Source organism: Brevundimonas sp. (assembly GCF_036659295.1).
GTDB lineage: Bacteria > Pseudomonadota > Alphaproteobacteria > Caulobacterales > Caulobacteraceae > Brevundimonas.
Map to the genome: position 1 here is coordinate 1 of NZ_JAVXCU010000016.1, position 44,839 is coordinate 44,839.

The window sequence follows — 44,839 nt, forward strand, 5'->3', positions numbered from 1 at the left end:
ACATCAACTTCTAATCACTGAAGGGGAGGGCGTTCGCGCTCTCCTCGACAGTTGTTCGAAGTGTCGATACTTGGAGCCGCAGAACGCCCCACAGGCATTCTGCGGCTCTTTTTACATTGGATTTTAGAAAGCCGGAATTTACTTTCTGTTTGGCGTAGCGCGCGAAGCTGAGTACCAAGATTTTCAGAGGACGTTCGCGGTGTAGTTTCGCGTTATCCCTCGATTCCTACGAGAGACTTTGACTGTTGCTGGCCCCATACGAACCTGAACACACGACTGTTGCCCAAGGACAGACGAAAGCGCTGCAAGGCCGTCGCTTCCTGTTGGTGACTTTGCCGTTCGGGCCGTTCGGCCGCCATCTGAACAAGGCGTTGCAGGCTCTGGGAGCGGATACTGTGCATCGCATGGTGTTCAATGCCGGGGATGCCGTGAGTTGGGGGAACAAGGGCCGTCGCCGATTCAGTGGTACCGCCGCAGATTGGCAGAGGCAGTTTCCAGCCATTGCCGGCGAATATACGGATGTGATCATTTTCGGCGAAAGTGGCCCCTATAATCAGGCCGTTGCCGAACTGGCCAAGTCCATTCCTGCGCGTTTGTGGGTGCTGGAGAACGGATATTTCCGTCCGGACTGGATTACGCTGGAACGCAATGGCGTGAATGCCTCCAGCCAGTTGCCGCGCTCGGCCGAAGGCTATGGCGAACCTGTACCGGAAATGGTGGTCAGCCATAGTGTGGGCCGCATCCTGCCGTACCACATCATCAATATCAGTGTTTATCATCTAGTTCAGTTGCTGGGTGGCTGGCTCTATCCCAATTATCGCAACCCCTACACGATACCGGCCTGGCTACAGTGTGTCAGCCATGTGCAGCGCTATCTCCGTCTGGCCTTTAGACCTGCGGGCCAGTGCGATACGCAGACCTTGCTGCAGAAGGGGCCCTTCTTCATTGGCTGCCTACAGCGCGAAGGTGACAACCAGTTGCTGCGCTATTCAAAATACGCAGACAATACAGCCTTCATTGTCGAGTTGATGAACAGCTTTGCCAAGCATGCACCGGTTCGGTCGCGCCTGGTGCTCAAGAACCACCCTCTGGATCCAGGGCTTGTCGACTTCGGCGCAGTTGTAAAAAATCTGGCAGTTTCACGGGGTCTGGCGGATCGCGTCGATTTTATCGACGGTGGCAATCTGGCCGAGCTGTGCCGCGCATCCGAAGGCATGGTGGTCAATAATTCCAGCGCGGCCTTGTCGGCTCTCGGTTTCGGGACGCCGGTAAAGGTGTTGGGCAAGGCCTTCTTTAATTTCGAAGGTTTGACCTGTCAGAAATCGCTGCACGAATTCTGGAAACATCCGAAACCGGCTGATCCAGAACTGTTCAAACGGTTCAGGGCGCATGTGCTGGCCAAGGCGCAGATCAACGGTAATTTTCACGAACCGAGAGTTATTCGACGCACTGCCCGTGCGATTGCGGCACGTCTAGTGCGCCTAGATAGCTGATTTCTTCTTTTAAATTCGGACTTTCCACAGGCTGTGGCGTCTAGGCCACCCTAGGCCGCTGTCATTTTTTTGTCACGTTTCTGTCGCCCAAATTTATGTTCCAGCGACTAAATCCCCGTTCATCAAATGAACAAGTACCTCCCTCCTTTCACCTCGGGGGTACGACAAAGGGGATAACCGTTGTCCAATTTTGCTCGCAGCCTGACCTTCGGCGCATCGGCTATCGCCATTGTGCTTGGCATGGCCACCACCGCTTCGGCGCAGTCGACTGGTACTGCAGCTGTTGAAGTCGAACAGGTCGTTGTGACTGGCCGCCGTGGGCCGCGCACTATCGATGGTGCCATCGTCGCAGAAAACGTCGGTAAGTCGCGTTCGACCATCACCCAGGAGTTCATCGAAACTCAGGCTGCTGGCCAGACGATCAACGAAGTCCTGAACCTGGTTCCGGGCATGAGCTTCACCAACAACGATGCCTATGGTGCTTCGGGCGGCAACATCCGTCTGCACGGCTTCGACGGTCCGCGCATCTCGCAGACGTTCGACGGCATGCCGATGAACGACTCGGGCAACTACTCGCTCTACACCAACCAGCAACTGGACTCGGAACTGATCGGCTCGGCGTCGGTCAATACGGGCACCACCGACGTTGACTCCCCGACGGCGTCGGCTTCGGGCGGCACCATCAACCTGAGCTCGATCAAGCCGGCTATGGACTTTGGCGGTCGCATCAAGGGTTCGCTGGGCGACTTCAACTTCAAGCGCGTATTTGCGCAAGTGGATACCGGCGAGATCGGCCCGTGGGGCACGAGCGCATGGATTGCCTATTCGGACCAGTCGTACGACAAGTTCAAGGGCGTGGGCGACCTGAACAAGACCCAGTACAACTTCAAGATCTTCCAGCCGATCCGTGACAATGGCGACTTCGTCTCGCTGGCCGGTCACTGGAACCGCAACCGCAACAACAACTATGCGGACCTGCAGCTGCAGCGTAACGCAGACGGTTCGGCCAGCCTGGCCAACGGCGTGACCTGGGACAGCGATTTCGACACCAAGTACAAGGCTCCGACCTTCGTCAATGGTCAGGCCGATGTCGATACCAACAGCAACCGCTACTGGGCTCTGCGTCAAAACCCGTCGGACACGGGCAACATCCGTGCACAGTCGCGCTTCACCCTGCGTGACAACCTGATCTTCACCTTCGATCCGTCGTTCCAGTACACGCTGGCGACCGGTGGCTCGGGTCAGTTCGTTCTGTCGGAAACCGATCGTACGATCCGTGGTTCGAAGACCACGGGCGGCGTTGACCTGAACGGCGACGGCGACATCCTGGACAGCGTGCGCGTTCACTCGACCAACAACACGCACACCCAGCGTTACGGCATCAGCTCCTCGCTGATCTGGAAACTGTCGGACTCGCAGACCCTGCGCGCCGCCTACACCCTGGACAATGCCCGTCACCGTCAAACCGGCCTGAACAGCAAGATCGACTTCTCGGACCCGACCGATCCGCGCTTCTTCGATCCGTTCGCCGGTCTGCGTGACGAGGAACACCGTATCGTCAACCTGGACGGTTATGAAATCCGTTCGCGTGACCGCCTGTCTTACGCCATCCTGAACCAGTTCGCTGTCGAATATGCGGGCCGTTTCCTGAATGACACCCTGCGTGTCAACGCCGGCGTTCGCGTTCCTTTCTTCAAGCGCGAAATGAACCAGAACTGCTACTCGCAATCGAAGAGCAGTTCGGTTGTTTGCTCGACCGAAACTGCGGTCAAGCAAGCGGACGGCACCTACAAGGTCGGCACCCGCAGCGGGAGCTACATTGCGCCTTACTCGCGTGAAGTAGAGTTCGACGACATCCTGCCGAACATCAACGTCAGCTGGAACTTCAGCGGTGACCACTCGGTCTACGGCTCGTTCGCCCAGTCGCTGACCCTGCCGCGTACCGACAACCTGTACACGGTCTTCTTCGACGGTAACGGCGACATCACCTCGCCGATCACCGAGCCGGAAAAGACCACGACCTACGACTTCGGCTACCGTTACCAAACGGGCGTGCTGATCGCTTCGGCCAACGTCTGGTACACCAAGTTCGACAACCGCATCGTGTCGCGTTACGACCAAGATCTGGGCGTTTCGTTCGACTCGAACGTGGGTGACGTCGACCTGTACGGCTTCGACTCGCAAGTAGGCTGGTCGCCGGTTGAAGGTCTGTCGCTGTATGCAACGGCTTCGTACACGGAATCGGAAATCGCCAACGACTATCTGGATGGCACCACGCTCATCAAGACCGGTGGCAAGTCGCTGACGGAAACGCCTGACTGGACCTTCGGTGGTCGCATCCAGTACGAAACCGGCCCGCTGCAAGTCGGCGCTCAGGTCAAGTACACGGGTGAGCGTTGGGTCACCGACGAGAACGACATGTACACCGAGGCCTATACGGTCGTGAACGCCGATGCCAAGTTCGACCTGGGCTACTTCGGCTACAAGAACTCGAACATCGCTCTGCGTGTCGTGAACCTGCTGGACGAGAAGTACTTCGGTTCGATCTCGGGTGCGTACAACGCTACGCGCAGCACGTATGCCTACCGTGGTGCACCGCGCACCATCCAGGCTACCGTTACCTACGCCTTCTAAAGACGGCGTTCCGTACGGAACGGATACAGGAAGGGGCGGTCCGGAAACGGGCCGCCCTTTCTCTTTGGGGTATAGGGCCCTATCCATTGAAGTGCAGGGCTATAAGTCTTATCTCGCCCCCTTCGCCTTCCTGTTTTCACGCCCTTTCGAGGACGCCCCGATGACCACCACCTTGATCCCTGCCGAATGGGCACCGCAGCGTGCCATGTGGGTTGGCTGGCCCAGCCATGCCGAGCTTTGGCAAGAAGACCTCGAACAGGCGCAAGACGAGGTCGAGGCTCTGGTGCGGGCGCTGGCCGGTGCCGGTGGCGTCAAGGTCAAGTTGATGACCGGGAATGACGAGGCGCTGGAACCTGCGCGCGCCCGATTTGCCGATGTTTCGGGCGTAGAGATTGTGGCTGGTCGCTTTGGCGATATCTGGCTGCGTGATACCGGCCCGATCTTTGGTCATGGCTCGGTCAGCGCCAATGCCTTCACCTTCAATGGCTGGGGCGGCAAGTACGACCTGCCGTTCGACGATGAAGTGGCCGACCAGATCGGCGAGCAGTCGGGCGTGGCTATTACCCGCCATGACTTCATCCTTGAAGGCGGCGCGGTCGATCACGATGGCGAAGGCACGGTTCTGACCACGCGCCAGTGCGTGCTGAACACCAACCGCAACCAAGGCTGGACCCAAGAAGCGGCCGAAGCGGCCTTTGCCAAGGCTCTGGGTGCCAAGAAGGTCATCTGGCTGGGTGATGGTCTGCTGAACGATCACACCGATGGTCACGTCGATAATCTGGCGCGCTTTGTTGCGCCGGGTGTCGTGGCGTGCCCGATCGCCTTTGGCGAGAATGATCCGAATGCCGACGTTTACGACGAAACGGCACGCATCCTGTCGGCTTCGACCGATGCCGCCGGTCGTCCGATCAAGGTCCTGCGTATCCCGTCGCCGGGTTTGGTCGAGGACGAGGATGGCGAGCCTATTCCGGCCAGCCACATGAATTTCCTCATCACCAACAAGGCGGTGGTTGTGCCGACCTATGGCAATGACATTGCCGCCCGTATGGCGTGCGAAGCCTTGGCCACGGTCTATCCGGACCATCAGATCATCGCATCGCCGTCGATGGCCATTCTGACCGGCGGTGGCTCGTTCCACTGCATCAGCCAGCAGGAGCCTGCATAATGACCCGCACGATTACCGTTGCCGGTATCCAGACCTCCTACGGCATGGATATTCAGGACAATATCGACAAGACCATCGTCCTGATCCGCGAGGCCGCAGCCAAGGGCGCACAGGTCATCCTGCCGCCGGAACTGTTTCAGGGGCCGTATTTCTGCGTCTCGCAGGAGGAGCACTGGTTTGCCCATGCCTATGAGTGGGACAAGCACCCGTGCGTGACGCAACTGGCCCCGATCGCCAAAGAACTGGGCGTGGCCATTCCGGTGTCGATCTTCGAGCGCGAAGGGCCGATGTATTACAACTCGCTGGTCATGCTGGATGCTGATGGCGAGGCCATGGGCGTTTATCGCAAGAGCCACATCCCTGATGGTCCCGGCTATCAGGAGAAGTATTACTTCCGCCCCGGTGATACCGGCTTCAAGGTCTGGGACACCCGTTTCGGCAAGGTGGGCGTCGGCATCTGCTGGGACCAGTGGTACCCGGAGACAGCCCGCGCCATGATGCTGCAAGGCGCAGAGGTGCTGATGTACCCGACCGCCATCGGCACCGAGCCGCATGATGACAGCCTTGACACGGCCGCCCCGTGGCAGCGCGCCATGCAGGGCCATGCTGTATCCAATGTGGTGCCTGTGGTCGGTGCCAACCGCATCGGCCATGAACAGGTGACCGAGGCAGGCCAGACCTTCTATGGCCATAGCTTTATCGCCAACCATCGCGGCGATCTGGTCGAGAGCTTTGGCCGTGACGACGAGGGCGTTCTGGTCGCCAGCTTCGATCTGGACTTCCTTGATCGCCACCGCGCAGCATGGGGCTTCTTCCGTGACCGTCGCACGGACCTTTATGGTCCGCTGACGGGCACCAAGCGCGTTTAATCTGAAAAGGCGGGGTTACATGCCCCGCCTTTTTTATGGTCTGCGATTGTCGCGCAGTATGTTGCCGGTGGCGTTGTCGCGGTCATCAATGCTGCTGCCGAACGGATAGCCCGCATCCTCGCCACAGTATGAGCGGCGGCCATTGCGGGCATTCTCGACAACAAGGCGCGGGCGCAGCCACGAAGCCCCCGTAAAGCTGTTGTTCGCGATAATATTGCCGGATGGCGTCTGGTGGCGGATCACGCCGCGCTCGCCACAGTTGCGATACAGGTAGATCCCTGCCTTGCCGTGTAGATCAAAACGGTTGCCGCTGATGGTGTTGCGCGCTGATCCGTCGACAGCGATCATCTCGCGACCTGTGCGGGTCAGGATGCGGTTGTTGCGAATGGTGTTTTGCGCGCTTTCGGCATCCAGATAGATGGCGGTGGCGGTTGTTGTGCCATCCAGTATCGAGTCTTGCAGCAGCAGTTGCATCACCCCCGGTCCGACATAGAGCGGGATGGTGCCATTGGCCGTGATACGGATCTGTTCCAGACGGATGTTGTGAGGGGCGGCCTCTTGCAGGCGCTCGGTGTGACCGTCTTGGCGCGATGAGAGGCGCAGGTCGTCATAGCTGCCATCCGCGCCCATGCCCCATACGCGCACCGCGCCAAAGACATGGCAGTTGCGCAAGGTAACATTGCTCACGGCCTGCCATTGTCCGGAGGCGGACTTTGCCGAACGTATCATCACCGTAGGGGCAGAGGCGCTGGTGGGGGCGTTCGGCTGCCCGATGCTTGCGCCATTACAGTCCAGCGTCACACCGGAGGCTTGCGGGCCCTCCAAAACGATGTGGCGGCGGATGGACTGAACGCCAGCCAAACGCGCACTACAGGTCAGTGTGTAGGGGCGGGCCGATGCAGTGGTGAGGTCCGTTATCTGCTGGGTGGTACAGGCGGGCGCAGCAGCCTCTGGCGTGGATAAACCGCTCGCCAGAAGCAGGGCGACAATCACGGCTTCTGCGACAGGGCCAAACGCTCGGCGGCGCAGGCGGGGCTGGTCTTTCCGCTGGCCTTCAGGCTTGCATATTCGAGGCGAGCCAGGGCGAGGTCGGTCTGAAACTGCGGCGTGGCGGCGGCGCGTTCAAAAACGGCCTTGCCCAGAGCTTCGCCGGTTGTGGCATCCAGCGGGTAGTGCATGGCGCATACCACACGGCTGAGCGCGATCTGGTGGCCCGTTTCGCGGGCAGCGGCAGCATGTTCGGGCGCGATGGCCGCCATGGCCTCGCCATAGGCGGCAGCGACGGTGGCGCTGCCCGACGGGTAAGAAGCCGAGGCGCGGCCGGAATCGGAAACCCGCTGGCAGGCCTCGCGTGACGGATCATCACCGACGGGGCGTGCGCGATGGGCGCGCAGTTTGGCGATGGTGGATGCCGCCTCGGAATCCTCGAACAGGCGTTGCATCAGGCGGGCGGTAGCGGGCGCAGCATTCTGGCCCGGATCGAACCGCACACCCAGCGAGCAATCGAAATGTTGCAGGGCGAAGGGAGATCGGACCTCGGCATGGCTGGTGGCCATCAGCCAGCGGTCGGTATTTTCCAGCGCGCGATAGGTGGCCGACAGGGCGCGGTCTGCGGCTTCTATGTGGCTGCCGGCCGCGGGGGGCGGGGGGACGGCATCGGCCAGAAGTTGCAGGTCGATGCGCGAAAGATAGCCCTCATGAGCGGGATCGGCACTGACGGCCTTGGGCTCGAATGCGGCGGGCGTACCGGCACAGGCCCCAAGGGCGATAGAGAAGCTGGCCACACAGACACTCGATACGAAACCTGTCTTCATGGCCTTTGACCCCCTAGCGACCCGATTTCCAGCTCAGATGTACCGATGTTTGATCATTATCGCCGGGCGAAGCAACCACCTGAACCTCGGCACCCTTGGCATTAAGGGCAGCAAAGGCGCGGGCTGTGCCCTGATTCATCGCCATGACCGGATCAAGACCGTTTGTATCAGCCAAGGCGCGGTAATGTTCGATGACCTGTTCGGGGGTATCGGAGGTCGTAAACTCGGCCATGCCACCGGGGCCGTCGGCACCATCGGCTGTGACAGGCGGATTCAGCAGGGTTGCACCGGGATAAAGGCTGGCAAAGACGGGCGCGTTGGCGGCCAGTGGTTGCAACTCGGCGCTGGGCGTAGCCTTGGCCGCAGGGGCGGGCAGCGCTTTGGTCGTGGTCGCTTGTGCGTCGGCGACAGGCGCATTGCCATCCGTGTCGCTACAGGCGGCAAGGCTGCCTGCCAGTGCCATGACAGCAATAGTTTTTGCGTAGGAATTCATAACCCGATCACATCCCAAGCCATGGATTAAACCCATAACTGAACCATTGGCGCGACCGCAGCAAGGCACCATTGCGGTATTCGTGTCTCATTGTTTTCATAGGTAATATTACAGGCACACCCCATCCTGATGTGGCGGGCTTATTTCATCTTGAACCGTCCGTACGCGACGTGATCGAGCATTGTGAAAAAGCGTCACCGGAGTGCGCAAGGCAAAGAAAAACCCCGATGGATAATCCATCGGGGCTTTCCTTAAACAGAGGCGTAAAGCGCGCTGTTTCGACTTATTTGCCGAACAGCTTGGCGAAGTTGCGAGCTTCGCGCGTCTTCCATGCGCCACGGTGATAGGCGTCCGAACCGATCAGCGGCACAACCGTGGTGGCTTCGGCGAAGACCATTTGTTCGTAGGTGGTCGAAACCTTGCCCCACGAAGCGGCTTCCTTGAGGGTCGAGGACGAGCAGGCACCGTCACGCACGTCGGCGACAGTGATCTGGATGGCATATTTGTGCATTTCAGCTTCGACGCCGAGGATTTCAGCGCAGACAACGGTGTCTTGCGCGAAGTTCTTCGGAACGCCGCCGCCAACCATGAACAGGCCGGTGGTGCCAGCGGCGATCTTGATGTCGGTCAGTTCGCGGAAGTCGGCAACCGCGTCGATGCACATGTAAGGCTTGCCGGCAGCGGCGCGTTCTTTCTGGTGCTTGACCAGACCGAAGCCAGCCGACGAGTCGACGAAGGCCGGGCAGAAGATCGGCACGCCTTTTTCATAGGCGGTCTGGATCAGCGAACCGGTCTTCTTGGCATTGCCTTCCGACAGCCACTTGCCCATTTCCCAGATGAACTCGCGCGACGAATACGGGCGCGGCTCGAGGCTGTTGGCGATTTCCAGGATGGTGTGGTCGCAAGCTTGCAGCTCTTCTTCATCGATATAGGTATCGTAGATACGGTCGATGTAGTTTTCGCGCAGGACGTTGTCGTCTACCTGGCTGTCAGCTTGGTAGTGCTTGTAGCCAAGGGCTTCGAAGAAATCCATGTCGACGATCGAGGCGCCGGTGGCGACCACGGCGTCGATCATGTTGTTCTGAACCATGTCACGATAAACGTGCATGCAGCCACCAGCCGAGGTCGAACCGGCGAGGATCAGCCACGGCGAGCACTCTTTGTCTTCCAGAGCCATGTTGAAGATGTCGGCGGCGCGAGCCGTGTCGCGCGACGAGAAGGACATCTTGCGCATCGAGTCGATGATCGGACGGGCGTCAAAGGACGAGATATCGACGTGCTCGACAGTGTTGTTGAGCAGTTGTGCTTTCATGTTCGACTGAGCGGTCATTTCAGCGGTTTCCCTAAAGATTTGAGCGCCCGTCTTAAACGAAACAGCGACCCGGACGGAGCGACGGGCCGCTATCTATACAAACGCCCCATGACGCTTTTGGCGCCATAGGACATTTTGAACCGGTTCCCGCAGGAACCGGTCCGTATCTGGTGGTTATTTCCGGCGCTTGCGCTGGCCAGCCTTGCCCTTGGGGCGCGACAGACGAACGATCTTGCGCGAGTTCTCCTCGGCCGTCGTGCGGACGGTCGGGATCGAACGCGGGGCCAGACCATAGAGCGAGGCCATCGGCGCATCCTCGACGACAGCAATGTCGTGCGAGCCATAGCCGTTGAAGCCGGTGCTCATGGCAACGCCATAGGCGCCCATCATGCCGATTTCGATGAAGTCGCCTTCACGGACATCGGCAGGCAGCCAGAACGGGCCGGGCATGTGGTCGATGCTGTCGCAGGTCGGACCATAGAAGCGGAAGGGCTTCATTTCCGACGCGCTTTCAGCGTCACGAACCAGCTTGGTCGGGAACGGCCAGCGCGAGTGCGTCGCATCGAACAGCGACCCGTAGGAGCCGTCGTTCAGATAAAGGGCATCGCCCTTGCGCAGATCGACACGGCACAGGATCGACGAGCTTTCGGCCACGATCGAACGGCCCGGTTCGCACCACAGTTCCGTGGTTTCCGATACCGGCATTTCCGCGAAGCCACGGTGAATGGCATCGGCATATTCCTGAAGGTCCGGCGGGACCATGCCCGGATAGACCGACGGGAAGCCGCCGCCGACATCGACGATATCGACGAACACGCCAGCCTTCTTGATGGCGCGACCGACCTGGGTCATCGCAGCCTCATAGGCCGACGGACGCATGCACTGCGAACCGACGTGGAAGCTGATCCCCATCAGGCCGTCCTCGACTGCCTGGCGGGTGGCCAGCAGCAGGGCGGGGGCCTGGTCCAGCGAAACGCCGAACTTGCCCGACAGCGAATAGGCAGCACCGTCAGCGGACACGCCCATGCGCACAATCAAATTCAGATCGCTTGCAAACTCGGTCGCTTCGAGGATTTTTTGCAGCTCGTCATGGCTGTCCAGCACAAAGGTGCGGACATTATAGTCATGATAGGCGCTCTTGATCGCACCACGGCTCTTGACCGGATGCATAAAGGCCAGACGGGCATCGGCGCTGACCGAACGTACCAGTTCGATCTCGGCGATGGAGGCCACGTCAAAGGCATTGACGCCCGTCTCCACGAGGGTCTCGATGACCCAGCGCGAAGGGTTCGCCTTCACTGCATAGAAGACGTCTGCCTTGAGATTATTCTGGAACCAGCGCGCTGCTACGGCAACCGAGGCCGGACGCACAAGTGCGACAGGACGCTCGGGGGACCGCTCACGGACCAGGTCCAGGGGAAGTTGGTACGTGCGCAATTCACGTAACCCCCTGTTAATTGTTAAACCCAGACCGGCGTTAGCGGCGCAAGAGGACCTTACGGGGTCCGCCGGAAATCGCGATATGGGGTTATTATGCCTCAATGTAAAGAGGTAATTTTAAGGCAAGGCGAGCGTCGTTATAAAGCCGTAATGTACGTAGTTTTCCTTATAATACGCATGTCTGAAACAACGCGCACTGGACGAAAACGCTGCATACATGTCATTAAGACTTGCCCTTGCGCCGTTCTCGCGTCATGCGGCGCCCCTTTATCTTAACCTCACCCAACGGGTTCATGAGTTCTTCCAACATCGCCGTCGCGTCGGTACGCGGCGTCTCGAAGACCTACGGGGCCAGAAAGGCTCTCGACGGCGTGTCCGTCGAGGTCGGCGCCGGTGAAATGGTCGCCCTGATTGGTCCTTCGGGTTCGGGCAAGTCCACCTTGCTGCGCTCGATCACTGGTCTTCATCCGATTGATCCCGGCGGGACAATCACCGTATTTGGCGACGTCGTTCAGCAGAACGGGCGCGTAACCCGGTCTGTGCGCCGTGCGCGCGGTCGCCTGGGCATGATCTTCCAGCAGTTCAATCTGGTGGGACGTCTCAGCCTGTTTTCCAACGTTATGCTGGGTGCGCTGGGTCGTCTGCCTGCGTGGCGCGGCTTCTTCGGGCTCTGGCCCAAGGCCGACCGCGAGATGGCTATGGCCGCTCTGCACCGCGTTGGCGTGTCCGAATATGCCCCGCAGCGTGCCAACACCCTGTCGGGTGGCCAGCAGCAGCGTGGCGCCATTGCCCGTGCCCTTGTGCAAGGCGCGCAGGCTATTCTGGCCGACGAGCCTGTCGCCTCGCTTGATCCGGTTTCCGCCCGCAAGGTGATGGAACTGCTGGTCGAGTTGAACAAGCGCGACGGTCTGGGTGTCATCGTAACCCTGCACCAGGTTGATTATGCGATCCGCTATTGCGACCGCGTCATCGCCCTGCAGAAGGGCAAGATTGTTTATGACGGACCGGCCACCGGTCTGGATACGCAACGCCTGATCGAAATCTACGGTCCCGAATACGAGGACGCGTTCTGGGAGGCCAAGGCATGACCCAATTCAATCTGTCGCGTCGTGCGCTGGCGGCTGTTGCCGGCGCCGTTCTGGCACTGGGCGTTGCGGCTTGCGGTTCGGGCGACAAGCCCGCATCGGGCAGCATGGAAGAAGTCAAATTCGCCATTCTTCCGGCCGAGGGCCAATCGTCCTCCGGCCCGCTGTGGCAACCGCTTCTGGACGACATGTCCAAGTCGATCGGCGTGCCTGTAAAGCCGTACTTCGCTTCGAACTATACGGTTCTGGTTGAAGCCATGCGTGGCAACCAGATCCAGGCGGCCTGGTTCCCGGCCAAGACGGCGATCGAAGCCATCGAGCGCGCCAATGGCGAGGTTGTGGCCCGGATCGTCGATCCGAACGGTCTGGACAGCTATCAGTCGACCCTGATCGTCAAAAAGGGTTCGGGTATTACGCTTGAAGACGTGATGTCGTGTGGCAAGAAGTATGACTTCGGTATCGGTGATGCCCTGTCGACCTCGGGCACGCTGGCTCCGCTGACCTTCCTGTTCAATCCGGCTGGCATCAGCCCCGAGCAGTGCTTCAAGACCGTGCGCGCGGCCAACCACCAGGCGAATTCGTTCGCGGTGGCCAATGGTCTGGTGCAGGTTGCGACCTCGAACACCATCAATGCCATCACCGTGAAGCGCCAAAATCCGGCGATCTCGGCGCAACTGGAAGAAATATGGCGTTCGCCGCCGATGCCGGAAGCCGGTATCGTCGTGCGCAACGACATTGATCCGGCCGTGAAGGAAAAGATCCGTACCTTCTTCCTGACCTATGGTCGCGGTGAAGGTCCGGAAGCCGAGCGTCAGCGTCAGATCCTGCTGGCCCTGAACTATTCGGGCTTCAATCCGGCTGACGAAAGCTATCTGAATCCGATCCGCGAGATGATTGCGGACCAGAATCTGACCGACGCCAAGAAGAAGGGCGACAAGGCGGCTGCCGAACGTGCCGAGGCGGAACTGAACCGTCTGCGTGCCCTGCGCGAGGTTCAACCTTGACCGCATCTGTAACGCCTTCGGCCACTGCTACGGCCGTTCCCAAGCCTCCCGTCAAGTCGATGGGGGCCTGGGCCCTCGACGCCATGATCTGGGGTGGTGTGGCGCTGCTTCTGATCATCAGCATCGACGCCGTCGATCTGAAGAACGTCTCGCGCCTGTTTACCAATGCCGAGAACATGAAGGGCTTCGCACACGATCTGCTGCGCCCGAATTGGGATGACTGGCAGCTGTATGTTTCCAAGATGTGGGAAACGATCCAGATCGCGCTTTGGGGCACCTTCCTGGCCATCTTCCTCGGTGTGCCGATGGGTCTGGCAGCCGCGCGCAATATTGCCCCTGTATGGGTGGTAACGCCCGTGCGCTGGATCATGAACGCCCTGCGCTCGATCCCCGATCTGGTTATGGGTCTGCTGTTCGTTGTTGCTGTGGGCCTTGGTCCTCTGGCCGGTGTTCTGGCCATCGCGCTGAACACGGCCGGTGTTCTGGCCAAGCTGTTCTCCGAAGCGGTTGAATCCATCGACAAGGGTCCGGTTGAAGGCGTTCGCGCCACCGGTGCTCCGAAGCTGCACGAAATCATGTGGGGCGTTATTCCGCAGGTCGCGCCGCTGTGGACCTCGTTTGCCCTCTACCGCTTTGAATCCAACAGCCGCTCGGCCACCGTGCTGGGTCTGATTGGTGCGGGCGGTATCGGTCAGGTGCTGTTCGACCGTATGAACGGCTTCGATTACAGCTCGGTCTCGGCCATCGTGATCATCGTTGTGGTTGCTGTGACGCTGATCGACATGCTGTCGCAAGCGATGCGCAAGCGTCTGCTGTAACCGCGTCAGGTTTACGCAGACTGTCACAAAAGGTCTGGCCGGACCGTCACAAATCGTCTCTATGCGCATCATATTGATGATTTGAGAGGTCCGGCCATGACTGTCCTTCCGACCCGCCTGTTTAAAGTTTCAGCCTGTGTAGCGGCCTTTGCCGCTCTGGCCGCCTGTGGCGAGGGCTCCTCTTCGGGGGCTCCCGGTAACCAAAAAGCCCGTGCGGGCGTTTGGGCCGCCGGTTCTTCTACTGTTTTCCCGTTTGTGACCCGCGTGGCCGAAAACTTCGGCCGCAACAATGCCGGTGGCGCACAGCCCCGCGTTGAAGCCCTGGGCACCGGCGGCGGCATTCAGGCCTTCTGCTCGGGCATTGGCCCCTCGACCCCCGACATTGCCAATGCTTCGCGCCAGATGAAGCAGAGCGAGTTCGACCGCTGCGTCGAAAACGGTGTCACCGACATTATCGAACTGAAGATCGGCTATGACGGTATCGTTGTGGCCACGGCCCGCAATGGCGCATCGTTCGATCTGCGCCTGCAAGACCTGTATATGGGTCTTGCCAAGGAAGTTCCGGGTGCGGACGGCAAGTTTGTTGCCAACCCGAACACGGCGTGGAATCAGGTGAATCCGAACCTGCCATCGCAACGCATCCAGGTTTACGGGCCGCCGCCGACCTCGGGCACGCGCGATGCCTTCCTTGAACTGGGCATGGCTCCCGGTGGCGAGAAGGTTCCGGCTGTGGCCGCGCTGAAGGGTGACAAGGCCCGCTTTGAAGCCCTGACCCACACCCTGCGTGAAGATACGCTGTGGATCGACTCCGGCGAGAACGACAACGCTATCGTTCAGACCCTGACCCGCACGCCGGGTTCGCTGGGCGTGTTCGGCTTCTCGTTCCTTGAGCAGAACATGGACACCGTGAAGGCCGAGACGATTGACGGTGTTGCGCCGTCGATCGAGGCGATTGCCGACGGTTCCTATCCGCTGGCCCGTAGCCTGTATGTCTATGTGAAGAAAGCACACATCGGCGTCATTCCGGGCCTGCAGGACTTCGTTATGGAGTTCATGTCGGAAGGTTCGGCCGGTCGTGGCGGCTATCTGCAAGACCGCGGTCTGGTACCGCTGGGTGCAGAAGAACTGGCCGCAGAGCGCGCCAAGGCCACCAGCCAAACAGTCATGGCCCGCCCGAACTAAGGCGAGCGCCTTGAAGCCAAAAAGAAACGCCCCGAAGAGAACTTCGGGGCGTTTTTGTTTTGAGGGAACCGGATCAAGCCGCCTGTTTGCGTCTCAGGCGGGCGATGCGGCGCAGACGGCGCCAGAAGCGGCCACGCTGGGGTTCCGGATAGGGTTGCAGGTTCTCGACGAACTGCTCCGCCGAGGCGCGCCAGCTGAACTTTTCGGCATAGGCGCGCACGGCTTTGCGGTCGAGCTTCAGGCATTCAAGGCAGGCGATTCTCAGATCGTCATTGATGACGCCTGCGCCCGAGTTTGGAATGATGTCGATCGGCCCGTGGGCAGGGAAGGCGGCGACCGGCGTGCCGGTGGCCATGGCTTCCAGAATCACCAGCCCGAACGTGTCGGTCCAACTGGGGAAGACGAAGACATCGGCATCGGCAAAGCAGCGGGCCAGATCATCACCAAACTTGGCACCGAGGAATTTGGCTTCGGGATATTTTTCCTGAAGCTCGGCGCGCGCCGGACCATCACCGACGATGATCTTGGTGCCGGGCAGGTCCTGTTCGAGGAAGGTCTCGATATTCTTCTCGACGGCCACACGGCCCACATTCAGGAAGAACGGGCGCGGCCAGTCCTTGCCGCCCAGTTCGTCAAAGATGGGCGCGAGGTCGGGATTGAAAACATCCGTGTCCACACCGCGAGTCCACGGCGAGACATTGCGGAAGCCGTGCTCGGTCAGTTCGTCACGCAAGGTCGGCGTCGCCACCATCAGGCGCCCCGACGGCTTGTGGAACCACTTCATATAGGCATAGCCGACCTGCACCGGAATCGGGAAACGGGCCGAGACGTATTCGGGGAATTTGGTGTGGTAGCTGGTGGTGAAGGGCAGCTTCCACTCGATGCAGATGCGCCGCGTGGCAATGCCCAGCGGCCCTTCGGTGGAAATATGCACGGCCTCGGGCTCGAAAGCGCGCAGGCGCTCGCGGATTTCCTCTTCGGCCCCGAGGGCGAGACGGATTTCCGGATAGGTCGGGCAGGGGATAGTTTTGAACTGGTTGGGTTCAATCACCTCGACCTCATGACCCATGGCGCGGCATTCAGCCACGGTGCGGGTCAGAGTGCGGACGACGCCGTTGACCTGAGGTTCCCAGGCGTCAGTGACCAGAACGATACGCATGAAGTCGATTGGGCCTTCCAGCCGTTTCGGAGATTCAACCAGTTGTAGCGACTTGCTGTGACGAAGGCGAGACATCAAAGCGATGCTGTCCGGTCACGCTCGCGCGAGGCGACTGTCCGTGCTAGATTTAGTCTCGTCAAAGACAATACGGCTTTATGCTCAAAATCCCGAAGCACATTCGGGCTGTGAGTGCATATAGGCGAGAATTCACAGGAGTGAATTTATGTTGCCGAGCGAGCTTCATCATTGGGACGACCTGGATCGCAACAAGTTCCGCGACGAGCGAGAAACCGTTGTAGACCTTTTGTCCCGACCTAACCTGAATCAGGGCGAGCGCGCCACGGTTCTGGCCGAGGCGACCGCACTGGTCGAGCATGCCCGCCAGAGCCAGAAGAAGCAGGGCGTCGTTGAAAGCTTCTTACAGGAGTTCTCGTTAGGCACTCAAGAGGGTCTGGCGTTGATGACGCTGGCCGAAGCGCTGCTGCGCACGCCGGATTCGATGACCCGCGACCGCCTGATCTCGGAAAAAATTGGCTCGGCCGACTGGGCCAGCCATATGGGCCAGTCGGACAGTGCGCTGGTTAACTTCTCCAGCTTCGGTCTGATGATTGCGGGCAAGCTGGTCGAGCCGGAAGACGAGATCAAACGCGACCTTCCCAACTATCTTAAACGTCTTGCCGGTCGTCTGGGCGAGCCGGTGATCCGTCAGGCCGTAGGCACGGCTGTGAAGATCATGGGCGAACAGTTCGTGGTGGGCCGCACCATCGAAGGCGCCCTGAAGCGTTCGGATAAAGAAGGCTGGCTGTGCAGCTTCGACATGCTGGGCGAAGGGGCCCGCACGGTCGCCGACGCCGAGCGTTATGAAAAAATCTATGGCGATGCCATCGAGGCTGTCGGCAAGACCGCTTCGGGCCAAGGGCCGGAAGTGGGCCATGGCGTATCGGTCAAGCTGTCGGCGCTGTCGCCGCGCTATCAGGCCGTACAGGAAGACCGCGTCTGGGAAGAGCTATACCCGCGCATCCTGCGTCTGGCCCAGATCGCCGCCAAATACGACATCAACTATACGATCGACGCCGAAGAGGCCGACCGTCTGGCGCTGTCGCTGAAGCTGCTGGAGCGCCTGTGCGCCGAGCCTTCACTGGGCAACTGGAAGGGCCTCGGCCTTGCCGTTCAGGCCTATCAAAAGCGCACGACCGAGACGATCCAGTCGCTGATCGACCTGTCCAAGCGCACAAACCGTCGTCTGATGGTGCGTCTGGTCAAGGGTGCCTATTGGGACACCGAGATCAAGCTGGCTCAGGTTAATGGCCGCACCGACTATCCGGTGTTCACGACCAAGCCTGCAACCGATCTGAACTATCTGGTTTGCGCACGCATGATGATCGAGGCTGCGCCTCACATCTATTGCCAGTTCGCCACCCACAATGCTCACACGCTGGCGGCTGTGCGTCGTATGGCGCGTGACCGCAATGTCGTTATCGAGCACCAGCGCCTGCACGGCATGGGCGAAGCCCTGTACGAGGCGGCCGGTGGTCTTTGGGCGGACGAAAAGCTGATCGTGCGCGCCTATGCGCCGGTTGGCGGCCACGAAGAACTGCTGCCCTATCTGGTGCGTCGTCTGCTTGAGAACGGTGCCAACTCCTCCTTCGTGCACGCCCTGCTGGACGAGCGCGTACCGGCTGCTGATGTGGCCGCTGATCCTATCACAGCTGTCGAGGCCCAGCCCGACCGCCATCCCAAGATTGCAGTACCCATGAACATCTACGGTGACCGCCAGAACTCCCTCGGCCGCGACTACTCGACCGCCGAAGCCCGCGACGCCCATGCTGTGGCGCTCAAGGCGGTGGATGGCGAGACGCTGACGGCAGGCCCGATCATCGGTGGTAAGCTGCTGGCCGGAACGAACGCTCAGGACGTGACCAACCCGTATGACCGCGCTCAGGTCGTCGGCAAAACCTCGGACGCCACGCCGGAACAGGTCGATCAGGCCGTCCGCAAGGCTGCCGAAGCACAGGTGGCATGGGATAAGCTGCTGGGTTCCGGCCGTGCGCCGGTCCTGCGCGCCATGGCCGATGCTCTGGAAGCCGACATGGACCGCATGGTCGCCATCCTGTCGCGTGAAGCCGGCAAGACCTTGAACGACGGCGTGGCCGAGGTTCGCGAAGCCGTCGATTTCCTGCGCTATTACGCCATGCTGGCCGAGAAGGACTTTGTGGGGCGCGAGACGCTGAAGGGCCCGACGGGCGAAGTAAACCAACTGGTCCTGCATGGCCGTGGCGTGTTCGCTGCCATCAGCCCGTGGAACTTCCCGCTGGCCATCTTCACCGGCCAGATCGCTGCGGCACTGGCTGCGGGTAACGCTGTTGTGGCCAAGCCTGCCGAGCAGACCCCTCTGGTCGCGGCAGAAGCTGTTCGTCTTTACCACAAAGCGGGTCTGAATCCTGACCTGCTGGCGCTGGTTCCGGGCCGTGGCGAGACGGTTGGCGTGGCTCTGACCTCGCACCCGATGATTGACGGCGTGGCCTTTACCGGCGGCACCGATACCGCCAACGCTATCAACCGTGGTCTGGCGAACCGCCAGGGCCCGATCATCCCGTTCATCGCCGAAACCGGTGGCCTGAACGGTATGTTCGTGGATACGACGGCGCTGAAAGAACAGATCATCGACGATGTGATCCTGTCGGCCTTCGGTTCGGCAGGTCAGCGTTGCTCGGCCCTGCGCATCCTCTATGTACCGCACGAAGCCGCCGATGCCCTCATTGAAGGCCTGAAGGGCGCACTGGCCGTTCAGGTGATCGCAGATCCGTCCGATCCCAAGACCGATATCGGTCCGGTGATCGACGCCGAAAGCCGCGAGAACCTCGAAAAACACGTCGCGCGTCTGGAAAAAGAAGCCAAGATCATTGCGCGCGGTACCCTGCCGGCAGATGCCGCCAAGGGGGACCTGTTCGCACCGGTCATCGCCGAAATCCCGACACCGGACTTCTTGGAGCGCGAAGTGTTCGGCCCGATCCTGCACGTCTATCGCTATGATGCGAAGAAGCTGAAGGAAACGGCCTCGGCTCTGGCGGCGCGCGGCTTTGGCCTTACGCTGGGCGTTCACAGCCGCATCGACGCCTTCGCCGAAGAAGTGATGGCGCTGGTTCCAGCTGGCAACGTCTATGTGAACCGCTCGATCATCGGTGCTGTTGTCGGCGTCCAGCCGTTCGGCGGCGAAGGCCTGTCCGGCACCGGCCCGAAGGCTGGTGGTCCGAACAGCCTGATCCGCTATGCGTCAGAAAAAGCCATTAGCATCAACATCGCCGCCCAAGGCGGTGATCCGGCGCTGCTGAACCTGTAATACTGTAAATATTTAAAAATCTGGGGGCGCTCTTTGAATGGGGCGTCCCCAGGATCGTTTAAAATGAGAGTTTTTATTTGGTAAATTGGGCGGTCTGGTTTACCGCCTGAGGTATCAGCTCTCGGCGGTTTGCAATCAATGTTACAAGCTATGAAGCCTTTTGAGCTTCTAAGAAAAAATTCACGCATCATTGGCGCTATGATGATGCGTGAAATTGTTACACGTTATGGACGTGAAGGTCTCGGCTTCTTCTGGCTAGCCGCCGAACCATTACTCTTTTGTCTGTTCGTAATTGTGCTGTGGTCGTTTATGCGGGCAAATAATGAACACGGTATAGGTTTGGGCCCGTTCGTTATGACCGGCTATATGAGCATGCTTATTATTCGGCATGTGCTGTCATCTTGTATGGCCGCGGTTCAGGCGAATGTGGGGTTACTTTACCATCGCCAAGTATCGATTATACATATTTACGCCTCTAGAATTGTGCTTGAATTTTTAGGAAATTCTATTGCATTTCTGATTGTGTATATAATTTTGTTAATGCTGTCACAGGTTCAGTTGCCTAGCGATGTAATTTTACTGATCGGTGGGTGGACCTTGTTGTTAGTGCAGTCGGCAGGCGTGTCCTTGATACTGTCAGGGATGGCGATGCGGTATGATTTCATTGATCGCATTGTGCCTGTTTTGCAGTATGGATTAATTCCCATCTCTGGCGCATTCGTGATGGCAGCGTGGTTGCCGCAAGAGTTCCGAGACATTTTGTTGCGTATTCCTTTTCCGCATGCAGTGGAAATGATCCGCGCGGGGGTGTTTGGGGAATTTGTGAAAACATACTACGACGTCAACTATGCTGTTTTGTGGGCCATTGGTTTGAATATTCTTGGCTTGCTGCTTGTTTCGCGTGCTCGACACTATTTGGATGTAGAGTGAGGACTTTTGATCATGGTCAATAAAATTGAGTATATGGGCCCTTTAGACCGCCCAATACATCCAAAACCGAAGCCAAAAATCTCTCCGGTCGCGAAAGCTTTCGGTGTCATAGTCGTTCTCCCTACGATTGCGGCGGCAGTTTATTATATAGGGCTGGCAGCACCCCAGTATGAGTCGGAAGCGCGTTTTGTCGTGAGATCTGCGGAGCAGAATCAACCGAGCGCTTTTGGCCTCGCGCTGCAAGGTGTCGGTATCTCTGGAAGCCAGACTGACGTCTTTGCGGTCCATGAGTATATCAAATCCCGAGACGGTATGGACTCGGCGAATAAGGCGGTTTCTATAGAAAAGGCTCTCGGTCGGCCTGTTGTCGACTTCCTGGCGCGCTACCCACGATTTTGGGAGTCCAAAGACGTCGAGACCGAGTACAAGGCTTACCTACGGCATGTGACGGTTGGCTACGATTCCACTACGGGTATTAGTACTTTGCGAGTACGAGCTTTCGCTCCTACAGATTCCGAAAAGCTGGCTGTGGCGCTTCTGGATAGTGGTGAGGTGCTTGTCAATTCTCTTAACCAGCGTTCTTATGAGAATGCGATTAAGGACGCTGGTGAGGCTGTTCGAAAAGCAGAGTTGAATCTGCTGGCCTCACAAAACGAGCTTTCCACGTACAGAAACCAAGAGGCTTTCGTTGATCCTGCAAGGACAGCGCAAGAGGCTAATGGTCTGATTACAGATCTGTTGACGAATCTTGCTGTAGCCAAGGCTGAACGCTCACAAATGATGGCTCTGGCACCGCAGAGCCCTGAACTTGCACGGTTGAATGCCCGGATCCGTGCCTTTGAGGCACAAATTTCCGAAGAGCGTATGAAAATCGCTGGGAATGTAAGTTCGCTGGCCTCCAAGATCGGTGAATATGAGCGGTTGGAGTTGAATCGCGAGGTTGCAGGTCGTGAACTCGTTCAGGCGAGAACCAGCCGTGAAGCTGCTGAGCGACAGGCTAGTAGCCAAAAGCTCTATCTGCAGCGCATTGTTGAACCCAAGGCTGCAGCGGTACCGACCTACCCCAATCGGTTGCGCGGTATTTTGACGGTTCTGACGGTTTGCTTTGCAGCTTTCAGCCTAGGTTGGCTGGTTTGGGCGAGCATACGTGAGCACAGGCACGCATAAACATGATTGGAGTTGAAGTACACAACCTCACTATGCGGTACCGTGAATCAAAAAAAACTGCGGTTTTTGAGGATCTGAACTTTAAGCTGGAACATGACTCACGACTGGCGTTGTTGGGGCGGAATGGTCAGGGAAAATCGACCCTGATTAAACTTCTCGGCGGTGTACTTCAGCCAACCTCGGGCCAAATTGACTGGCATATCCGCTCGTCGTGGCCGATTGGTTTTGGTGGAGGCTTTCAGGGAAGTTTGACGGGGCGAGACAATATTAAATTTCTCAGCCGTATATATGATGTCGATTTTGAAGAAATTTTGGACACGGTTGAGGCTTTTGCCGAACTGGGCGCTGCGCTCAATCGTCCTGTTAAGCAGTACTCGTCGGGTATGCGCGCAAGATTGGCTTTCGGCCTGTCTCTTGCAATCGATTTCGATTGTTACATGATCGATGAAATCGTTGCTGTAGGCGATGCGAGATTTCAGCTCAAATGCCGTGAGGAACTGTTCGAAAAGCGCTCGCAAAATTCATATATAATGGCGTCGCATGATCTCTCATTGGTTCAAGAAACCTGTGACACAGCTATTATTTTAGAGAGTGGGAAGGTAAAAATTTACTCGGATATTGAAGAGGCTATTGATGTATATCAATGGTTGAGAGCGTTATGAGCACTAACATAAATATTTTTATTGTTCCCGGGTTAAATTTTGATTCGTGGATGCACAAAATCCGATCAGCTTGTGCGGCACAGCAGATTGATTGTTTAGAGTACTGGGGCGCTGGCGAGATTCCGGTTAGTGAAAATAGATCAATAACGCTCCATTTTTCAGAAACGATAGAAGTGGGCATTGTAGACTATGTGATACTTCCGTCTTTTGATGAGTCATTAAGCGGATGCAAAAATTTATATAAATTTCAATCTTTTGCACTGCGTAGATTAACGAGCGGAAAAGTATCATTTGCGTTAAATGCGTATAAAGAAGGGGCTAAGTTGCTGAGCCCCTATTCTAATTCGACTGTCATTGATCCTATCGGTTGCAAAATCGATTTTAAGTCCGTTGAGCATGAAGTTGAACTAAATTTTCATAATGTATACGATTTGTATTTTCCTGCTAATGTAATAGAAAATATTTTTAATTTAAAATCGACTTCAGAATCTAAGTATCTTAAAGATTTTATTGATGTATCTGGCAGAGCGCGTCAGTTGCTGAGTATTGATAGTCTTTCTTTCCCTCAGGGGAAGTGGCGATGCGATCTTGAGTTCAGCATTGATCAAGTCCTTACAGCTATGAGCTTAGGAGTTCGGTGGGGAAGTTTAAAAAATTTTAATGAAGCAATTGCTGAGGTAGGTGCCAGTGGCAAATATAGAGTTTCTCTAATTTGTACACCTGAAGGTGTGGAGTATTTTAACCTTAGCATTTTTACGTGCCATCCCCTGTTTACTGGTTCATTAAAAGTTGAAAATCTTCAACTTTTAATGGTTGAGGACTTGTAGATAGTTTTAAAAATTGCTGCTATTGGGGTGGGAATTGTTTCAAACTCCAATGCTTAAGGACTAGGTATGGCAAAGCGAGCTGTAATCACAGGTGTAACGGGGCAAGATGGTGCGTATCTGTCTCAGTTACTGCTCTCGAAAGGGTATGAGGTTACTGGCGTTGTGCGTCGTAGCAGTAACTATGGCTTGGCGACAGAGCGCCTACGCTGGCTTGGGATCGAAGGCGATGTCCGACTCGTAGACGGCGACCTGTTGGACTTGGGGGGGGTGTCACGCATCATTCGCGATGTGCGCCCGGATGAGGTTTATAACCTTGCTGCGCAATCTTTCGTTAAGACCTCGTGGGATCAGCCGGTCTTGACCTCGCAGGTAACGGGTGTAGGCGTAACAAACATTCTAGAAGCGGTGCGTTTAGAAGCACCGGAGGCTCGTTTCTATCAAGCATCTTCGTCTGAGATGTACGGGCTGATTCAAGAAGAGCGCCAAAGCGAGTTGACCCCCTTCTACCCAAGATCGCCTTATGCGGTTGCTAAGCTGATGGGTCACTGGATGACGGTCAATTACCGTGAGAGCTTTGGCATGTTCGCTTGTTCCGGGATTCTATTTAATCATGAATCACCGCTGCGCGGCCTAGAATTTGTTACGCGTAAGGTTACGGATGCTGTGGCAGGTATTGCTCTGAAGCAGCAATCGGAACTGAAACTTGGGAACACCCAAGCCAAGCGTGATTGGGGCCATGCCAAGGACTATGTTCAGGCGATGTGGATGATGCTGCAGCATGAAACTGCGGACGACTATGTCGTTGCAACGGGACGTACGGTGTCGGTTGCCGACATGATCAAGGTAGCTTTTGCTCACGTGGGCCTGGATCCGGAGCAGTATGTAAAGACCGATCCTGAGTTCTTCCGTCCGGCAGAGGTCGATGTCCTGCTAGGCAACCCGGATAAGGCTAAGAAGGTTCTTGGGTGGGAGCCGGCAATCACAATGGAAGAAATGATCTGCGAAATGGTGGATGCAGACCTCGAACGTCGTCGCCGGAATTAAATATGACTGAAACCGTATTCATTACGGGGGCAAGCGGGTTTGTGGGAAAGCGCGTAGCTGAAAGGCTACGCGCTAACCCGAAGTACCGCGTTGTAGAGGTTAACGGACCTCGGTCTGAGCGTGGAGTAGATCTAACTGACGCTAAGGCATGCCAGCATCTCATTAATACATACAAACCGTCTAAAATTATTCACCTCGCTGCCAGTTCCTCAGTGGGGGATGGCAAGAACGATCCGTCTGCCATGTGGGAGCCAAATGTTACCGCGACGGTGAACCTAGTCAGTGCTTTTAAGGCGCTGGGGCAAAAATCCCATCTGATCTTCGCTTCCAGTGCAGAAGTTTATGGCCGTCAGTTTTTGGCTGGCCCTTGTGACGAGAACGCACCCATGCGGCCGGCTTCGGCATATGGACGCTCTAAAGCTGCATGCGAGTTGTTCTTGGAAGATGCAGCTTCTGAGCACTTATCCGTCACCGTTGCCCGGCTATTCAACCATACGGGCGTAGGGCAGGACGCGCGCTTCGTGGTGCCGTCTTTTGTGCGACAAGTGGCGCGATCACAGAATAACGATGGCGAAGTTCATGTCGGAAATCTTGATGCATATCGTGATTTCACGGATGTGGATGATGTCGTGAGGGGCTATGAGCTCCTCCTTGATCAGCCCGAACTGCTGCGGTACGAGGTCTATAATTTAGGTTCGGGTAAGCTGCAGAAAGTATCCAGTATTCTAGAGCGGATCGTCGAGTACTCCGGATACGATGTGAAGATCATTGAAGATCCAAAAAGAATGAGACCTTCAGATATTCCAGCCGCGGTTGGTGTCTTTGATAAGATCAAAGATAAATGCGGTTGGTGCGCAGAGATCGACTTCAACTCGACCCTGCGCACCATGTTCGACTATGAAGTCGAATTACTTACCTCGTCTGATCACTAGTCCAGCCGACGTCGTCACGTAGCCACCGAGGGCCAGTTTGAGGTGTGGCGGGGCTTCGTAGGGCGGCGTGTCGACGAAGCCGTCGATGACAAGGCTGTCGGGCGCGATGAGGAAGGGCTGGACGGTGTGGCCTCGATCTTCCAACTGGCGTACCAATTGTTCTAGGTCCTTCCTGCGATACAGGACTGTATGGCCGGTCTCGACCGTGTGATCGTTAGAGCTGAGGTTGAGCTCAGTAGTGTGGATTGCGACGCCACCGATCTTAAGTGTGTTCTCAACGCTGTTGATGATGAAGTCGATACCGTGTTGTAGCGAGCCAAGGTGCTCAAGGCAGCAGGATGACCAGCATAGATCGTAATCCTTAAACTCCGTAGGAATGACGTTCATATCGCATTCACGCCACTCAACGAGCGACTCGAATTCTTCACGTGACAAGGTTCCGGAAGGCATTGCCGCCAGTTCTGAGGCGTACTCGTTGCTAGTGGACCAAGCCTGGCTTATCGAAGTATCGCGCGGGGCATCTGTGGCGGTCACGCGCATGCCGGTGGCGGCAAATATAGCAGGCAGTGTTTCCTGACCAACACCAAACACGATGCCACGCGTGTTTGGACCCGTAACGCCTTGGGCAAAGGCGTGGTGAGTAACGAACACCCATTCCCAATACTTACGGTGGAAGACTTCAGGAATCCCAATGAGGTCCGAGAGGCGTTTGAACTCGGGGTGAAAGAAATCTCGGGATGAGCATGTCGAATAGCGCATGAACTCAGAACGAGGATCCACACGATAGACGCTCATATCAGGGATGAAGATGTTATTCTTCCATGGCTTAGCTTCCGAAATGCGTTTTAGCATTTCAGGAAAAATACGCTCGATAAGGGCGATGTCGTCGTTTGTCATACTGTTATCTTTGCAATTATGAGCGAGCTAAAATCTCGTATCCGGTAAGAATAAAATCCGTACCCGGATTGGCATGGATTAATATTTCTAAGTCACTTATCTTTTCACTAATAGTGAAAATTTTATCAAGATTAGCAGTTGGGTTCCAACTGAAGCTATCGATTAAATTTTGTCCAGAGTTGTATCGAATATCGACTTGTACAGCGTCCTTATTGTCAGGCGTGTTTTGGCTGTATGCCTTTAGTTTGTATGTACCTGGCTCAAACGAGGCATATGGACCATGGCAAACAATACCGCCTTCGGGCTTGGCTTTAATACCATTGGTAATATGTTTGGCTTCCTTGACCGGCAGGGCGGCTAGCGACGCACGGAACACACTTGTCCAACGCGAGGATTGCGATGCCTTGTAGATTTCGGCGGCAAAGAATTTGGCGACATTTTCGTAGGACTGGTTTGAGCGTAGACGCCCTGCATGCCGCATGATTTCTTTGGTTTCGTCGCTTTGGTTGCGAAGGTGCTGCAAAGTTCGCTCGAGGCCGGCTGCCAAATCAGCAGGGCGTACTCCGTCAAATCTGAAGGTGGCACCCTTTAGGTCGTCAAAGATGGACAGGGGGGTAACACACAGGGCGCGGTGTGTTGCTATGGCAAGATGCGCGGCGGCGCTCGAAGACTCGCCCGTGTGTTGATAGGGGAGTGCAATGATGTCGGCAGTTTGTAAAACTAATGCAGATTCATGTTCTTCTAGATATTCCGTTAGGAATTCTACACGGTCCTCAACGCCTAGCTTTTGGGCTAGATCCTTACAGGACTTAATCAACTTGGCGGAAATCCCTTGGGCCCCAATGTACTCGGCATTAACAAGCTTGAGCTTGATATCTGTCCCTGACATTTTAAGAATTGAGGCGGCCTCAATTATTTCAGGAAGACCCTTATGCGGTAGGAAAAATCCGTAACACGCTACAGTCGGTATTTTGTTAAGGGCTTCGGATTTTGGCGCTTTGAGGGCGTGATTAAAGTTGGGGATCCCAATAGGGACCTGCTTAACGTTCTTGATAAATCCGAGTTGCTTCAAACGAACAACGTCGATGTCGTTGTGAACGAAGATACGTTCGCATAGCGAGAGAGTCTCACTAATATCGATTAGTCTGTGCCCTGCAAGTTGTTGATCATCTTTAGTAGAGTGCAGGGTGATGTAAAGGCGTGTACCGTTGTCGGATAAGGTTGAAACAAGCCTGTTCAGTTCGTCAAAATTATAAAATCCGTAATTGAATTGGATCACTAAATCTGTAACGCCGCTCTCGATTACAGAGTTTATCAGTCGTGTTACGTCTGATGTTTTGCTGTGTGTAATGGAGCGGAATAGGGGGTTTTCGGTCGTCCATTCAATGGCGGCATCATCCAGATCCTGGCCAAACACTACGGTCGAGGAATCGTAGTGGGAGAGAAGGTTTTTGGAGTAGGATGCAATCCCGCAGCGGTTACCCCACGATGTGACCCAACCGATTTTCACCTTCTTGGCCATAGTCTCGTTGGCGTCTATCTCAACCTCGTTGAGGGCCATACTGAGGGCGGCGGCGGGTATGAGGTCAGCAGAGAAGGGGATAGCTTGTGTGGGCGCGAGTTTGACGGGAGAAAGCGTCTTGGCGTCCACAGCGCGGCGTATAGCGGACAATGCGCGCTGCGCACTGTTATCCCATGTAAAGTTTAGAACGTGCTTTTTCGCATGATCTAATAGTGCCTGGCGGAAATGGGTATCTGTCAGGGCCTTGAGCATCTTCTCAGAGATGTCGGTGACCGAAAACGGATCAAAGGTGGCTTCAGGCCATCCAATAACTTCTGGGACACTCGTGGTGTTGGAACCGATCGCCGGCGATCCACAAGCCATGGCTTCCAATGGCGGCATACCAAGGCCCTCCCAAAGGGGAGGGAACACAAATAAATCACAGCATTTATAAAGAGCTAAAAGCTCTTCATCTGTAACGTGGCCGGTAAATATTATATTTTCTTGAGCTACGTTGAGTTGCTGTGCAAGGTTCCTTAAATTTTGATAAGCCTCTGGCCAGCCCTTGCCAGCTATTACAAGATTGTATTGTTTTCGGATATTCGCTGGCAGCTTGGCATAGGCCTCAATGAGGCCTTTTTGATTTTTTCGTAAATCAAAACTTGCGGTATAAAGAATAAACTTTTTTCTTATTCCGAGTTTTTTAATCGTTAGTTTGTGTTCATTACAAGTAGTTTTATCAAGGAAGAACTTGTCATCAATGCCGCCGGCTATATTTTCGACAATGGTATCTTTAAGATCTAAGCTATCCAAGCCTTCTTGTGCTGTATATTCTGAAATTGCTAAAAGTACATCGGCCTCTTTTAGATTTGCAACCTTACCAAGGTAATGCTTTGTCGCTCGAGGGTCTCTGAGATACTGCTCAGCCTGCTTTAGTGGGATGAGGTCGTAAAGTGTTATAGCTTTAACGAAGGGCCAGTCTGCATCAACAAAGGTAGCAATCTCGTCGCCAAGCCCTTCAAAAAGGCTTGCCACATGTAGAACATCCGGCTTCAGCGCTTTAATAAATTCGGAGCGTACGTATTCTGCAGCCTCAGTGGTCTTGCCGTTGTCAAAAAGGTACATCGATCCAGGCGGGAGGTGGCAAATGCGGAATGCGTGCGGCGGCACAAGGTCGCGCAGTTCTCGGCGGACTATTAACTCCGCTTCGGGGTTGCGATCGTTCAAAAGGATGAGATGTTCGTATTCTGGAGAATTACGGATCATGGCCTTGGCTAACTCAATTGAGTAACGGCCAATACCGCCGAACCGGCTACCTGATTGGCAGCACTGTAGGTCGATCAAAAAGCGCACTGTCATTTCTCCGAGGTGTTCATTTTTGCAGTTAAAATAGAAATAATTTCATTAGTTCTAATCATTATGGGTGTGTTTCCACCAACGGGTATGGGGTGGGTCTCGTGACCCTTGGGCGCATTGTTATTGATTTGTGTTGCGGTCATCTTGCCAAGAGAAAGAAATTTTCTTCTTTTCCGGGCGATATTCTTTTTAAGCGACTTGTAATTTGTGTAAGTTTTTCCAAAAAAACTATTCAATATAGTTGAATTTATAGTTCTTAATTCATTTATTTCTTTAGTTAGCCTGCCATTGATTTCTTTTTGCGTGCTATTTTCCTCAGATAAAAACCTCAGTTCTTGTTGAGCGCCCGCAAAAGCATTGTTTAGGTTTGAATTTAAAGATTCTAAATACAAATTTCTTTCTTCAATAGTTTGTATTCTTTTTTTAAAGCGTAAAGCGTTCAGTTTTGCGCCATCCAATTCGGATTTATCTATCGATATAGTCTCGATGCTCTTACTTAAGGAGTCTAGCTGTTCTAAAATCTTGTTTTGGATGGTCAACGTGTTTTCTCTCAGGCGCAGGTAAGAATTTATGTCTATTCGTCAGAGCGTGGGAAGGGGGTGTTTATTTTCTAGTCGATAGATTAGATATCTATGTGGTGCGTTTATGCTTTGAAACTTATCTTTAACATGGCGATTTATGCAAAATGGTATGCCACGGCCTGATGATTATACAAAGATTTTAGCGATGCCGTATGGTGGGCTTGCTATGATTTTTGCAGCAACGAAGGGCTTGCATAGGTAGGGAGCCTTACCCTAGGTGCTGGCCGATCCAGCGGGCGGTGTCGATGAGGGCGTCTAGGTCGTAGCCGGTTTCGAAGCCGCCGCGGTGCAGGGCGTAAACCAGATCTTCGGTGGCAAGGTTGCCCGTGGCACCGGGGGCGAAGGGGCAGCCGCCGATGCCGCCGACCGAGGCGTCCAGTGTGTCTATACCGGCTTCGATACCGGCATAGGCATTGGCTAGTCCGGTATTGCGGGTGTCATGGAAATGCAGGCGTAGTTTGGCGTCCTTGGCGACCTTGCGGGCGGCCTCGACTTTGCGGGTGACGCTCCACGGATCGGCGACGCCAATGGTGTCGGCCAGTGCGATTTCCTTCAGGCCCAGTTCGGCGACACGTCCGACCATGTCGGTGACCTGATCGACCGAGATCTCACCATCGAACGGGCAACCCCAAACGCAGGACAGTGTGGCCGAGAGGGATGGGATACCTTCGCCGGCGCCTTCGGCATTGGCGCGTCCGGCGACAATCTCGGACAGCATCTGGATTTGCTGATCGGGGGTCAGGCCCTGATTTTTGACACCAAAGCCTTCGCTGACGGACAAGGAGACATTGACCTCGTCCACAGCGGTCCCCAGTGCGCGGTCATAACCCTTGCCGTTGAGCACCAGACCGATACGGCTGCGGCCCGCCTCGTGCGGCAGGGCCGCCATGACCTCTTCGGCACCGGCCATTTGCGGCACATATTTGGGATGGACGAAGCTGACAGCCTCGATGCGGCGGGCCCCAGCGGCCTCAAGGCGGCGCACGAACTCGGCGCGGATATCAGGGCCAAGGACGGCCTTCTCGTTTTGCAGGCCGTCGCGCGGGCCGACCTCGACGATCTCGATAAAACGACCCATCAACGCGCCTCGTTACTGTTGTGGACACTGCCATGCCCGACAGGGGCATAGACAGTCAGGCGCACATCGTCGCCATTGGAATAGTTGTGCCCGCGCACTTCGCCCACGGAGCGGCCAGCGGCCCCCAGTTCGGACATGGCTGTACGGAAGGCCTGCTCGTCGCGGGCTTCTACGATAGCGGGGCGGCCTTCGGACAGGGCCTTGGCCGCACCGGCGGCGTCGGTCAACTGTGTCTCGCGTCCGGTCAGGAAGACAAAGCTTGGCTCGTGGAAGCCGGTAATAGCGACGGGACCGGGCAGGCGGCCCTGTGCGGGATGAATACCGGCGACTTCCATGGTCTTGACCAGTTGCGGTGCCACAGATAGCGGGCGCAGTTGGCGCAGGGTTCCGGCAAATCCGGCATGGGCGATAATGCCGAAGACCAGCGCCGCCAGAACCGCTGTGATCGCGGCACGGTTGACCAGCATGAAGCCGCCGATTGCCGCCGCCATCATGGCGCAAACAATGGTGATATTGGCCCATGTCTGGGCGGTCGAACGACCAAACTCGGTCAGGCCATACAGCACAATCAAGCTCAGAAGACCGGCGACCAACAGGCCCAGCGCGGCCCCCGTCCAGCGCGAGATGCGACCGACAGGTTGCGTCAGTGCCGCTGCCATCAGCAGGGCCAGCGCCCCGAAGGTTGGCAGGGTGTAGTGAACCAGCTTGGTCGGGGCCAGCTCGAACATAATCCATGCGGGGATCAGCCAGCACAGGGCAAAGCGGATCAGCGGCTCCGAGCGGCGTTTCCAGCCGGTTACCAGCGCGGCAGGTAACATCAGGGTGGCGGGGAACAGCAGCAGCGGCGCCAGCAAAAGATAGGTGCCGAACGGCGCGCCATGGCTTTCATGCGCACCGGCCAGTTTGGGGGCCAGATCACCGCCCAGAGCCTCGCGCCAGAAACCGCCATCGGTGGCAATGGTAATGGCAATGGCCCAAGGGCCGATCATGAGGGCCAGCAGGGGCAAACCCCAACCCCAGCCCAGCTTGCCCAGCCAACGGATATTGCGGTCCCACAGGCTGAGTGAAATCATGGTCAGGGCGATGACCATGGGACCAATCGGTCCCTTGATGAGGATCGACAGGCCGATCCCCGCCCAGAATAGAAGCTTGTGCAGACTTTCCGGTGTCTGTCCTGCACGCGTGGCCAGATAGATGCGGGCCAGAGCCGCCAGCGACAATGTGGTCAGGCCACACAGCATGGCATCGGTCTTGGCGATGCCCGCCTCGGTCGATAGCAGGAAGGTGGCACCTAGAATGGCCCCTGCGAGGAAACCGGCGCGGTTGCCAAGTGTGGCGGCCCCCAGCCATGCCACGGCCCATGCGGCCAGCATGGCCCCGAACAGCGAGGGCAGGCGATAGGGCTGGATGGCGCGATCGGCAGGGTCAGAAACGATACCGACGACGGCGGCCTGCATCCAGTGGATGCCGATGGGCTTTTTCCAGCGTGGATCGTCTTGGAAACGGATATCGACATAGTCGCCCGTCTCCAGCATTTGCGATGTGGCCTGCGCAAAGCGGCTCTCGTCGCGGTCCAGTGGCGGCAACAGCAACAGCCCCGGCAAACCGGCAAGCATGGTCAGCAGGACCGCCAGTGCGGGGCCACGCCATCCGGCGATAAATCGATCCAGGTTCGGACGCATCATAAGGGCATTGGTATCATGCGTTGCCAAAGAGGCGAAAGCTTTTGGCGATCATAGTGCTGGCAAGATGGGCGGGCCTTGAAGGAGGCATGCAATACAGCCCGTATCGTCTGTCACGGGGATGGGTTACAGCGGAACCATGAGCGGTATTTTGAATCCTGTTTCTTCGCCCGAAGTTCCCGATATTTCGGTGGTCGTTCCCGTGCATGACGAGGCGGGTGCCGCCGTCGCTCTGGCGCGCGATATCGCCACAGCCTTTACGGGGCGATCCTATGAGATGGTCTTTGTCGATGATGCCAGCCGCGACGACACGCTGAGCCTGTTGCGCGCCGCGACGCAGGACATGCCGCAGTTGCGGGTCTTGTCGCACGGTACCAATGCAGGCCAGAGCCGTGCCGTTCGCACCGGTGTTCTGGCGGCACGCGGCGCGATCATTGTGACGCTGGATGGCGATGGCCAAAATCCGCCCCATGATGCGCCGAGTCTGGTGGATCTTTTGCAAGCCTCGGAACCGGATGTGGCGCTGGTCGGCGGGCGTCGTGCCAAGCGTCAGGACAGCGCGGCCAAGCGCCGAGCGTCCTTGTGGGCGAACCGTATCCGCAAGAACCTGTTGAAAGACGATGCCGACGATACGGGCTGTGGGTTGAAGGCCTTCCGTCGCGAAGCCTATCTGCGTCTTCCCTATTTTGATCACATGCACCGCTATCTTCCGGCGCTGATGATCCGCGAGGGTTATCGCAACCTGTATCTGGATGTGGATCACCGCCACCGCGAGACAGGGCGTTCCAAATATACCAATTGGGGGCGCTTGAAGGCCTCGGTGTGGGATATGCTGGGGGTTATCTGGTTGCAGTCGCGACTGCGCTCGCCGGGCAAGGTTACCGAATATGGCGCGCCGAACGTCCGAACCTAGCTGAAGGCCAGAAAAATCAGGCTGACAACAGTGGTTTCAAACAGACGGCTGGTGACAGACAGGATCGACAGCATGGGTGGCTCCGTGACGCAGTGTCACGACAATCAGCAAATGTGATGCCACAGACCCGTAAGGGCTAGATTTCGGTTTTCTTGCGCTGGCCGGCAGACGGGCGCCGGTCGTTCTGGCCTGAATATTCGCGGCTCAGATAGGTGCTGCGGGCAGTATCCAGTACTTCTGGGCCACCGCGCAGGCCGCGTTTCTTGCCGGGTTGACCCAGTATCTGGGCGGCAAAAGCCGCCGGAGGAGGCGGGGATACCGAGGCAGGCTTTGCCGAGTTGGCAGCCTTGTCCTGATCGTTTTGCCCCGCAACCAGCGCCTTGGAGTCCGGCGTGCGCTTCTGGCGGCGCTCCCCCTGACGACGCTCGCCATCGCGCGGGTCCATCGCATCTGGGATAGAAGCGTGGATGGCGGCGTTTACGGGCGAGATCGGCGCGGTCATGTCTGACGCTTCAGGTGCCGGAGGATTTGGACAGGCGGTCCAGTTGTTCGCGCATGGCGTCCATCTGGCGGCGCATTTCGTTCAGGTCGTCGTTTTTGCTCTCGGGCGAGCTGTCGCTGGCTGCGGGGGCAGGGGCTTCGGTGGACGCGGCATTATAACCAAAGCCGGGGAACATCCGCATGGTGCGCTCGAAGATGGCCATGTTCTGACGCACGGCGTCTTCCATCAGATTGCCACCGGGGCTCTGGGAAAAGGCCTTGTTGAACTGCTGGCGCAGTTCGTCCTGTTGGCGGGTAAAGCGATCCAGCGACATTTCCAGATAGGACGGCAGGACCGCCTGCATGTTGTCGCCATAATAGCCGATCAACTGGCGCAGGAACTGGACGGGCAGCAGGGCCTCGCCACGGTTTTCCTGCTCGAAAATGATCTGGGTCAGGATCTGGCGGGTCAGGTCATCGTTCGACTTGGCGTCATGAACGGTGAACTCGATCCCCTGGCGAACCATCTGGGCCAGATCATCCAGTGTCACATAGCTGCTTGTCGCCGTATTATAGAGGCGGCGGTTGGCGTACTTCTTAATGACGACGGTACCCATCGACTTCCCACCCTCTGAAGACGTGTTTGCCACGCTTTTTCTCGCACTGTTTATGCGCGCACCATCCCGCATTGCGGATGCGAAGGCGAGTCCGGATTTTCAAACTGTGGTGAACAGTTCCGCTTAACCGGAGACAGGGGCCAGTACGACACCGATCAGGATGGCGGCCCAGTGCATGCCTGCACCGGCGACGACAAAGCTGTGCCAGATGGCGCGGCGGTATTTGAGGGCGCGGTTGATGAAGAACAGCACACCCACCGTATAGGTGACGCCGCCCGCCACCAGCAGACCCAGGGCAACCGGCGATACCGTGTCGATCATCGGCTTGATGGCAAACACGATCAGCCAGCCGAACAGCACATAAACACACGACCAGAAGATGTCGGACAGGCGCGGCACGAACATCTTGGCAAAGGCCCCGCCCAGACCGATCGTCCAGACCAGCAGGGTAAAGCCGATCGACAGGGCCCCCTCGAAACGCTGGGTGGTGATGGGGGTATAGCTGCCTGCAATCATCAGGAAGATGAAGGCTTCGTCCAGACGCCGCAGCACGGGGCGTGCCGCGCACGGATGGGTCTGGTTATAGATGGTCGAGGCCGTCAGCATGCCGATCAGGCACAGGCTGTAGAGCAGGGTCGCGGCCACAGCACCTATGCCGGCATAGATGCCCGCCAGCGTCGCCAGAACACCTGCACCGATCAGGGCCAGAACCAGTCCGACCGCATGCACCAGAAGGTCGGCCCGCTTGGCCGCAGGGCTGGCATAGTGCTCTTCCATGTCCAGCGCATCGGGCGTGGTCATGATGCGCAACAGGCGACGGCCCAGTTTGAGCTTCTCGGCAGGCGGCATTTCGGTCATCGGGCGGGCTCCCTTTTTGGAGGGGTGGAGGCGAACGCGACTAGGACACTGGGAGACTATATAGGCGGGAAGATGTCTGGAAGCTGAATCGTTCCCGAGCAGTTGCCGCAAAGGTCAGCTTGCGCCCTAAATGCTGCATGTGCGAAGAAGTAAGAAAATCTTCAGGGAGTGAATATCTTGAAAGACGTTGTCATCGTTTCTGCCGCCCGTACGCCGGTTGGCTCATTCTTGGGCGCGCTGTCGTCATTGCCAGCTTCGAAGCTGGGCGAGGTCGCCATCAAGGGCGCACTGGAACGCGCCGGTGTCTCGGGTGATGAAGTGGACGAGGTGATCCTCGGTCAGGTGCTGCAAGCCGGTGCCGGTCAAGGTCCGGCCCGTCAGGCCGCCATCAATGCCGGTGTCCGCAAGGAAGCCGCCGCATGGTCGCTGAACCAGCTGTGCGGCTCGGGCCTGCGCGCTGTGGCTCTGGGCTATCAGCAGATTGCTACGGGCGATGCCAATATTGTCGTCGTCGGTGGTCAGGAATCCATGTCGCAGGCTCCGCACCTGCAACAGCTGCGTAACGGCCACAAGATGGGCGCGGTCACGTTTGAAGACCACATGCTGCGCGATGGCCTGCTAGATGCCTTCCACGGCTACCACATGGGTCAGACCGCCGAGAACATCGCCAATAAGTGGGAGCTGAGCCGCGCCGAGCAGGACCAGTTCGCTGTCGCCAGCCAGAACAAGGCCGAGGCTGCCCAAAAGGCAGGCAAGTTTGCCGACGAAATCGTTCCGGTCACGATTTCGGGCCGTAAGGGTGATGTGGTTGTCGATCAGGACGAATATATCCGCCACGGCGCAACGATCGAAGCCATGGAAAAACTGCGTCCGGCCTTTGTGAAGGACGGATCGGTGACGGCCGCCAATGCCTCGGGCATCAATGACGGTGCCGCCGCTCTGGTGCTGATGTCGGCTGAAGAAGCCGCCAAGCGTGGTCTGGAACCGCTGGCCCGTATCGCTTCGTGGGCTACTGCTGGCGTTGATCCGGCCATCATGGGCACCGGCCCGATCCCCGCCTCGACGGCGGCTCTGAAAAAGGCCGGATGGGACATCGCCGACCTCGACCTGATCGAGTCGAACGAAGCCTTTGCCGCCCAGTCGCTGTGCGTGGTCAAGGAACTGAACCTCGATCCGGCCAAGGTGAACGTCAATGGCGGTGCCATCGCTATCGGCCATCCGGTCGGTGCTTCGGGTGCCCGTATCCTGACAACCCTGCTGTTCGAAATGAAGCGCTCGAACGCCAAAAAGGGTCTGGCGACCCTGTGCGTCGGCGGCGGCATGGGCGTGGCCCTGTGCGTTGAACGCGCTTAAGCCCTCATAGGATTGATACCAAAAGAAACGGCCGGTGGTTCATCCACCGGCCGTTTTTGTTTTGGCGCTACGAGGTTCGTTTAGAAGGCACGACGCCAGTGGGCGAGGAAGGCATAGCCCGGCTTGGCGTCGCGCTGGTGCTGTTCATTGCGGATGGCGGTGGCTTCGAACTGCAGGGTGGCGCCATCGGACAGGGCGTGGATGCTGCGCATGCTGAAATCGATCTGGCGGCCTGACGGGCTGGCCGAGAAGCGGCGCACCGAGAAGGTCACCGGATCGAAGTAATCCAGAGGTCTATCGGCCAGATTGGCGCTGAAGGTGCCGCTTTCGACGCGCAGGGGCTGGCTGATCTGCCAGCTCAGTTGCTGGCAGCCCAGCAGCTCGAACGGACAGAGGGCCAGCATTTGCAGCCGCCAGTTGCTGCTGATCGCCTTGTCTTCCAGCGACATGAAGCGGCCATTGATTTCGGTGCTGCCAATGCCGCCTTCGGCGATGAAGGTCAGGCCTTCGGTCATCTGCCAGTTGCCACCCATGGCGGCAAAGGTGGTGTTGGCGGGCAGGGCCAGATCGCTGGATGTGGGCATATAGGCCCCCAGCGGTCCCATGCGCTCATCCAATTGGCCAAGGCTAAAGGACAGGCCACCTGCGCCCTTGCGCCAGTCCAGACCGAAACGGGTATATTTGGCAGCGTCGCGCTCGACCGATTGCAGGGGTGCACGACGGTCGCCGCCGCCGCTCTCGGCGGTGACGTTGAAATGGCCGAGGGTTTCGTCCTGGAAGTTCAGCGACCCACGCACGGCGTGATTGGCCTGTGCCAGCGCCGTAAAGCCGTCGCCTGCACCGGTGCGGAACGGCGAGCGGGCTCCGCCTTCGCCCTGCCATGCGGCAAAGGAAACGCGGGGCGTATCGATCGCCACCATGGCTTCGCGGCGGGTTTCGGTGCCCAGCCACGGGGCCGAATACAGATCATGGCGGGGCAACAGGGGCTCGGGTTCCAGCATGGGCTGGGCGGCGCTGAGCGACAGGGTGCTGCCCGCAGGGCCAAGGGCCGTCACGCGCGTCTGGACGGTGGGCGGTGCCAGATCGGGCTGGAAGCTGCGACGCGGGGCGGCACGGTAGCTTCCGGCCAGATTGACCGTGAACAGGCGCGAATACTGGTCATAGGCGATGGTGCCCAGACTGTCGGTGCGGGAAATGGCATCGCCGAAAGCTGCCCCCGCATAGGTGCCGGGAGGCACATCCAGACCAATGGCTGTCGCGGATGTTGCGCGGGGCGAGGATGTCCGGCCGATTGGCTGGAAGGCGCGCTGGATATCCAGCTTGCCGCGACCCCAGACGATATCGGTGCCCGTATCACCGGCATCGGCGGCCGAGGTCAGCAGGATGTCGACAATGTCGCGCCCTGTGAGGTTGGGGAAGGCCTGTTTCAGCAGGGCCATGGCACCGGCGACAGCCGGAGACGAGAAGGAGGTGCCGGAGATTTCCCAGCAACTGGTGTCATCGCAGTCGGCAACAACCTTTTCGCCAGGTGCGGAAATATAGGCGGTCTGGTTGACGCCCGCGCGATTGGAGAACGAGGACATGCCGCCCGATAGGCCATGCGAGCCAACAACGATGATGCTGCCTGCAAATCGGGGATCGGTCGCATAGCGGCCAGGCCATGACGGATTGACCTCGCCCTCGTTGCCCGAGGAAATGGCGATAATCGCACCGGCATTGACCGCTCGTAGCAGAGCCTGCTCGAAGGTCAGGCCCATAGAGCCTTCACCGCCCAGCGACATATTGATGATGCGCGCGCCATTGGCGACCGCATAGTCCAAAGCGCGGGCCAAATCCGAGCTTTTGAAACAGACATCGTCCTCGGGCTTGGTGCATTCGCTGACATCGGCGCGGATGGCCAGAATGGACGATTCATAGGCCACACCGATTGTGCCGCGCCCATTATGCGGGGCGGCGATGACACTGGCCACGCGGGTGCCGTGCCGGTCGGGGCTTTCCAGTGTGTTGCGGCCGATAACGATATCGGTCGAGGCGCTGGAAACATTGGCAGCGAGATCGGGATGGTTGGCGGTCATGCCGCTGTCGATCACGGCAACGGTCACGCCCTTGCCTGTCGCACCCGTCTGCCATGCGGATAGGGCCTTGGTTTCCGCAAGACCCCAGTTGCGTGTGTACTCGCGTGTGGTGATGTCCGGCACAACGGGAGGCGGTGGTGGGGGCGGCGGAGGTGGAGGAGGCGGGGGAGGAGGCGGTATCGGCGTGGGTGTTGCTGCGCCCCCGCCACCTCCGCCGCCGCCACAGGCGGCAAGAGGGACCGTCATCAGTAAAACGGCGCTCAGTGTCAGCACCAAGGATTTGATCCGCATCTGGCCCATCTCGCGCACTCCATCGCGTGGAATTTTCCGACAGCCAGATTAAGCCATAACAGTTAACCAACCAATGCAATCTAAATGACGCCGCACATGAAAAAAGGGCCGACCTCTGATGGTCGACCCTTTGATTTTCAGAGCGAATATGGCCGAGGCCTAGTCGCGCAACAGTTCGTTAACGCCGGTCTTGGCGCGGGTCTGGGCATCCACGCGCTTGACGATGACCGCGCAGTACAGAGACGGGCCACCGTTCGGGTCGGGCAGCGAGCCGGGAACCACAACCGAATAGGCCGGAACCTCGCCACGGAAGATCTCGCCGGTGGCGCGGTCAACAATCTTGGTCGAACCCGACAAGAATACGCCCATGGCCAGAACCGCACCTTCGCGTACGATCACGCCTTCGGCGACTTCGGCGCGGGCTCCGATGAAGCAGCCGTCCTCGATGATGGTCGGGTTGGCTTGCAGCGGCTCCAGCACGCCGCCGATACCGGCACCGCCCGACAGGTGGACGTTCTTGCCGATCTGGGCGCACGAGCCGACGGTGGCCCAGGTGTCGACCATCGTGCCTTCACCGACATAGGCACCGATATTGACGAACGACGGCATCAGCACAACCGACTTGGCGATGTGCGCGCCGTGACGAACAATGGCACCCGGAACCGAGCGGAAGCCTGCATTCTGGTAGTCGGTGGTGGTCCAGTCACCGAACTTGTTCGGCACCTTGTCGAAGAACGGCCCGACACCCGGAGCCGGGCTGTTCATGCCACGGTCGCCCGCACGCATGATGATATTGTCTTTCAGGCGGAAGCCCAGCAGCACGGCCTTCTTCAGCCACTGGTGGGTGGACCATACGCCGTCTTCGCCACGGGTGGCGACACGCGCCTCGCCCGAATCCAGCAGGTCGAGCGCAGTCTCGACCGCCTCGCGCACTTCGCCGTGGGTCGAGGGCGAGATATCGGCGCGGGCTTCCCATGCCGCTTCGATAACGGCTTCAAGCTGGGCGAGTTTGGTCATGCGGGATCTCCGTCAAGAATGGCGGTGGTCAGGAACGGCGCGAGTGCGGCGGTCCGGTAATCGATGAAATCGTCTTCGGCCGAAAAGGCCTTGGGGCCAACCAGAACCGTGGTCATGCCAAGCATTTTGGCAGGGTCCAGATTTTGTGGCGTGTCCTCGAAGAAGCAGGCCGTGGCCGGATCAATGCCAAAGCGGGTCAGCATCTTTTCGAAGGTGCGCGGATCGGGTTTAGGGATCAGGTCAGCATCTTCCAGCGCAAAAACGCCGTCGAACAGGTCGTCAATGCCCAGCTTGCCCAGGACGCGGTGCGCGTGGACGCTGGAGCCATTGGTGAAGATAATGCGGGGCCCCTGAAGGCGCTCCAGCCCCAGACGCAGGGCCGTATCCGGCTCCAAAACGTCCAGAGGCACATCATGGACCTCGGCCAGAAAATGGTGCGGATCGATCTGGTAACGGGTCATCAGACCGGCCAGCGAGGTGCCATAGTTGTGCAGGAAGGATTTCTGCATAACCAGCGCCTCGTCGGCGGGCAGGCCCGAAGTGCGCACCACATAGTCGTTGATGCGCTTTTCCACGAGACCCATGAACTGGTTCTCGACCGGATAGAGGGTGTTATCGAGGTCGAAAACCCATGCTTTTACACCGCGAAGATCCGCCGAAATGTCGGTCGGTAGACGCTCTGTCGTGAGGGTGCTCAACGCGCTGTCACCAGCGTACCGGCCCCGTTCTCGGTGAACAGTTCTACCAGCATGGCATGCGGGCGACGGCCATCCAGAATGACCACGGCCTCGACCCCTGCGCGGACCGCCGCCATGGCGGTTTCCAGCTTGGGGATCATGCCGCCGGTGGCCACGCCGTCGTCGATCAGTTTCTGGGCATCTTCGAGGTTCATCTGGCGGATGATCTCGCCATCGGCACCCTTTACGCCCGGAACATCCGTCAGCAGCAGCATGCGCTTGGCGTTTAGCGAACCGGCAATGGCGCCAGCCACCGTGTCGGCGTTGACATTATAGGTCATGCCGTCTTCGGCGACGCCGATAGGGGCGATGACCGGAACCCAGTCCTCGGTTTCCGAGGCGATCAGACCCTTGATCAGTTTGGGGTCAACCTTGGTCGGCTCGCCGACAAAACCCAGATCGACCTCGTGTTCGATCATGCTGTCAGGGTCGCGCTTGGTGCGACGGGTCTTTTCGACCGTCAGCAGACCGGCATCCTTGCCCGACAGACCCACACCACGTACATCGGCTTCCTTGCCGGCGACCGTGATCCAGTGGGCGATCTCTTTGTTGACGGCTCCCGACAGGACCATCTCGGCTACCGCCATAGTGTCCTTGTCGGTGACGCGCAGGCCGTCGACGAAGGCGGATTTGACACCGGCCTTGTCCAGCATGGCGCTGATCTGCGGGCCGCCGCCGTGGACAACCACGGGGTTCACGCCCATCAGTTTCAGCAGCACCACATCGGCGGCAAACTGCTTGGCCACGGCACTCTCGCCCATGGCATGGCCACCATATTTAATGACCACAGTCTCCCGGTCATAGACCTGGATATAGGGCAGGGCCTCGGCAAGGGTCTTTGCCGTCTCCCAGCTGCGCTCTTCGGATTGCCGATCAACTTCATTCATAGCCGCGCGCATAGCCGCATAGCGGTCCGAAGTCACCCGTTTTATGTCTGGTCCGAGTAAGTAAAGAGATCAAACATGTATCTCGTGATGCAAGTAAATATACGCGAAACATAGGAATAAAAAACTTTGTTGGCTTGTCGGATTTAGGCAAAGGTCGCAGTATGTAAGAGGAAAATTTGAGAAGCGCTAAATTTGGGGTGGTCCACATATTTTAACGCTTTTTCCAGAATTTTAGAAACGGAATTGGGAAGCTCGTTGTCTATTTATCCTGTCATTATGTGCGGCGGTGCGGGGACGCGTTTGTGGCCGGCTTCTAGGCCTTCGCGTCCAAAGCAGTTTCTGGCCTTGGTTGGTGAGCAATCGCTTTTTCAGGACACTGTAATGCGTGTCGTGAAATTGGTAGAGGGAGATGCCAAGCTAGTTGTTGTCGCGGGTGCTGCGCATGAGAGCTTGGTTAAGGACCAACTGGCCGAACTTGGAGTGACCGCGCAGGTTGTGCTTGAACCTGAAGGGCGTGATTCTGGTCCTGCTATGGCCGCAGCAGCATTGTGGACGCAATCCGTAGATCCTGATGGGATCAATGTTTTTGTATCTTCGGACCATTACCTGCCTGATCATCAGGCATTTTGGCGAGCGGCGGTTACAGCTTCGGCCGGTGCTGAAAGCGGAAAAATTGTCACTCTAGGTGTGCGACCGACATCGCCCTCACCCGCTTACGGATATATCGAAGCGGAGGGCGAGGGTCTTGCGAATGTACGCCGATTTGTCGAGAAGCCGGATTGCGAGACGGCCAAACATTTCCTAGACCGGGGCTTGATGTGGAACACTGGGATTTTTGTATCACGCAGTGATGTGCTCATCAGTGAACTTGATGCCTTTAATAGGGACATTACGCACGCTGTCGGATTGGCACTATCAGATCGTTTGCATGAGAACCCACTGCATTTAGGGCAAGAGTTTTTGCAATCGCCCAAAATCTCGATTGACTATGCTGTGATGGAAAAAACAGCGGTGGCATCGGTTTTGCCGGTTTCTTTCGAGTGGTCGGATTTGGGGGCGTGGGATGCTGTGGCGGCAAAGCGGCAGGCATCTTCCTCGTATCACCTTCTTAAGGACGCTTCTGGAAGCCTTGTCTATGCTGCTCCTGACAAGGTTGTAGCCGTTGTTGGCGTTTCTAATATCGCCGTTATCGTGGAAGATGACGCGGTACTCGTGTGCGATCTCGAGCGTTCGCAAGACGTAAAAAAGGTCGTCGAGCATGTGAGAAACTTCGCGCCGAGCTATCTTGATTTCCCTCCTCCCGTGCTTGATCATTTTGATGAAAAAGCGCGGAAATTTGCTTCTTGGATGAAGCAGCGTGCCTTGCCAATTTGGGCAACGCTCGGTGTGCAATCGGAAAGCATTTTTGCGGAAGAGCTGACGCATGATGGTGATGCTGTTGAATGCGATCACCGTGTTCGTGTGCAGGCACGACAGTTGTTTGTATTTTCCGAAGCGGGGCGTCTGGGGTGGCGAGGACCATGGGAAAATATTGTCAAAAATGGTCTGAAGGGGTTCCGGAAGTTTTGCTGTAATGACGATGGGTCACTTCGTGCGCTGTTGTCATCATCTTTCGCGCCGGTTTCTGTGCGCGCGTCTGTGTACGACAATGCATTTGGAATTTTTGCCTTAGCCCACGTTTTTGCAATGGGTATCGATAGGCAATATTGTGAAACTAAATCTCTAGAAATTCTCGATTATCTCGAGGGTAAGTTGTTGCCAAATGGTGCCATAGAAGAGGATGGAGACCATCCTTTCCAGGCCAATTCGCACATGCATCTTCTAGAGGCTGCTTTGGCGTGGGAGCCTTTAAGTAGTGATGTCCGTTGGACAGCAATGTCTGACCGCGTAGTATCGCTAGCGACGAGCGTATTTATTGATCCGGACGATGGCGCGCTGCGAGAGTTTTTCACCGCAGACTGGAAGCGGTCTAACTCGGAATATGGTAAGCGTGTGGAGCCTGGCCATCAGTTTGAATGGGCATGGTTGCTCCATCGTTATGCCATGCGTCGCGATAATAAAGAGCTATTGAAGGTGTCTCAACGCTTGTATGAACGCGGATCGATTGGCGTTTGGAGCAAAGAGGGCGTTCTTGCCGATGCGATAGACCCAAGTGGCAATGTAGTTGAGTATAGCGCTCGTTTGTGGCCGCAAACCGAGTGGTTGAGGGCGGCTTTGCTATTTGCGCGCCATGCGTCAGGCTTGGAAGCTGATCGATACCTCAAGGACGCTGAACGCGCATTGGGAGCCATGAATCTGTATTTGACCGAGAACGGATTGTGGCAGGACCAACTGGTTGGTCCGAAGATGTTCTCTGCGACAAATGCGAAAGCTAGCTCTTTTTATCACATTATGGGTGCATATGCAGAGTTGCGTAGATTCTGGGGCGACGCTGCTTAACTGTCTCTCAAAGCTGATGAGTATTGCAAAGAAATGCAACGGATCGTGTATTTGGGCTGTTTTGTGAGCGATTTCTTTAAGGTTTTGTTATTCTCCTGTATCCGGGAGAACACGCTTTTCGTGATAAGGGCGGGATGCATGAAAATTGCTTCTCGACCTTGGTTGGAAGGCCTGTTATCTCCAGCGTAGCGGTATATTTGTGCCGTCATCTTTAACAATTCTTGGAGGGCCGCTTTCATGCGCGTCAAGAGTTTGATTCTGGCTTCTAGCGCGGCGGCCGCTCTGGCGATGTCGGCTGGTGCCGCTTCGGCTGAGCCGGACGGCTGGTACGGTGCTATCGATGCTGGTTACCACATCATCGACGACATCAATGCCGAAGCTTCGGTAACCGGTCACAACTGGAACTGGGAAGTTAACGACGGCTGGACCGCATTTGCGCGTCTCGGCTACCGTTTCAACCCGAACTGGCGTGCTGAACTCGAAGGCGGCTACCGCTCGGGTGACATCGGCACCGTTCGTGGTGCTGCGGGCGCACAGGGTCTGTGCAACCTGACCCCGGCTACCGGTCCGTGCCACTCGCCGGAAGGCGACATCACCTCGACCACCCTGATGGCCAACGTCATTTATGACTTCGGCACCCCGGAATGGACCCTGCGTCCGTTCGTGGGTCTGGGCGTTGGTGTGAACCGCGTAAACGTCGACACTGT

Annotated in this window: 37 protein-coding genes; 19 read left to right on the forward strand and 18 right to left on the reverse strand. The window is 57.3% G+C overall.

The features are described 5' to 3' along the window. The first annotated feature begins 245 nt into the window (after positions 1-245). From RSB01_RS04870 to aguB, 4 genes are all read left to right on the forward strand, one after another. Positions 246-1,493: a capsular biosynthesis protein gene (locus tag RSB01_RS04870; RefSeq protein ID WP_332590389.1), complete on the forward strand. Its 1,248-nt coding sequence runs from the start codon at positions 246-248 to the stop codon at positions 1,491-1,493. Positions 1,494-1,673: 180 nt separating this feature from the next. After that, positions 1,674-4,127, forward strand: coding sequence for a TonB-dependent receptor (locus tag RSB01_RS04875; RefSeq protein ID WP_332590388.1), 2,454 nt, complete (start codon positions 1,674-1,676; stop codon positions 4,125-4,127). Between the two features lie 160 nt (positions 4,128-4,287). Continuing rightward, positions 4,288-5,292 carry an agmatine deiminase family protein gene (locus RSB01_RS04880; RefSeq protein WP_332620195.1) on the forward strand — a complete coding sequence of 335 codons (1,005 nt, stop codon included), beginning with the start codon at positions 4,288-4,290 and terminating at the stop codon, positions 5,290-5,292. Beyond that, on the forward strand, positions 5,292-6,161 hold the full coding sequence (gene aguB, locus RSB01_RS04885; protein WP_332625122.1) for an N-carbamoylputrescine amidase: 870 nt from the start codon (positions 5,292-5,294) through the stop codon (positions 6,159-6,161). Before RSB01_RS04880 ends, aguB begins: the two co-directional genes overlap by 1 nt. 33 nt (positions 6,162-6,194) lie before the next feature. Here the strand turns inward: aguB and RSB01_RS04890 are convergent, their stop codons facing one another. From RSB01_RS04890 to RSB01_RS04910, 5 genes are all read right to left on the reverse strand, one after another. Continuing rightward, positions 6,195-7,154: a right-handed parallel beta-helix repeat-containing protein gene (locus RSB01_RS04890; protein ID WP_332590385.1), complete on the reverse strand. Its 960-nt coding sequence runs from the start codon at positions 7,152-7,154 to the stop codon at positions 6,195-6,197. Further along, positions 7,151-7,975 carry a PA-phosphatase gene (locus RSB01_RS04895; protein ID WP_332590384.1) on the reverse strand — a complete coding sequence of 275 codons (825 nt, stop codon included), beginning with the start codon at positions 7,973-7,975 and terminating at the stop codon, positions 7,151-7,153. The genes RSB01_RS04890 and RSB01_RS04895 overlap by 4 nt, the downstream gene beginning before the upstream one ends. Before the next feature lie 13 nt (positions 7,976-7,988). Next, positions 7,989-8,468, reverse strand: a complete 480-nt coding sequence (locus tag RSB01_RS04900) for a hypothetical protein (RefSeq protein WP_332590383.1) — start codon at positions 8,466-8,468, stop codon at positions 7,989-7,991. Between the two features lie 283 nt (positions 8,469-8,751). Further along, positions 8,752-9,798 carry a deoxyhypusine synthase gene (locus tag RSB01_RS04905; protein ID WP_332590382.1) on the reverse strand — a complete coding sequence of 349 codons (1,047 nt, stop codon included), beginning with the start codon at positions 9,796-9,798 and terminating at the stop codon, positions 8,752-8,754. Between the two features lie 156 nt (positions 9,799-9,954). Then, positions 9,955-11,217 (reverse strand): type III PLP-dependent enzyme, encoded by a 1,263-nt coding sequence (locus tag RSB01_RS04910; RefSeq protein ID WP_332590381.1) that lies wholly within the window; start codon positions 11,215-11,217, stop codon positions 9,955-9,957. Positions 11,218-11,513: 296 nt separating this feature from the next. Between RSB01_RS04910 and phnC the strand changes: the two genes are divergently transcribed. From phnC to RSB01_RS04930, 4 genes are all read left to right on the forward strand, one after another. Continuing rightward, complete coding sequence (phnC, locus tag RSB01_RS04915; RefSeq protein ID WP_332590380.1) at positions 11,514-12,308, forward strand: phosphonate ABC transporter ATP-binding protein; 795 nt, start codon at positions 11,514-11,516, stop codon at positions 12,306-12,308. Further along, positions 12,305-13,309, forward strand: coding sequence for a phosphate/phosphite/phosphonate ABC transporter substrate-binding protein (phnD, locus tag RSB01_RS04920; RefSeq protein WP_332590379.1), 1,005 nt, complete (start codon positions 12,305-12,307; stop codon positions 13,307-13,309). The genes phnC and phnD overlap by 4 nt, the downstream gene beginning before the upstream one ends. A 59-nt stretch (positions 13,310-13,368) precedes the next feature. After that, positions 13,369-14,127 carry a phosphonate ABC transporter, permease protein PhnE gene (gene phnE / locus RSB01_RS04925; RefSeq protein ID WP_332619636.1) on the forward strand — a complete coding sequence of 253 codons (759 nt, stop codon included), beginning with the start codon at positions 13,369-13,371 and terminating at the stop codon, positions 14,125-14,127. 96 nt (positions 14,128-14,223) lie between these two features. Beyond that, positions 14,224-15,309 carry a substrate-binding domain-containing protein gene (locus RSB01_RS04930; protein WP_332619631.1) on the forward strand — a complete coding sequence of 362 codons (1,086 nt, stop codon included), beginning with the start codon at positions 14,224-14,226 and terminating at the stop codon, positions 15,307-15,309. Between the two features lie 73 nt (positions 15,310-15,382). Here RSB01_RS04930 and RSB01_RS04935 read toward each other — a convergent pair whose 3' ends face one another. Continuing rightward, positions 15,383-16,468, reverse strand: a complete 1,086-nt coding sequence (locus tag RSB01_RS04935; RefSeq protein WP_332619637.1) for a glycosyltransferase family 1 protein — start codon at positions 16,466-16,468, stop codon at positions 15,383-15,385. Positions 16,469-16,691: 223 nt separating this feature from the next. Between RSB01_RS04935 and putA the strand changes: the two genes are divergently transcribed. The 7 genes from putA (at position 16,692) to RSB01_RS04970 (ending at position 25,370) form a co-directional block, all read left to right on the forward strand. After that, on the forward strand, positions 16,692-19,808 hold the full coding sequence (putA, locus tag RSB01_RS04940) for a bifunctional proline dehydrogenase/L-glutamate gamma-semialdehyde dehydrogenase PutA (RefSeq protein WP_332619632.1): 3,117 nt from the start codon (positions 16,692-16,694) through the stop codon (positions 19,806-19,808). 150 nt (positions 19,809-19,958) lie between these two features. Further along, on the forward strand, positions 19,959-20,738 hold the full coding sequence (locus RSB01_RS04945) for an ABC transporter permease (RefSeq protein WP_332619633.1): 780 nt from the start codon (positions 19,959-19,961) through the stop codon (positions 20,736-20,738). 12 nt (positions 20,739-20,750) lie between these two features. After that, positions 20,751-21,905 (forward strand): chain-length determining protein, encoded by a 1,155-nt coding sequence (locus tag RSB01_RS04950; protein WP_332619634.1) that lies wholly within the window; start codon positions 20,751-20,753, stop codon positions 21,903-21,905. Positions 21,906-21,907: 2 nt separating this feature from the next. Then, positions 21,908-22,567, forward strand: coding sequence for an ABC transporter ATP-binding protein (locus RSB01_RS04955; protein WP_332625123.1), 660 nt, complete (start codon positions 21,908-21,910; stop codon positions 22,565-22,567). Further along, a complete protein-coding gene (locus RSB01_RS04960; RefSeq protein WP_332625125.1) occupies positions 22,564-23,394 on the forward strand; it encodes a hypothetical protein in 831 nt (276 codons plus the stop codon). Before RSB01_RS04955 ends, RSB01_RS04960 begins: the two co-directional genes overlap by 4 nt. Positions 23,395-23,460: 66 nt before the next feature. Next, positions 23,461-24,438 carry a GDP-mannose 4,6-dehydratase gene (locus RSB01_RS04965; protein WP_332625126.1) on the forward strand — a complete coding sequence of 326 codons (978 nt, stop codon included), beginning with the start codon at positions 23,461-23,463 and terminating at the stop codon, positions 24,436-24,438. A 2-nt stretch (positions 24,439-24,440) separates the two neighbouring features. Continuing rightward, positions 24,441-25,370 carry a GDP-mannose 4,6-dehydratase gene (locus RSB01_RS04970; protein WP_332625127.1) on the forward strand — a complete coding sequence of 310 codons (930 nt, stop codon included), beginning with the start codon at positions 24,441-24,443 and terminating at the stop codon, positions 25,368-25,370. Here RSB01_RS04970 and RSB01_RS04975 read toward each other — a convergent pair. From RSB01_RS04975 to RSB01_RS04995, 5 genes are all read right to left on the reverse strand, one after another. Continuing rightward, positions 25,347-26,267 (reverse strand): hypothetical protein, encoded by a 921-nt coding sequence (locus RSB01_RS04975; protein ID WP_332625128.1) that lies wholly within the window; start codon positions 26,265-26,267, stop codon positions 25,347-25,349. The genes RSB01_RS04970 and RSB01_RS04975 overlap by 24 nt on opposite strands. A gap of 16 nt (positions 26,268-26,283) precedes the next feature. After that, on the reverse strand, positions 26,284-29,121 hold the full coding sequence (locus RSB01_RS04980) for a glycosyltransferase (protein WP_332625129.1): 2,838 nt from the start codon (positions 29,119-29,121) through the stop codon (positions 26,284-26,286). Between the two features lie 2 nt (positions 29,122-29,123). Next, entirely contained in the window at positions 29,124-29,663 is a 540-nt protein-coding gene (locus RSB01_RS04985) for a hypothetical protein (RefSeq protein ID WP_332619959.1), read from the reverse strand. A 250-nt stretch (positions 29,664-29,913) separates the two neighbouring features. After that, positions 29,914-30,783 (reverse strand): hydroxymethylglutaryl-CoA lyase, encoded by an 870-nt coding sequence (locus RSB01_RS04990; RefSeq protein ID WP_332619958.1) that lies wholly within the window; start codon positions 30,781-30,783, stop codon positions 29,914-29,916. Continuing rightward, entirely contained in the window at positions 30,783-32,468 is a 1,686-nt protein-coding gene (locus tag RSB01_RS04995; protein ID WP_332590563.1) for a glycosyltransferase family 39 protein, read from the reverse strand. The genes RSB01_RS04990 and RSB01_RS04995 overlap by 1 nt, the downstream gene beginning before the upstream one ends. A 136-nt stretch (positions 32,469-32,604) precedes the next feature. Here RSB01_RS04995 and RSB01_RS05000 point away from each other — a divergent pair, with 136 nt between their 5' ends. Further along, on the forward strand, positions 32,605-33,378 hold the full coding sequence (locus RSB01_RS05000; protein WP_332590562.1) for a glycosyltransferase family 2 protein: 774 nt from the start codon (positions 32,605-32,607) through the stop codon (positions 33,376-33,378). Between the two features lie 136 nt (positions 33,379-33,514). Here RSB01_RS05000 and RSB01_RS05005 read toward each other — a convergent pair whose 3' ends face one another. From RSB01_RS05005 to RSB01_RS05015, 3 genes are all read right to left on the reverse strand, one after another. Further along, the gene (locus RSB01_RS05005; RefSeq protein WP_332590561.1) at positions 33,515-33,880 is read right to left on the reverse strand and encodes a hypothetical protein; all 366 of its coding nucleotides are present in this window, start codon (positions 33,878-33,880) and stop codon (positions 33,515-33,517) included. Between the two features lie 10 nt (positions 33,881-33,890). Further along, positions 33,891-34,475 (reverse strand): polyhydroxyalkanoate synthesis repressor PhaR, encoded by a 585-nt coding sequence (phaR, locus tag RSB01_RS05010; protein WP_332590560.1) that lies wholly within the window; start codon positions 34,473-34,475, stop codon positions 33,891-33,893. Positions 34,476-34,598: 123 nt separating this feature from the next. After that, positions 34,599-35,333 carry a hemolysin III family protein gene (locus RSB01_RS05015; RefSeq protein WP_332619957.1) on the reverse strand — a complete coding sequence of 245 codons (735 nt, stop codon included), beginning with the start codon at positions 35,331-35,333 and terminating at the stop codon, positions 34,599-34,601. A gap of 177 nt (positions 35,334-35,510) precedes the next feature. Here RSB01_RS05015 and RSB01_RS05020 point away from each other — a divergent pair, with 177 nt between their 5' ends. Further along, positions 35,511-36,686 (forward strand): acetyl-CoA C-acetyltransferase, encoded by a 1,176-nt coding sequence (locus tag RSB01_RS05020; protein WP_332590558.1) that lies wholly within the window; start codon positions 35,511-35,513, stop codon positions 36,684-36,686. 80 nt (positions 36,687-36,766) lie between these two features. Here the strand turns inward: RSB01_RS05020 and RSB01_RS05025 are convergent, their stop codons facing one another. From RSB01_RS05025 to argB, 4 genes are all read right to left on the reverse strand, one after another. After that, a complete protein-coding gene (locus tag RSB01_RS05025; protein WP_332625130.1) occupies positions 36,767-38,884 on the reverse strand; it encodes a S8 family peptidase in 2,118 nt (705 codons plus the stop codon). Between the two features lie 327 nt (positions 38,885-39,211). After that, positions 39,212-40,069, reverse strand: a complete 858-nt coding sequence (gene dapD, locus RSB01_RS05030; RefSeq protein ID WP_332590556.1) for a 2,3,4,5-tetrahydropyridine-2,6-dicarboxylate N-succinyltransferase — start codon at positions 40,067-40,069, stop codon at positions 39,212-39,214. Further along, positions 40,066-40,767 (reverse strand): pyrimidine 5'-nucleotidase, encoded by a 702-nt coding sequence (locus tag RSB01_RS05035; protein WP_332590555.1) that lies wholly within the window; start codon positions 40,765-40,767, stop codon positions 40,066-40,068. The genes dapD and RSB01_RS05035 overlap by 4 nt, the downstream gene beginning before the upstream one ends. Continuing rightward, a complete protein-coding gene (gene argB / locus RSB01_RS05040; RefSeq protein ID WP_332590554.1) occupies positions 40,764-41,693 on the reverse strand; it encodes an acetylglutamate kinase in 930 nt (309 codons plus the stop codon). Before argB ends, RSB01_RS05035 begins: the two co-directional genes overlap by 4 nt. 276 nt (positions 41,694-41,969) lie before the next feature. Here argB and RSB01_RS05045 point away from each other — a divergent pair, with 276 nt between their 5' ends. Together RSB01_RS05045 and RSB01_RS05050 are read left to right on the forward strand one after the other, a co-directional pair. Continuing rightward, a complete protein-coding gene (locus RSB01_RS05045; RefSeq protein WP_332590565.1) occupies positions 41,970-44,132 on the forward strand; it encodes an AGE family epimerase/isomerase in 2,163 nt (720 codons plus the stop codon). A gap of 237 nt (positions 44,133-44,369) precedes the next feature. Beyond that, on the forward strand, positions 44,370-44,839 hold a 470-nt coding region (locus RSB01_RS05050; protein ID WP_332625131.1), incomplete at its 3' end, for an outer membrane beta-barrel protein.

Excerpts from the sequence above, each read along its gene's own strand:
- RSB01_RS04975 (WP_332625128.1), bottom strand. The coding sequence starts at position 26,267 with ATGACAAACGACGACATCGCCCTTATCGAGCGTATTTTTCCTGAAATG.
- phnE (WP_332619636.1), top strand. The coding sequence starts at position 13,369 with ATGGGGGCCTGGGCCCTCGACGCCATGATCTGGGGTGGTGTGGCGCTG.
- RSB01_RS04990 (WP_332619958.1), bottom strand. The coding sequence starts at position 30,783 with ATGGGTCGTTTTATCGAGATCGTCGAGGTCGGCCCGCGCGACGGCCTG.
- RSB01_RS04905 (WP_332590382.1), bottom strand. The coding sequence starts at position 9,798 with ATGACCGCTCAGTCGAACATGAAAGCACAACTGCTCAACAACACTGTC.
- phaR (WP_332590560.1), bottom strand. The coding sequence starts at position 34,475 with ATGGGTACCGTCGTCATTAAGAAGTACGCCAACCGCCGCCTCTATAAT.
- phnD (WP_332590379.1), top strand. The coding sequence starts at position 12,305 with ATGACCCAATTCAATCTGTCGCGTCGTGCGCTGGCGGCTGTTGCCGGC.
- argB (WP_332590554.1), bottom strand. The coding sequence starts at position 41,693 with ATGAATGAAGTTGATCGGCAATCCGAAGAGCGCAGCTGGGAGACGGCA.
- RSB01_RS04995 (WP_332590563.1), bottom strand. The coding sequence starts at position 32,468 with ATGATGCGTCCGAACCTGGATCGATTTATCGCCGGATGGCGTGGCCCC.
- aguB (WP_332625122.1), top strand. The coding sequence starts at position 5,292 with ATGACCCGCACGATTACCGTTGCCGGTATCCAGACCTCCTACGGCATG.
- RSB01_RS04945 (WP_332619633.1), top strand. The coding sequence starts at position 19,959 with ATGAAGCCTTTTGAGCTTCTAAGAAAAAATTCACGCATCATTGGCGCT.
- putA (WP_332619632.1), top strand. The coding sequence starts at position 16,692 with ATGTTGCCGAGCGAGCTTCATCATTGGGACGACCTGGATCGCAACAAG.
- RSB01_RS05000 (WP_332590562.1), top strand. The coding sequence starts at position 32,605 with ATGAGCGGTATTTTGAATCCTGTTTCTTCGCCCGAAGTTCCCGATATT.
- RSB01_RS04960 (WP_332625125.1), top strand. The coding sequence starts at position 22,564 with ATGAGCACTAACATAAATATTTTTATTGTTCCCGGGTTAAATTTTGAT.
- RSB01_RS05015 (WP_332619957.1), bottom strand. The coding sequence starts at position 35,333 with ATGACCGAAATGCCGCCTGCCGAGAAGCTCAAACTGGGCCGTCGCCTG.
- RSB01_RS04970 (WP_332625127.1), top strand. The coding sequence starts at position 24,441 with ATGACTGAAACCGTATTCATTACGGGGGCAAGCGGGTTTGTGGGAAAG.
- phnC (WP_332590380.1), top strand. The coding sequence starts at position 11,514 with ATGAGTTCTTCCAACATCGCCGTCGCGTCGGTACGCGGCGTCTCGAAG.
- RSB01_RS04930 (WP_332619631.1), top strand. The coding sequence starts at position 14,224 with ATGACTGTCCTTCCGACCCGCCTGTTTAAAGTTTCAGCCTGTGTAGCG.
- RSB01_RS05045 (WP_332590565.1), top strand. The coding sequence starts at position 41,970 with ATGTGCGGCGGTGCGGGGACGCGTTTGTGGCCGGCTTCTAGGCCTTCG.
- RSB01_RS04880 (WP_332620195.1), top strand. The coding sequence starts at position 4,288 with ATGACCACCACCTTGATCCCTGCCGAATGGGCACCGCAGCGTGCCATG.
- RSB01_RS04895 (WP_332590384.1), bottom strand. The coding sequence starts at position 7,975 with ATGAAGACAGGTTTCGTATCGAGTGTCTGTGTGGCCAGCTTCTCTATC.
- dapD (WP_332590556.1), bottom strand. The coding sequence starts at position 40,069 with ATGACCAAACTCGCCCAGCTTGAAGCCGTTATCGAAGCGGCATGGGAA.
- RSB01_RS04950 (WP_332619634.1), top strand. The coding sequence starts at position 20,751 with ATGGTCAATAAAATTGAGTATATGGGCCCTTTAGACCGCCCAATACAT.
- RSB01_RS04900 (WP_332590383.1), bottom strand. The coding sequence starts at position 8,468 with ATGAATTCCTACGCAAAAACTATTGCTGTCATGGCACTGGCAGGCAGC.
- RSB01_RS04955 (WP_332625123.1), top strand. The coding sequence starts at position 21,908 with ATGATTGGAGTTGAAGTACACAACCTCACTATGCGGTACCGTGAATCA.
- RSB01_RS05005 (WP_332590561.1), bottom strand. The coding sequence starts at position 33,880 with ATGACCGCGCCGATCTCGCCCGTAAACGCCGCCATCCACGCTTCTATC.
- RSB01_RS04965 (WP_332625126.1), top strand. The coding sequence starts at position 23,461 with ATGGCAAAGCGAGCTGTAATCACAGGTGTAACGGGGCAAGATGGTGCG.
- RSB01_RS04935 (WP_332619637.1), bottom strand. The coding sequence starts at position 16,468 with ATGCGTATCGTTCTGGTCACTGACGCCTGGGAACCTCAGGTCAACGGC.